This is a genomic window from Pseudomonas sp. P867, assembly GCF_019891455.1.
Lineage (GTDB): Bacteria > Pseudomonadota > Gammaproteobacteria > Pseudomonadales > Pseudomonadaceae > Aquipseudomonas > Aquipseudomonas synxantha_A.
In genome coordinates this window covers 343,342-399,070 of the sequence record NZ_JAFLXB010000003.1, presented here as the reverse complement: position 1 = coordinate 399,070, position 55,729 = coordinate 343,342, and the positions used below count along the sequence as shown (strand labels likewise).

General features: G+C 56.7%; 58 protein-coding genes and 1 tRNA gene (2 of these 59 running past the window's edge). 40 read left to right on the top strand and 19 right to left on the bottom strand.

Features of this window, described 5'->3' with window-relative positions; translation table 11 throughout:
- A protein-coding gene (locus tag J1G33_RS08210) for a LysE family translocator (protein ID WP_032879592.1) crosses the window boundary here: on the top strand, positions 1 to 242 show its 3' end. Its footprint begins 394 nt before the window's first position; 242 of the gene's 636 nt are visible here — the last part of the coding sequence; its start codon lies beyond the left edge, outside the window; it ends in the stop codon at positions 240 to 242.
- An 8-nt stretch (positions 243 to 250) separates the two neighbouring features.
- On the opposite strand, the gene J1G33_RS08205 is transcribed toward J1G33_RS08210, so the two are convergent.
- Entirely contained in the window at positions 251 to 943 is a 693-nt protein-coding gene (locus J1G33_RS08205; RefSeq protein ID WP_005791214.1) for an NBR1-Ig-like domain-containing protein, read from the bottom strand.
- Between the two features lie 229 nt (positions 944 to 1,172).
- Here J1G33_RS08205 and J1G33_RS08200 point away from each other — a divergent pair, with 229 nt between their 5' ends.
- Both J1G33_RS08200 and J1G33_RS08195 read left to right on the top strand, forming a co-directional pair.
- Positions 1,173 to 1,979, top strand: coding sequence for a 2OG-Fe(II) oxygenase family protein (locus J1G33_RS08200; RefSeq protein WP_032879594.1), 807 nt, complete (start codon positions 1,173 to 1,175; stop codon positions 1,977 to 1,979).
- A gap of 26 nt (positions 1,980 to 2,005) precedes the next feature.
- Positions 2,006 to 2,644 (top strand): LysE family transporter, encoded by a 639-nt coding sequence (locus J1G33_RS08195; RefSeq protein WP_005791208.1) that lies wholly within the window; start codon positions 2,006 to 2,008, stop codon positions 2,642 to 2,644.
- Here J1G33_RS08195 and J1G33_RS08190 read toward each other — a convergent pair.
- Both J1G33_RS08190 and J1G33_RS08185 read right to left on the bottom strand, forming a co-directional pair.
- A complete protein-coding gene (locus J1G33_RS08190; protein WP_032879596.1) occupies positions 2,615 to 2,944 on the bottom strand; it encodes a hypothetical protein in 330 nt (109 codons plus the stop codon). The genes J1G33_RS08195 and J1G33_RS08190 overlap by 30 nt on opposite strands.
- Before the next feature lie 85 nt (positions 2,945 to 3,029).
- A tRNA-Leu gene (locus J1G33_RS08185) sits at positions 3,030 to 3,114 on the bottom strand.
- A 108-nt stretch (positions 3,115 to 3,222) separates the two neighbouring features.
- Here J1G33_RS08185 and queA point away from each other — a divergent pair.
- The 6 genes from queA (at position 3,223) to J1G33_RS08155 (ending at position 9,300) form a co-directional block, all read left to right on the top strand.
- Positions 3,223 to 4,272, top strand: coding sequence for a tRNA preQ1(34) S-adenosylmethionine ribosyltransferase-isomerase QueA (queA, locus tag J1G33_RS08180; RefSeq protein ID WP_032879598.1), 1,050 nt, complete (start codon positions 3,223 to 3,225; stop codon positions 4,270 to 4,272).
- A gap of 5 nt (positions 4,273 to 4,277) precedes the next feature.
- A complete protein-coding gene (gene tgt, locus J1G33_RS08175) occupies positions 4,278 to 5,393 on the top strand; it encodes a tRNA guanosine(34) transglycosylase Tgt (RefSeq protein WP_032803964.1) in 1,116 nt (371 codons plus the stop codon).
- A gap of 43 nt (positions 5,394 to 5,436) precedes the next feature.
- Positions 5,437 to 5,775 (top strand): preprotein translocase subunit YajC, encoded by a 339-nt coding sequence (yajC, locus tag J1G33_RS08170; protein ID WP_003175975.1) that lies wholly within the window; start codon positions 5,437 to 5,439, stop codon positions 5,773 to 5,775.
- A 62-nt stretch (positions 5,776 to 5,837) separates the two neighbouring features.
- Positions 5,838 to 7,709, top strand: a complete 1,872-nt coding sequence (gene secD, locus J1G33_RS08165) for a protein translocase subunit SecD (RefSeq protein WP_223017918.1) — start codon at positions 5,838 to 5,840, stop codon at positions 7,707 to 7,709.
- 9 nt (positions 7,710 to 7,718) lie between these two features.
- On the top strand, positions 7,719 to 8,633 hold the full coding sequence (gene secF / locus J1G33_RS08160; protein ID WP_032879600.1) for a protein translocase subunit SecF: 915 nt from the start codon (positions 7,719 to 7,721) through the stop codon (positions 8,631 to 8,633).
- Between the two features lie 124 nt (positions 8,634 to 8,757).
- Positions 8,758 to 9,300 (top strand): glycine zipper 2TM domain-containing protein, encoded by a 543-nt coding sequence (locus J1G33_RS08155; protein WP_005791197.1) that lies wholly within the window; start codon positions 8,758 to 8,760, stop codon positions 9,298 to 9,300.
- 205 nt (positions 9,301 to 9,505) lie between these two features.
- Here the strand turns inward: J1G33_RS08155 and suhB are convergent, their stop codons facing one another.
- The gene (suhB, locus tag J1G33_RS08150) at positions 9,506 to 10,321 is read right to left on the bottom strand and encodes an inositol-phosphate phosphatase (protein WP_005791195.1); all 816 of its coding nucleotides are present in this window, start codon (positions 10,319 to 10,321) and stop codon (positions 9,506 to 9,508) included.
- Positions 10,322 to 10,466: 145 nt separating this feature from the next.
- On the opposite strand from suhB, the gene trmJ reads away from it, so the two are divergent.
- The 21 genes from trmJ to J1G33_RS08045 all read left to right on the top strand — a co-directional run bounded on the left by trmJ (position 10,467) and on the right by J1G33_RS08045 (position 29,294).
- Complete coding sequence (gene trmJ / locus J1G33_RS08145; protein ID WP_032879601.1) at positions 10,467 to 11,237, top strand: tRNA (cytosine(32)/uridine(32)-2'-O)-methyltransferase TrmJ; 771 nt, start codon at positions 10,467 to 10,469, stop codon at positions 11,235 to 11,237.
- Between the two features lie 2 nt (positions 11,238 to 11,239).
- The gene (gene cysE / locus J1G33_RS08140) at positions 11,240 to 12,022 is read left to right on the top strand and encodes a serine O-acetyltransferase (protein WP_032879602.1); all 783 of its coding nucleotides are present in this window, start codon (positions 11,240 to 11,242) and stop codon (positions 12,020 to 12,022) included.
- 302 nt (positions 12,023 to 12,324) lie between these two features.
- On the top strand, positions 12,325 to 12,816 hold the full coding sequence (gene iscR, locus J1G33_RS08135) for a Fe-S cluster assembly transcriptional regulator IscR (RefSeq protein WP_003194020.1): 492 nt from the start codon (positions 12,325 to 12,327) through the stop codon (positions 12,814 to 12,816).
- Positions 12,817 to 12,866: 50 nt separating this feature from the next.
- Positions 12,867 to 14,081 (top strand): IscS subfamily cysteine desulfurase, encoded by a 1,215-nt coding sequence (locus J1G33_RS08130; RefSeq protein ID WP_003194019.1) that lies wholly within the window; start codon positions 12,867 to 12,869, stop codon positions 14,079 to 14,081.
- Between the two features lie 99 nt (positions 14,082 to 14,180).
- Positions 14,181 to 14,567, top strand: coding sequence for a Fe-S cluster assembly scaffold IscU (gene iscU, locus J1G33_RS08125; RefSeq protein WP_032879603.1), 387 nt, complete (start codon positions 14,181 to 14,183; stop codon positions 14,565 to 14,567).
- A 28-nt stretch (positions 14,568 to 14,595) separates the two neighbouring features.
- Entirely contained in the window at positions 14,596 to 14,919 is a 324-nt protein-coding gene (iscA, locus tag J1G33_RS08120) for an iron-sulfur cluster assembly protein IscA (RefSeq protein WP_003209680.1), read from the top strand.
- Positions 14,920 to 14,927: 8 nt separating this feature from the next.
- Positions 14,928 to 15,449 carry a co-chaperone HscB gene (hscB, locus tag J1G33_RS08115; RefSeq protein ID WP_005791186.1) on the top strand — a complete coding sequence of 174 codons (522 nt, stop codon included), beginning with the start codon at positions 14,928 to 14,930 and terminating at the stop codon, positions 15,447 to 15,449.
- Positions 15,450 to 15,500: 51 nt separating this feature from the next.
- The gene (hscA, locus tag J1G33_RS08110) at positions 15,501 to 17,363 is read left to right on the top strand and encodes a Fe-S protein assembly chaperone HscA (RefSeq protein ID WP_078822258.1); all 1,863 of its coding nucleotides are present in this window, start codon (positions 15,501 to 15,503) and stop codon (positions 17,361 to 17,363) included.
- Between the two features lie 3 nt (positions 17,364 to 17,366).
- Entirely contained in the window at positions 17,367 to 17,708 is a 342-nt protein-coding gene (fdx, locus tag J1G33_RS08105; RefSeq protein WP_005791182.1) for an ISC system 2Fe-2S type ferredoxin, read from the top strand.
- 14 nt (positions 17,709 to 17,722) lie between these two features.
- Positions 17,723 to 17,923 (top strand): Fe-S cluster assembly protein IscX, encoded by a 201-nt coding sequence (gene iscX / locus J1G33_RS08100; RefSeq protein WP_032879605.1) that lies wholly within the window; start codon positions 17,723 to 17,725, stop codon positions 17,921 to 17,923.
- Positions 17,924 to 18,015: 92 nt separating this feature from the next.
- Positions 18,016 to 18,441, top strand: coding sequence for a nucleoside-diphosphate kinase (gene ndk, locus J1G33_RS08095; protein ID WP_003175956.1), 426 nt, complete (start codon positions 18,016 to 18,018; stop codon positions 18,439 to 18,441).
- Between the two features lie 29 nt (positions 18,442 to 18,470).
- Entirely contained in the window at positions 18,471 to 19,619 is a 1,149-nt protein-coding gene (gene rlmN, locus J1G33_RS08090) for a 23S rRNA (adenine(2503)-C(2))-methyltransferase RlmN (protein ID WP_005791178.1), read from the top strand.
- Positions 19,620 to 19,631: 12 nt separating this feature from the next.
- Positions 19,632 to 20,390: a type IV pilus biogenesis/stability protein PilW gene (pilW, locus tag J1G33_RS08085; RefSeq protein ID WP_032879606.1), complete on the top strand. Its 759-nt coding sequence runs from the start codon at positions 19,632 to 19,634 to the stop codon at positions 20,388 to 20,390.
- On the top strand, positions 20,390 to 21,376 hold the full coding sequence (locus J1G33_RS08080) for a RodZ family helix-turn-helix domain-containing protein (protein WP_216092073.1): 987 nt from the start codon (positions 20,390 to 20,392) through the stop codon (positions 21,374 to 21,376). Before pilW ends, J1G33_RS08080 begins: the two co-directional genes overlap by 1 nt.
- Positions 21,377 to 21,378: 2 nt before the next feature.
- Complete coding sequence (gene ispG / locus J1G33_RS08075; RefSeq protein ID WP_003175952.1) at positions 21,379 to 22,488, top strand: flavodoxin-dependent (E)-4-hydroxy-3-methylbut-2-enyl-diphosphate synthase; 1,110 nt, start codon at positions 21,379 to 21,381, stop codon at positions 22,486 to 22,488.
- Positions 22,489 to 22,511: 23 nt separating this feature from the next.
- Entirely contained in the window at positions 22,512 to 23,801 is a 1,290-nt protein-coding gene (hisS, locus tag J1G33_RS08070) for a histidine--tRNA ligase (RefSeq protein ID WP_032879608.1), read from the top strand.
- Positions 23,802 to 23,842: 41 nt separating this feature from the next.
- Positions 23,843 to 24,484, top strand: coding sequence for a YfgM family protein (locus J1G33_RS08065; protein WP_003194010.1), 642 nt, complete (start codon positions 23,843 to 23,845; stop codon positions 24,482 to 24,484).
- Positions 24,477 to 25,628 (top strand): outer membrane protein assembly factor BamB, encoded by a 1,152-nt coding sequence (gene bamB, locus J1G33_RS08060; protein WP_005791169.1) that lies wholly within the window; start codon positions 24,477 to 24,479, stop codon positions 25,626 to 25,628. Before J1G33_RS08065 ends, bamB begins: the two co-directional genes overlap by 8 nt.
- A gap of 134 nt (positions 25,629 to 25,762) precedes the next feature.
- Positions 25,763 to 27,232: a ribosome biogenesis GTPase Der gene (gene der / locus J1G33_RS08055; RefSeq protein ID WP_005791167.1), complete on the top strand. Its 1,470-nt coding sequence runs from the start codon at positions 25,763 to 25,765 to the stop codon at positions 27,230 to 27,232.
- Between the two features lie 134 nt (positions 27,233 to 27,366).
- Positions 27,367 to 28,515, top strand: coding sequence for a pyridoxal phosphate-dependent aminotransferase (locus tag J1G33_RS08050; RefSeq protein WP_223017917.1), 1,149 nt, complete (start codon positions 27,367 to 27,369; stop codon positions 28,513 to 28,515).
- Positions 28,503 to 29,294 carry an amidohydrolase gene (locus tag J1G33_RS08045; RefSeq protein ID WP_032879610.1) on the top strand — a complete coding sequence of 264 codons (792 nt, stop codon included), beginning with the start codon at positions 28,503 to 28,505 and terminating at the stop codon, positions 29,292 to 29,294. Before J1G33_RS08050 ends, J1G33_RS08045 begins: the two co-directional genes overlap by 13 nt.
- A gap of 161 nt (positions 29,295 to 29,455) precedes the next feature.
- Here the strand turns inward: J1G33_RS08045 and leuA are convergent, their stop codons facing one another.
- The 4 genes from leuA to J1G33_RS08025 form a co-directional block, all read right to left on the bottom strand.
- The gene (leuA, locus tag J1G33_RS08040) at positions 29,456 to 31,135 is read right to left on the bottom strand and encodes a 2-isopropylmalate synthase (protein WP_032879611.1); all 1,680 of its coding nucleotides are present in this window, start codon (positions 31,133 to 31,135) and stop codon (positions 29,456 to 29,458) included.
- A 323-nt stretch (positions 31,136 to 31,458) separates the two neighbouring features.
- The gene (locus tag J1G33_RS08035) at positions 31,459 to 32,277 is read right to left on the bottom strand and encodes a M23 family metallopeptidase (protein WP_223017916.1); all 819 of its coding nucleotides are present in this window, start codon (positions 32,275 to 32,277) and stop codon (positions 31,459 to 31,461) included.
- Between the two features lie 3 nt (positions 32,278 to 32,280).
- A complete protein-coding gene (xseA, locus tag J1G33_RS08030) occupies positions 32,281 to 33,660 on the bottom strand; it encodes an exodeoxyribonuclease VII large subunit (RefSeq protein ID WP_223017915.1) in 1,380 nt (459 codons plus the stop codon).
- A 10-nt stretch (positions 33,661 to 33,670) separates the two neighbouring features.
- A complete protein-coding gene (locus tag J1G33_RS08025) occupies positions 33,671 to 34,561 on the bottom strand; it encodes a LysR family transcriptional regulator (RefSeq protein ID WP_223017914.1) in 891 nt (296 codons plus the stop codon).
- Between the two features lie 99 nt (positions 34,562 to 34,660).
- Here J1G33_RS08025 and J1G33_RS08020 point away from each other — a divergent pair, with 99 nt between their 5' ends.
- The 8 genes from J1G33_RS08020 to J1G33_RS07985 all read left to right on the top strand — a co-directional run bounded on the left by J1G33_RS08020 (position 34,661) and on the right by J1G33_RS07985 (position 43,018).
- Entirely contained in the window at positions 34,661 to 35,428 is a 768-nt protein-coding gene (locus J1G33_RS08020; protein ID WP_103734899.1) for a sulfite exporter TauE/SafE family protein, read from the top strand.
- 137 nt (positions 35,429 to 35,565) lie between these two features.
- On the top strand, positions 35,566 to 36,114 hold the full coding sequence (locus J1G33_RS08015; protein ID WP_005791157.1) for a hypothetical protein: 549 nt from the start codon (positions 35,566 to 35,568) through the stop codon (positions 36,112 to 36,114).
- A gap of 104 nt (positions 36,115 to 36,218) precedes the next feature.
- Positions 36,219 to 37,688, top strand: a complete 1,470-nt coding sequence (gene guaB / locus J1G33_RS08010; RefSeq protein WP_014719807.1) for an IMP dehydrogenase — start codon at positions 36,219 to 36,221, stop codon at positions 37,686 to 37,688.
- Positions 37,689 to 37,769: 81 nt separating this feature from the next.
- Positions 37,770 to 39,347: a glutamine-hydrolyzing GMP synthase gene (gene guaA / locus J1G33_RS08005; RefSeq protein WP_005791155.1), complete on the top strand. Its 1,578-nt coding sequence runs from the start codon at positions 37,770 to 37,772 to the stop codon at positions 39,345 to 39,347.
- A 308-nt stretch (positions 39,348 to 39,655) separates the two neighbouring features.
- The gene (locus J1G33_RS08000) at positions 39,656 to 40,864 is read left to right on the top strand and encodes a site-specific integrase (RefSeq protein ID WP_223017913.1); all 1,209 of its coding nucleotides are present in this window, start codon (positions 39,656 to 39,658) and stop codon (positions 40,862 to 40,864) included.
- Positions 40,865 to 41,166: 302 nt separating this feature from the next.
- Entirely contained in the window at positions 41,167 to 41,397 is a 231-nt protein-coding gene (locus tag J1G33_RS07995) for an AlpA family phage regulatory protein (protein ID WP_223017912.1), read from the top strand.
- A gap of 3 nt (positions 41,398 to 41,400) precedes the next feature.
- Complete coding sequence (locus J1G33_RS07990) at positions 41,401 to 42,279, top strand: helicase RepA family protein (RefSeq protein WP_223017911.1); 879 nt, start codon at positions 41,401 to 41,403, stop codon at positions 42,277 to 42,279.
- Positions 42,280 to 42,430: 151 nt separating this feature from the next.
- Positions 42,431 to 43,018 (top strand): ABC transporter ATPase, encoded by a 588-nt coding sequence (locus J1G33_RS07985; protein WP_262416751.1) that lies wholly within the window; start codon positions 42,431 to 42,433, stop codon positions 43,016 to 43,018.
- A gap of 710 nt (positions 43,019 to 43,728) precedes the next feature.
- On the opposite strand, the gene J1G33_RS07980 is transcribed toward J1G33_RS07985, so the two are convergent.
- The 7 genes from J1G33_RS07980 to J1G33_RS07950 all read right to left on the bottom strand — a co-directional run bounded on the left by J1G33_RS07980 (position 43,729) and on the right by J1G33_RS07950 (position 50,413).
- Positions 43,729 to 44,049 carry a hypothetical protein gene (locus tag J1G33_RS07980; protein ID WP_223017909.1) on the bottom strand — a complete coding sequence of 107 codons (321 nt, stop codon included), beginning with the start codon at positions 44,047 to 44,049 and terminating at the stop codon, positions 43,729 to 43,731.
- A 2-nt stretch (positions 44,050 to 44,051) separates the two neighbouring features.
- Positions 44,052 to 45,668: a P-type conjugative transfer protein TrbL gene (gene trbL, locus J1G33_RS07975; protein WP_223017908.1), complete on the bottom strand. Its 1,617-nt coding sequence runs from the start codon at positions 45,666 to 45,668 to the stop codon at positions 44,052 to 44,054.
- Between the two features lie 2 nt (positions 45,669 to 45,670).
- Positions 45,671 to 45,862 (bottom strand): hypothetical protein, encoded by a 192-nt coding sequence (locus tag J1G33_RS07970; protein WP_223017907.1) that lies wholly within the window; start codon positions 45,860 to 45,862, stop codon positions 45,671 to 45,673.
- Between the two features lie 2 nt (positions 45,863 to 45,864).
- Complete coding sequence (trbJ, locus tag J1G33_RS07965; protein WP_223017906.1) at positions 45,865 to 46,659, bottom strand: P-type conjugative transfer protein TrbJ; 795 nt, start codon at positions 46,657 to 46,659, stop codon at positions 45,865 to 45,867.
- A 255-nt stretch (positions 46,660 to 46,914) separates the two neighbouring features.
- Positions 46,915 to 47,139, bottom strand: coding sequence for a hypothetical protein (locus tag J1G33_RS07960; protein WP_223017905.1), 225 nt, complete (start codon positions 47,137 to 47,139; stop codon positions 46,915 to 46,917).
- Between the two features lie 2 nt (positions 47,140 to 47,141).
- Complete coding sequence (locus J1G33_RS07955; RefSeq protein WP_223017904.1) at positions 47,142 to 47,351, bottom strand: TraC family protein; 210 nt, start codon at positions 47,349 to 47,351, stop codon at positions 47,142 to 47,144.
- 824 nt (positions 47,352 to 48,175) lie between these two features.
- Positions 48,176 to 50,413 (bottom strand): hypothetical protein, encoded by a 2,238-nt coding sequence (locus J1G33_RS07950; protein ID WP_223017903.1) that lies wholly within the window; start codon positions 50,411 to 50,413, stop codon positions 48,176 to 48,178.
- Positions 50,414 to 51,185: 772 nt separating this feature from the next.
- Here J1G33_RS07950 and J1G33_RS07945 point away from each other — a divergent pair.
- Positions 51,186 to 51,785 (top strand): sce7726 family protein, encoded by a 600-nt coding sequence (locus J1G33_RS07945; RefSeq protein ID WP_223017902.1) that lies wholly within the window; start codon positions 51,186 to 51,188, stop codon positions 51,783 to 51,785.
- On the opposite strand, the gene J1G33_RS07940 is transcribed toward J1G33_RS07945, so the two are convergent.
- Genes J1G33_RS07940 through J1G33_RS07930 form a run of 3 tightly spaced genes read right to left on the bottom strand, consistent with a single transcriptional unit; the run spans position 51,730 to position 54,601 of the window.
- Positions 51,730 to 52,812, bottom strand: coding sequence for a beta family protein (locus tag J1G33_RS07940; protein WP_223017901.1), 1,083 nt, complete (start codon positions 52,810 to 52,812; stop codon positions 51,730 to 51,732). The genes J1G33_RS07945 and J1G33_RS07940 overlap by 56 nt on opposite strands.
- A complete protein-coding gene (locus J1G33_RS07935) occupies positions 52,809 to 54,068 on the bottom strand; it encodes an XRE family transcriptional regulator (RefSeq protein ID WP_223017900.1) in 1,260 nt (419 codons plus the stop codon). The genes J1G33_RS07940 and J1G33_RS07935 overlap by 4 nt, the downstream gene beginning before the upstream one ends.
- The gene (locus J1G33_RS07930; protein WP_223017899.1) at positions 54,065 to 54,601 is read right to left on the bottom strand and encodes a hypothetical protein; all 537 of its coding nucleotides are present in this window, start codon (positions 54,599 to 54,601) and stop codon (positions 54,065 to 54,067) included. The genes J1G33_RS07935 and J1G33_RS07930 overlap by 4 nt, the downstream gene beginning before the upstream one ends.
- A gap of 250 nt (positions 54,602 to 54,851) precedes the next feature.
- Between J1G33_RS07930 and J1G33_RS07925 the strand changes: the two genes are divergently transcribed.
- Positions 54,852 to 55,040, top strand: a complete 189-nt coding sequence (locus J1G33_RS07925; RefSeq protein WP_223017941.1) for a transcriptional regulator — start codon at positions 54,852 to 54,854, stop codon at positions 55,038 to 55,040.
- Between the two features lie 555 nt (positions 55,041 to 55,595).
- On the opposite strand, the gene J1G33_RS07920 is transcribed toward J1G33_RS07925, so the two are convergent.
- Positions 55,596 to 55,729 carry the final stretch of a class I SAM-dependent methyltransferase gene (locus J1G33_RS07920; RefSeq protein WP_205489136.1) on the bottom strand. 643 nt of this gene lie beyond the right edge of the window, so only the last 134 of its 777 coding nucleotides appear in the window; its start codon lies beyond the right edge, outside the window — the gene reads right to left on this strand; it ends in the stop codon at positions 55,596 to 55,598.

Here is a 55,729-nt window from a genome sequence, read left to right as displayed (position 1 = left end):
TGTCGCTGCTGCCCCAGTTCATTGAACCGAACGGCCATGGCAGCGTGCTGTTGCAATCGTTGGTGTTGGGCTCTCTGCAGATTTTCATCAGCGTCAGCGTCAATGCGGTGATTGCTTGTATGGCCGGCTCCATCGCGGTGTTCTTCGTGACTCGGCCGGGGTGGCAGGTGGTGCAGCGCTGGGTGATGGGGTCGGTGCTGATGGGGTTGGCGGTACGGATGGCGGTGGAAGGGCGCAAATAAGGCTGCTTTCAGCGTGCCATGACGTTGACAATCACATGCAGGATGAATGCAGGTCCATAGCAGGGGCGCCCGTGTTCATCTTCGATACGCCATATCGAAGTGACCGTGCAGGTCTCTTTCGGCGCTCCAAACTCTACGGTGATATGCACCGGTTGGCCGGGCAGGGTTTCGGCAATCGGTACCTCGTTGTTAAGGCTGCGCAGGTGGCTGTCCATCACCACTTCCAGGGGCTCGCCTGTAGCCGTGCGACGGGCGATGACGTATTCACCGTCCACTCGAACCAATCGTCGACCGCGCCAGGGGCGGGTACCGACGTTCTGGATCTCCCAGGTTTTCTGAAACGTTTCGCCAGGCAGCACGACGGTTTGGTCGGGCGTGGTGACGTCGGCGTTAAACACCACAATGTCGCCAAGATCATGCAGGCCGATGGCTCGGTTGGTGGTTGCCATTGAATGGGTATCGACCGGTGCGCCTGCCAAATCGGCGAAGTAGCGGAACAGCAATAACGGGGACACCTGCAGCGCCTTGGCCAGTTTGATCAGGGTGCGTACCGAGGGATCCTGTGAAATGCCACCCGCTAATCCGTAAAGATAGGTACGCGAAATACCGGCTTCCTTGGCCAGGGTTGTCATGGATTTGCCCAGTTCCCGGCTGCGTCTTACGACCAGTGCTCGGAGTGTGTCGCGGGTTTTGATGCTCATATCCGTACGTTGATCCCCGTCCTTGAAAAATCATCATCTTGTTCGCCAAAAAGGACAACTTGCTCGCCGTTGCGTGTAGTGAGCCCTGCACACTCGCAACCTGCTAGCGCCGTTGTGAAGGACATGGATCGGTCCCTTTCTGTTTGGCTATATCCAGTGTCGCGGTTTCTCGCATGCTTGCGAACCTAGTGTGTGTTGCATTCCTTTACAACTATCTTTGGGTATAGCTATGTCTCGATTAAAAGCATGCTGCGAATCCATAGCCCGATCAGGCTTTGGCATTCTGCAAATTCCTGATGCGATGTTGCAGGACTACAAAAAGATCATCGATGGGTATTCGGCCATTCCCCAGGCCATCAAGGATGAATTTTCCTTTGCCCAGGACACGGATGGGTTTTTCCCTTTTGGCGCCGAGTACTCCCTTGTCGAGGATCACCCTGACCTGTGCGAGCGGTTTTGTTACTGGCCCGCGCACGCTTCAAAAAGAACCGCTTTCGAATTCACCCGAAGTACTTTCGTTGCCGCAGTCGGCAGTTTTGAACGACAGATGAGCGAGTTGGCCCAGGGGGTGATGGATGGCATTTGCGAGGAATTTGGCGTGGCACCCTTGGCCCCCTTTCGCGCGGCATCGTATATCCAGTTGTGTGTCTACGGTCCACAGGCCAAAGACCATTCTCGTAAATTTGCTCAAGATCCTCATGAAGACGGGCATATGCTTTCGTTTATCAAGCCTACCCGCGAAGGGCTGGTCTTGATGAAGGGACGATCGTTGGAACCTGTACGCCTTCTGGAGAACGAGGTCGCGGTGCTGGCGGGCTCCTTGCTGACAGAGCTCTCCGATCATGCCGTGCCTGCCGCCTACCATGCTGTACTTGCGCCCAGCAAACCGGTCGCCAGAAGCTCATTGATTTACTTTGCAAACCCCAATCCGGACCAGTTGCTGACGACCTTTTACCGCCAGAAACCCATTGACCTGGGCAGCACGGTGAATGCTCGTCATACCGGTTTCGGTAATCAGCCGATTCAACTGCGCTAAATAGTCCTGGAGGGCTCGAACAGTCCATGTTTCCTCACTTCAATGCCCTTTACATCGAAGGTTTGCTCTTGGGCATCGGACTGTTCGCCGCCCCAGGCCCGAAAGACACCCTGGTGATCCGCCAAGGTGTCGGTCGCGGGCCGATCTGGGGCGTTGTCGCCATTTGCGTATTGGCCGATATTTTCCTGATCGCTTTCGGGGTCACGGGTTTAGGGTCGTTATTGGGAAGTCGGCCTGAGGTGATGGCGCTATTGCTATTGTCCGGAGCGGCCTATCTGCTTTGGTTTGGTGGCCAGCGTCTGTTGGCTTGTATCCGGGATCAGTCCATGCCGGATGCTCAAGGCGGCAATTCGCAAAGAGGGCTGTTGCGCTCGGCGGTCATACTCGGCTTTGCCAACCCTTATGCATGGCTGGATACCGTGGTGCTGATTGGTTCTATCGGCGCCACGAAACCTGCGGGCCAACAGGCACTGTTCGCGACAGGCGCCATGACGGCATCACTCGTGTGGTTTGTGGTGTTGGCGCTGTGCTGTCAGCGGTTGACAGTATTGTTTCGCAAGCCAGCGGTCTGGCGTTGGCTGGATGCAGGGGTGGCGGTATTGATGGTGTACCTGGCCGTTATGCTGATCACCGATTCATTGCACATCTTTCAGATAGCCCTTTAGAACGGTCAGCGGGCATATCAACTCATCAAGGTGAGAGATGTTTTGCACAGGGGTGGATAGCTTTAGCAATTCACGCCCGAGCACGCTGTCCGCTCCACCCAATGCAATCAACGCCTGGGTGATGCACTCATCGAGCTTCAACTGGATCTCAGCCAGGTTTCCCTGGCGCACCAACAACCCAAACACTTCGCGTTCATAGCCATCCATTGCAGGATCATCGCGCAGCAGCGGGCTGCCGTCCTCGGTTTCATGCGCCAGCTTCAGGGCGAACAGTGCAACCGCTTCAAGCATCAATTCCATGGTCTCACTAACCCCCCACTGCCACGCCCGGCACTTTTTCACAGGCGAAAAAAAAGACCTTGAATTTCAAGGTCTTTCTTTAAGATGGTGCCCCGAGGGAGACTCGAACTCCCACTCCTTTCGAAAACGGATTTTGAATCCGCCGCGTCTACCAATTCCGCCATCAGGGCTCAATGGCGGCGAAGTATAGAGATGAGATTACCGTTGGTCAATCACGTTTCATGGTCTATTTTCACTATTTCCGCTAGACTTCCCGGCCCTGCTAGACGAACCCCATCATGCGCGTTGCTGACTTTACTTTTGAGCTCCCTGATTCGCTGATCGCTCGCCACCCTTTGGCCGAGCGTCGCGCCAGTCGACTGCTGACCCTGGACGGGGTCAGCGGTGCCCTCGCACACCGTCAATTCACTGATTTGCTTGAGCATTTGCGCCCGGGCGATTTGATGGTTTTCAACAACACCCGGGTGATTCCGGCGCGGCTGTTCGGCCAGAAAGCTTCCGGCGGCAAGCTGGAAATTCTGGTGGAGCGGGTGCTGGACAGCCATCGTGTGCTGGCCCATGTGCGCTCCAGCAAGTCGCCCAAACCGGGTTCGAGCATCCTCATTGATGGCGGTGGCGAAGCCGAGATGGTGGCGCGCCACGATGCCTTGTTCGAGCTCAAGTTTGCCGAAGAAGTGCTGCCGTTGCTGGATCGGGTCGGCCATATGCCGTTGCCTCCTTATATAGACCGCCCCGACGAAGACGCGGACCGCGAGCGCTATCAGACGGTGTACTCACAGCGCCTCGGCGCTGTAGCGGCGCCGACTGCCGGGCTGCATTTCGACCAGCCGCTGCTGGATGCGATTGCCGCCAAGGGCGTCGAGACGGCCTATGTGACGCTGCACGTGGGGGCCGGTACGTTTCAGCCGGTGCGTGTGGAGAACATCGAAGACCACCACATGCACAGCGAATGGCTGGAGGTCAGCCAGGACGTCGTGGACGCGGTCAATGCGTGTAAGGCGCGCGGCGGGCGAGTAGTGGCTGTGGGCACCACCAGCGTACGATCACTTGAAAGTGCGGCGCGTGATGGCGTGCTCAAGCCGTTCAGTGGTGACACTGATATCTTTATTTTTCCGGGCCGGCCATTCCATGTGGTCGATTGCCTGGTCACCAATTTCCATTTGCCCGAATCCACGCTCTTGATGCTGGTGTCGGCATTTGCCGGTTACCCGCAAACCATGGCTGCTTACCAGGCCGCCATTGCCAACGAGTACCGTTTTTTCAGCTACGGTGATGCGATGTTTATCACCCGTAACCCGGCGCCACGCGGCCCAGAGGAACAACTATGAGTCGTATGTCGTTTGAATTGTTGGCCACCGACGGCAAGGCCCGTCGCGGTCGCCTGACCTTCCCGCGCGGCACCGTGGAGACCCCGGCGTTCATGCCGGTCGGCACCTACGGCACCGTCAAGGGCATGTTGCCGCGCGACATCGTCGCTACCGGTGCCGAGATTATCCTCGGCAACACCTTCCACCTGTGGCTGCGCCCGGGCACGGAAGTGATCAAAAAGCACGGCGATCTGCATGACTTCATGAAATGGCAAGGCCCGATCCTCACCGACTCCGGTGGTTTCCAGGTATTCAGCCTGGGCGCCATGCGCAAGATCAAGGAGGAGGGCGTGACCTTCGCCTCGCCGGTGGACGGTGCCAAGGTGTTCATGGGCCCGGAAGAGTCAATGCAGGTCCAGCGCGACTTGGGCTCCGACATCGTGATGATTTTCGACGAGTGCACGCCTTACCCGGCTGACGAAGACGTGGCGCGCATCTCCATGGAGCTGTCCCTGCGTTGGGCCCAGCGCTCGAAGAACGCCCATGGTGACAACACCGCGGCGCTGTTCGGGATTGTCCAGGGCGGGATGCACGAAAGCCTGCGTAAACGCTCGCTGGAAGGCCTCGACAAGATCGGCTTCGACGGCCTGGCCATCGGCGGTTTGTCGGTGGGCGAGCCCAAGCACGAAATGATCAAGGTGCTCGACTACCTGCCGGGCCTGATGCCCGCTGACAAACCTCGTTACCTTATGGGCGTTGGCAAACCGGAAGATCTCGTAGAGGGTGTGCGCCGCGGTGTGGACATGTTCGATTGCGTGATGCCAACCCGTAATGCCCGCAATGGGCATCTGTTCATCGATACAGGCGTGCTCAAGATCCGTAACGCGTTCCATCGCCATGATGATTCGCCGCTGGATCCCACCTGTGACTGCTACACCTGCCAGAACTTCTCCCGTGCCTATCTGCATCATCTGGACAAGTGCGGGGAAATGCTGGGTAGCATGTTGAATACCATCCACAATTTGCGTCACTACCAAGTCCTGATGGCTGGTTTGCGCGAGGCTATTCAACAGGGTACATTGGCCGCCTTCGTCGATGCCTTCTATGCCAAGCGCGGGCTCCCTGTGCCGCCCTTGGACTGAGTTTTCCGACCCTAAGATTCACTATTTGCAACTGGAGTGCTAAATGAGCTTTTTTATCTCTAACGCCATGGCTGACGCCGCTGCGCCTGCTGCTGCCGGCCCTATGGGCGGTGGTTTCGAGTGGATTTTCCTGGTCGGCTTCCTGGTCATCTTCTACCTGATGATCTGGCGTCCACAGGCCAAGCGCGCCAAAGAGCAGAAAAACCTGCTGGGCAGCCTGCAAAAAGGCGACGAAGTCGTGACCACTGGCGGCATCGCCGGCAAGATCACCAAGGTTTCCGATGCTTTCGTGGTACTGGAAGTCTCCGACACCGTAGAAATGAAGTTCCAGAAGGGCGCCATCGCCGCCACGCTGCCTAAGGGCACGCTCAAAGCGATCTAAGTAACAACCTTTACCAATCGACGGGGCGCGCAAGGCGCCCCGCGTTATAAGCGGGCGGCGTGATGCTGAACAAATACCCTCTGTGGAAATACGTACTGATCCTGGCGGTGCTGGCGATCGGTTTTATTTATTCCGCTCCCAATCTCTATCCTGATGACCCGGCGATCCAGATCTCTGGCGCCAGCACTTCGCTGCAGGTCAGTCAGGCTGATCTGGAGCGCGCTAGCAAAGCGCTGACTGACGCGGGCATCCAGGTTAAAGCGGCAACCTTGGCAGCTGGTTCCAAAGGCGGCTTGTTGCGCCTGACCAAGCAAGAAGACCAATTGCCGGCCAAGGACGTTGTACGCAAGGTCATGGGTGACGACTACGTCGTTGCATTGAACCTGGCACAGACCACGCCTCAATGGCTGCGCAGCATTGGCGCGCACCCGATGAAGCTGGGCCTGGACTTGTCCGGTGGCGTGCACTTCCTGCTGGAAGTCGACATGGACAAGGCCCTCGACGCGCGTCTGAAAGTCTATGAAGGCGACGTGAAGAGCCTGCTGCGCAAAGAGAAACTGCGTTATCGCAGCTTGCCGCAGCTCAACGGTGCCATCCAGCTGGGTTTTGCTGACGAAGCTTCCCGCGAGCAGGCCCGTGCGCTGATCCGCAAGAATTTCAATGACTTCGACATCGTGCCGGCCGACTTGAATGGTCAGGCTGTGTTGCGCCTGGCGATGAGCCCGGCCAAGATCGCCGAGATCCGCGAGTACTCCATCAAGCAGAACTTGACCACGGTACGTAACCGCGTCAACGAGCTGGGTGTGGCCGAGCCGATCGTGCAGCGCCAGGGCGCCAACCGTATCGTGGTTGAGTTGCCGGGTGTACAGGACACTGCTGAAGCCAAGCGTATCCTTGGTAAAACCGCCAACCTGGAATTCCGCCTTGCAGCTGAGCCGGGTGCCACTCGTGCGACCTCCGAAGAGTTCGAGTTCCGCGAGGGCAATCGTCCTCCTGCGTTGATCGAGCGTGGCTTGATCATCACTGGTGACCAGGTGACCGATGCCAAGGCCGGTTTCGACTCGCAGCACGGTACGCCCGAAGTGAACATCCGCCTGGATGGCCACGGTGGCGAACTGATGAGTCGCGCCACGCGCAGCAACGTCGGTCGCAGCATGGCGGTGATCTTCATCGAGCAGCGCCCCGTTACCACCTATACCAAGCAGATGGTCAACGGCGTCGAGAAAGACGTGCCGGTGCAGACCTTCAAGGAAGAGAAAAAGATCATCAGCCTGGCGACCATCCAGTCGCCGCTGGGTGCGCAGTTCCGCATCACTGGCCTGAACGGCCAGGGTGAGTCCTCCGAGCTGGCGCTGCTGCTGCGTGCTGGTGGCCTGGCGGCGCCGATGTACTTCGCTGAAGAACGTACCATCGGCCCGAGCCTGGGTGCCGACAACATCACCAAGGGTGTGGATGCGGCGCTGTGGGGCATGTTGTTCGTGTCGCTGTTCATCATCGCCATCTACCGCTTCTTCGGCGTTATCGCCACCGTCGCACTGGCGGGCAACATGGTGATGCTGCTGGCGCTGATGTCGCTGCTGGGCGCGACGCTGACCTTGCCGGGTATCGCCGGTATCGTGCTTACCATGGGTATGGCGGTTGACGCCAACGTGCTGATCTTCTCGCGTATCCGTGAAGAGATCGCCGCCGGCATGACCGTACAGCGTGCTATCAACGAAGGCTTCGGCCGGGCATTTACCGCGATTCTCGACTCCAACTTGACCACTTTGCTGGTCGGCGGGATTCTCTTTGCCATGGGCACCGGCCCTGTCAAAGGTTTTGCGGTGACCATGTCCCTGGGTATCTTTACCTCGATGTTCACGGCCATCATGGTGACCCGCGCAATGGTCAACCTGATCTTTGGCGGGCGTGACTTCAAGAAGTTGTGGATTTAAGGGGCTGCCATGTTACGTACAATCAACTTCATGGGCGTTCGCAACGTTGCGTTCGGCGTCACCGTGCTCCTTACCGTTCTGGCGTTGTTCAGCTGGTTCCATAAGGGCCTGAACTACGGGCTGGACTTCACCGGCGGTACGCTTATCGAGCTGACCTACGAGAAGCCGGCCGATGTCACCCTGGTGCGCAATGAGCTGGTCAAGGCCGGCTATCACGAGGCGGTGGTGCAGAGCTTCGGCGCCACTACTGACCTGCTGGTGCGTATGCCTGGCGAAGACCCGCAACTGGGTCACCAGGTAGCGGAGGCCTTGCAGAAGGTCGGCGGCGACAACCCGGCATCGGTCAAGCGCGTCGAGTTCGTCGGCCCGCAGGTCGGTGAAGAGCTGCGCGACCAGGGCGGCCTCGGCATGCTGATGGCGCTGGTCGGCATCATGATCTACCTGGCCTTCCGCTTTCAGTGGAAGTTCGGTGTCGGCGCCATTGTGTCGCTGATCCACGACGTGATCGTGACCGTGGGGATCCTGGCCTACTTCCAGATCACCTTCGACCTGACCGTATTGGCGGCCGTGCTGGCGATCATTGGTTACTCGCTCAACGACACCATCGTGGTATTCGACCGGGTTCGTGAGAACTTCCGGGTGCTGCGCAAGGCGACGTTGATCGAGAATATCAACATCTCCACCACCCAGACGCTGCTGCGGACCATGGCGACGTCGATCTCCACCTTGCTGGCGATCGCCGCGCTGATGATCTTCGGGGGCGACAACCTGTGGGGCTTCTCGCTGGCGCTGTTCATCGGTGTTCTGGCGGGTACCTACTCGTCGATCTACATTGCCAACGTGGTGCTGATCTGGCTCAACCTCAACAGCGAAGACTTGATCCCTCCTGCTGCTACTGGCAAGGAGGTCGACGACCGCCCTTGATGGGCGTTAGTTGATCGGCTGTTACAAGAAGGGCGCGAGTATTGAACTCGCGCCTTTTTTTTTGCTCCAAGGCTGGGTATAGCGCGGATCTTTCGATCCGTTTGTGATGGTCAGGAGGTTCAACGTGAACAAGTCGTTGCTGGTTGGTGCGGTATTGGGTGCTGTCGGTGTGACTGCCGGGGGTGCTGTTGCCACCTACAGCCTGGTAAAAAGCGGCCCTGAGTATGCGCAAGTACTGGCGGTACAGCCGGTTAAAACCCAGATCAAAACCCCGCGTGAGGTCTGCAAGGACGTCACTGTGACCCGGCAACGTCCGGTGCAGGATCAACATCAAATCGCCGGTACCGTGGTCGGCGCCCTTGCAGGTGGCCTGTTGGGTAACCAGATCGGTGGCGGTAATGGTAAGAAGCTGGCCACCGTGGCCGGTGCGGTTGGTGGCGGTTACGCCGGTAACAAGGTTCAGGAAGGCATGCAGAACCGTGATACCTACACCACCACGCAAACCCGCTGTAACACTGTTAACGACATCAGCGACAAGGTTGTCGGTTATGACGTGCGTTACAACCTGGATGGCAAGGAAGGGACTGTGCGTATGGAGCGTGATCCAGGCGGCCAGATTCCAGTCGACAAAGAAGGTCGTCTGATCCTGGGTCAGAACCAGCAGTAATCCCCAGGCCTGGCTTCGATCCAAATGTGGGAGCTGGCTTGCCTGCGATAGCGGTGGGTCAGCAACTAATCACTTGGTTGGCAGCCCGTCATCGCAGGCAAGCCAGCTCCCACATTGGATTGTATTGAGCATTTGGAATTGGTTTTTTGCTAAATCCCACGCATAAAAAAAGCACCCCTAGGGGTGCTTTTTTGTGCTCGCTCGCTTAACGCTTCAGCGAAGCCGGCAGGTGCGGCTGGATCGCCGTCAGTACGGCCTTGAAGCATTTGGTGTTGCCGGCAACCACGTGGCCTTTCTCCAGGAAGTCGTGACCGCCGGTGAAATCGCTCACCAGGCCGCCTGCTTCCTGGATCAGCAGAGCGCCTGCTGCCATGTCCCACTCGGACAGGCCCGATTCCCAGAATGCATCAAAACGACCGGCGGCGACATAGGCCAGGTCCAGGCTGGCTGCACCGGCGCGGCGGATACCGGCGGTCTGGCCAACCAGGGCACGGAACATGCCCAGGTAGTTTTCCAGGTTGTCCATCTGGTCGTCACGGAACGGGAAGCCGGTGCCCAGCAGGGCGCCTTCCAGGCTGGTGCGACCGCTGACGCGCAAGCGACGACCATTGAGCTGGGCGCCACGGCCACGGCTGGCGGTGAACTCTTCCTGGCGCACCGGATCCAGCACAACAGCGTGTTCCAGGCGGCCACGGTATTTGCAGGCGATGCTCACGGCAAAGTGCGGGATGCCGCGCAGGAAGTTGGTGGTGCCATCCAGTGGGTCGATGATCCACAGGTAGTCTTCGCCTTCGCCGCTACCTTTGTGCAGGCCGGTTTCTTCGCCGAGGATGCCGTGGGTAGGGTAGGCCTTGCGCAGGGCGTCGATGATCTTCTGTTCGGCGGCGCGATCCACCTCGGATACATAATCCTTGGCGTCTTTTTCGTCGACCTTGATGGTATCCAGGCGCTCGATGGAGCGGAAGATCAATTCACTGGCGCTGCGGGCGGCGCGCAGCGCGATATTCAGCATGGGCTGCATGGATGTGTCACCTAAGGTTGTTAAAGAAAGCCGGGCATTCTAGCAGAAACTTTCCTCAGGTGAAGGACGACGTTAGCTTTCATGGCATAACCTTAGGCTGTTCTGTAAGATTTGCTCCCCTTTCCCGTGTCCGAGAGCGCCTCCCTTGCTGCAAAACATTCGTGTCGTCTTGGTCAATACCAGTCATCCCGGCAATATCGGCGGGGTGGCGCGAGCCATGAAAAACATGGGGCTGACGCGCCTGGTGCTGGTCGAACCGCGGGTGTTCCCGCACCACGAGGCCGATGCCCGTGCATCCGGCGCCAATGACCTGCTGGCAAACGCCCAGATCGTCGCCACCCTGGAAGAGGCTCTGGTCGGCTGCAACCTGGTGCTCGGCACCAGCGCTCGCGATCGGCGTATCCCCTGGCCGCTGCTGGATCCGCGTGAGTGCGGCACCAAAGTGGTGGAAGAGGCCATCGGCGGTGCCGAAATTGCCTTGGTATTTGGCCGTGAAGATTCCGGCCTCACCAACGAAGAGCTGCAGCGATGTCATTATCACGTGCATATCCCCTCAGACCCTGAGTTCAGCTCGCTGAACCTCGGGGCGGCGGTGCAAGTGTTGACGTACGAAGTGCGCATGGCCTGGCTGGCTGCTGCCGGCCAGCCGAGCAAAGTGGAAAAGGACGAAGTGGCGTCGACCAAAAGTGGTGAGCTGGCCACCATGGACGAGCTGGAGCGGTTCTATGAGCACCTGGAGCAAACCCTGGTGGCCATCGAATTCCTCGATCCTGAAAAGCCACGGCACTTGATGGCGCGCCTGCGTCGTTTGTACGGTCGCAGCTCGGTGAGCCGGGCGGAGATGAATATATTGCGTGGCATCCTCACGGAAACCCAGAAAGCGGCCCGTGGTGAGCTTCTTAAGCGGAAGGATTAAAAATGTTCGAGCGTTTGCGAGAAGATATCCAGAGTGTTTTCCATCGTGACCCGGCGGCGCGCAACGCCTTTGAAGTGCTGACCTGCTATCCGGGCCTGCACGCGATCTGGATTCACCGTCTGTCCGGCGCCTTGTGGGGCATGGGCTGGAAATGGCTGGCCCGGCTGGTGTCGAACTTCGGTCGCTGGTTGACCGGCATCGAGATTCATCCGGGCGCCAAGGTGGGCCGTCGCTTCTTTATCGACCATGGCATGGGTATTGTCATAGGCGAGACCGCCGAGATCGGTGATGACGTGACGCTTTACCAAGGTGTGACCCTGGGCGGTACTACATGGAATAAAGGCAAGCGTCACCCGACCCTGGAAAATGGTGTGGTGGTGGGGGCGGGCGCCAAGGTGCTGGGGCCCTTTACCGTGGGTGCCGGTGCCAAGGTAGGTTCCAACGCCGTGGTGACCAAGGCTGTACCTGCTGGCGCCACCGTGGTGGGTATTCCGGGTCGCATCATCGTCAAACCAGAGGTCGGCGACGAGCAGGAGGCCAAGCGCAAGGCCATGGCCGAGAAGATCGGTTTTGACGCCTATGGCGTCAGCGAAGACATGCCCGATCCGGTGGCTCGCGCCATTGGTCAGCTGCTTGATCATCTGCAAGCAGTGGACGGCAAGCTGGACGGTATGTGTGGTGCGCTGAAGGATCTGGGCAGCCCATACTGTGCGAAGGATCTGCCTGAGTTGCGCGAAGAGGACTTCGCCGAGATCAAGGACGAGGCCGCCACCAAGGCAAGCTGAAGTCCCAAGGCCGCCAGAGATCCCTGTGGGAGGGGGCTTGCTCCCGATAACGGTGGGTCAGCTAACTGATAAGTGACTGACATTCAGTCATCGGGAGCAAGCCCCCCTCCCACATTTTGATCTCCATTGGTCTCGAGATCTCTGCCAGGCCCTGTTCCCGCTGGTCCATCCCACCCCATCCTGCTATGATTCGCGCGCCCTTTTTACGGGTATTCCTGACTAAGGTACTAGGTCTTATAGTTGACTTAAATACTCGGGAATCGCATACTTGCTCCCATTCTGAAACACCTTGGTACTTGTCCATGAGACTGACTACAAAAGGCCGATACGCGGTGACCGCCATGCTTGACCTGGCCCTGCACGCGCAAACTGGGCCGGTGTCCCTGGCCGATATCTCCGAGCGCCAAGGCATTTCCCTGTCCTACCTCGAGCAGCTGTTCGCCAAATTGCGCCGCAGCAATCTGGTTTCCAGCGTTCGTGGTCCAGGTGGTGGCTATCAATTGTCCCGCGACATGCAGGGCATTCAGGTGGCCCAGGTGATCGACGCGGTCAACGAATCCGTCGATGCCACCAAATGCCAGGGTTTGGGTGATTGCCATGCCGGCGACACCTGCCTGACACACCACTTGTGGTGTGACTTGAGCCTGCAGATCCATGAGTTTTTGAGTGGTATCAGCTTGGCTGATCTTGTGACTCGCCGTGAGGTGCAAGAAGTAGCCCAGCGTCAGGACCAGCGCCGTTGCAATACCAAGGCGCCGCGTCTGGACAAGATCGAAGCGTCCGCCGTCGAGTGACAGCCGAAGAGCTAACGGCGTGCCAGCCAGCCTGATTTAGGAGAAAGTCCATGAAATTGCCGATTTACCTTGATTACTCAGCGACCACCCCGGTTGATCCGCGTGTTGCGCAAAAAATGAGCGAATGCCTGCTGGTTGACGGAAACTTCGGCAACCCGGCCTCCCGTTCCCACGTATTCGGCTGGAAGGCCGAGGAAGCGGTCGAGAACGCGCGTCGCCAGGTCGCTGATCTGGTCAACGCCGACCCGCGTGAAATCGTCTGGACGTCCGGTGCTACCGAGTCCGACAACCTGGCTATCAAGGGTGCGGCGCATTTCTACGCAACCAAGGGCAAGCACCTGATCACCACCAAGATTGAGCACAAGGCTGTCCTCGACACCATGCGCCAACTGGAGCGTGAAGGTTTCGAGGTGACTTACCTTGAGCCCACCACCGACGGTATCGTCACCCCTGCGATGATCGAAGCCGCGATGCGTGAAGACACCATCCTGGTTTCCGTGATCCACGTGAACAACGAAATCGGTACCATCAACGACATCGCCGCCATCGGCGAGCTGACGCGCTCCAAGGGTGTGTTGCTACACGTCGACGCTGCTCAGTCCACCGGCAAGGTCGATATCGACCTGTCCAAGCTGAAAGTCGACCTGATGTCGTTCTCGGCCCACAAGACTTACGGCCCTAAAGGCATCGGCGCTCTCTACGTCAGCCGCAAGCCACGCGTGCGCATCGAAGCGACCATGCACGGTGGCGGCCACGAACGCGGCATGCGTTCGGGCACCCTGGCGACCCACCAGATCGTCGGCATGGGTGAAGCCTTCCGCGTAGCCAAGGAAGACATGGCTGCCGAAAATGTACGTATCAAGGCCCTGAGTGATCGCTTCTACAAGCAGGTCGAGAACCTTGAAGAGCTGTACATCAACGGCAGCATGACTGCCCGTGTACCGCACAACCTGAATTTGAGCTTCAACTATGTCGAAGGCGAGTCGCTGATCATGGCGCTCAAGGACCTGGCGGTCTCGTCCGGTTCGGCCTGTACCTCGGCATCCCTTGAGCCTTCGTATGTATTGCGCGCCCTGGGCCGCAACGACGAACTGGCACACAGCTCGATCCGCTTTACGTTCGGCCGCTTCACCACTGAAGAGCAAGTCGACTATGCCGCGCAGAAGGTCTGCGAAGCCGTCAACAAGCTGCGCGTTCTGTCGCCGCTGTGGGACATGTACAAAGACGGTGTCGATATTTCCAAGATCGAGTGGGCGGCACACTAAATATAGAAGCCGCCACCCAAGCTCTGTAGGAACGTGGCGGTAAACGCAGGCGTTTCTACAGGGTTCCAGAGCGGCCCTGATGAGTGAGGATTCAGTACCATGGCTTACAGCGAAAAGGTCATCGACCACTACGAAAACCCGCGCAACGTCGGCAAGATGAACGCGGAAGATCCTGATGTCGGCACCGGCATGGTCGGCGCTCCGGCGTGCGGCGATGTGATGCGCCTGCAGATCAAGGTCAACGAACAGGGCATTATCGAAGATGCCAAGTTCAAGACCTATGGCTGCGGTTCGGCCATCGCCTCCAGTTCCCTTGCGACCGAGTGGATGAAAGGCAAGTCCCTGGATGAGGCTGTCACCATCAGCAACACCCAGCTGGCCGAAGAACTGGCCCTGCCGCCAGTGAAAATCCACTGCTCCGTACTCGCTGAAGACGCCATCAAGGCGGCGGTTCGCGACTACAAGCAGAAGAAAGGCTTGATCTAAGCATTTGGCGACGAGTAAGGAGTCAACGATGGCTATCAGCATGACAGAAGCGGCTGCGCAGCACATTCGCCGCTCCCTGAATGGGCGCGGTAAAGGTGAGGGGATTCGTCTGGGTGTACGCACCACGGGCTGTTCCGGCCTTGCCTACGTGCTGGAGTTTGTCGACGAGGTGGTTGAAGAGGACCAGGTGTTCGAAAGTCACGGCGAGAAAGTGATCATCGACCCCAAGAGCCTGACCTACCTGGACGGCACCGAGCTCGATTTCGTCAAGGAAGGGTTGAACGAAGGCTTCAAGTTCAACAACCCCAACGTGCGCGGTGAATGTGGCTGCGGCGAAAGCTTCAACATCTGAGGCTACTCGTGGGTACTCCTTGTCATTTCGCTTTATTCGAGCTGCAGCCGAGCTTTCGGCTGGACCTCGAGCAGCTTGCCACGCGCTATCGAGAACTGGCGCGTGGGGTGCATCCGGACCGCTTTGCCGACGCTTCCGAGCGTGAGCAACGCCTGGCCCTGGAGCAATCGGCCAGCCTCAACGAAGCCTATCAGACGCTCAAAAGCCCCCCCAAACGCGCGCGCTATTTGCTGGCGATGAAGGGCGGTGAGTTGCCGATGGAAGTCACCGTGCATGACCCGGACTTCCTGATGCAGCAGATGCAATGGCGTGAAGAGCTCGAAGATCTGCAGGACGAAGCCGATGTGGCGGGTGTCGCGGTCTTCAAACGTCGTCTGAAAACTGCCCAGGACGAGCTCAACGAAAGCTTTGCGGCCTGTTGGGATGATGCTGCGCAACGTGAACAGGCCGAGCGCCTGATGCGGCGTATGCAGTTCCTCGACAAGCTCACCTACGAAGTGCGCCAGCTAGAAGAGCGCCTCGACGATTAACCCAGTGCTGCCCGTGATGCACGCCTGATAGACAGATAAGACCTGATTACCATGGCCCTACTGCAAATCGCCGAACCCGGCCAAAGCCCTCAACCGCACCAGCGTCGCCTGGCGGTCGGGATTGACCTGGGCACCACCAATTCCCTGGTTGCTGCCTTGCGCAGTGGCCTGTCCGAGCCTCTGCCCGATGCCGATGGGCAGGTGATCCTGCCGTCCGCCGTGCGTTACCACCCTGATCGTACCGAAGTGGGTGAGTCGGCCAAGTTGGCCGCGTCCTCGGACCCCCTGAACACTGTGCTGTCGGTCAAGCGCTTGATGGGTCGTGGGCTGTCCGACGTCAAGCAGTTGGGCGACCAGTTGCCGTACCGCTTTGTCGGCGGTGAGTCCCATATGCCGTTTATCGACACCGTCCAGGGCCCGAAAAGCCCGGTCGAAGTGTCGGCTGATATCCTCAAGGTGCTGCGCCAGCGTGCGGAAAAAACCTTGGGCGGCGAGCTGGTCGGGGCGGTGATCACCGTTCCGGCGTATTTCGATGACGCCCAGCGCCAAGCCACCAAGGACGCGGCGAAACTGGCGGGCCTGAATGTACTGCGCCTGCTCAACGAGCCGACCGCTGCGGCTGTGGCCTACGGCCTCGATCAGCACGCTGAAGGCCTGGTTGCCATTTATGATCTGGGCGGCGGCACCTTCGATATTTCGATCCTGCGCCTGACCGGCGGTGTTTTCGAAGTGCTGGCCACCGGTGGCGACAGTGCCCTGGGCGGCGATGACTTCGACCACGCCATCGCCGGCTGGATCATCACCAGCGCCGGTTTGTCTGCCGACCTGGACCCGGGCGCGCAGCGTAATTTGCTGCAAACTGCCTGTGCGGCCAAAGAAGCACTGACGGACGCCAACTCTGTAGAGGTTTGCTACGGCTCATGGTCGGCTCAACTGACCCGTGAGGCCTTCGATGCGCTGATCGAGCCGATGGTCGCTCGCAGCCTCAGGGCTTGCCGCCGTGCCGTACGTGACTCCGGTGTTGAACTGGAAGATGTGGCGGCCGTGGTCATGGTTGGCGGTTCGACCCGTGTGCCGCGCGTGCGCGAAGCCGTCGCCGAAGCCTTTGGTCGCCAGCCGCTGACTGAAATCGACCCGGATCAAGTGGTCGCCATCGGTGCTGCGATCCAGGCCGACACCCTGGCCGGCAACAAGCGCGACGGTGGCGAATTGCTGCTGCTCGACGTGATCCCGCTGTCCCTGGGGCTGGAAACCATGGGCGGCCTGATGGAGAAGGTGATTCCACGCAACACCACCATCCCCGTCGCCCGTGCCCAGGATTTCACCACCTACAAAGACGGCCAGACGGCCATGATGATTCACGTGCTGCAAGGCGAGCGCGAGCTGATCAGCGACTGCCGCTCCCTGGCGCGCTTTGAACTGCGCGGCATCCCGGCGATGGTGGCCGGTGCAGCGAAGATTCGCGTCACCTATCAGGTCGACGCGGATGGCCTGCTCAGCGTGGCTGCGCGTGAACTGGCCTCGGGCGTTGAGGCCAGCATCCAGGTCAAACCGTCCTACGGCCTGACCGACGGCGAAATCGCCAAGATGCTCAAGGACTCGTTCCAGTATGCCGGTGACGACAAGGTTGCCCGCGTACTGCGTGAGCAGCAAGTGGATGCCCAGCGCCTGCTCGAAGCGGTGCAGGGTGCTCTTGAGGCTGACGGTGAGCGCCTGCTGGATGCCGAAGAGCGCATGGTCATCGACCTGCAGATGCAGGAATTGGCCGAACTGATGAAAGGCAACGATGGTTACGCCATCGAGCAACAGACCAAGCGCCTGTCGCAAGTGACTGATGCCTTTGCCGCCCGTCGTATGGATCAGACGGTGAAAGCCGCACTGGCGGGCCGCAACCTGAATGAAATCGAGGAATAACTGATGCCGCAGGTCACTTTTCTACCGCACGCCGAACACTGCCCGGATGGCATGGTCGTGGAGGCAGAGACCGGCAAGTCCCTGCTTGACGTCGCGCACGACAACCATATCGAGATTGAAAGTGCGTGTGGTGGCGTCAATGCCTGCACCACTTGCCACTGCATCATTCGTAAAGGTTTCGACAGCCTCAATGAGGCTGACGACCTGGAAGAAGACTATCTTGATAGGGCGTGGGGGCTGGAGCCGACGTCGCGTCTGAGTTGCCAGGCGAAAGTGGGGACTGAAGACCTCACCGTTGAAATTCCGAAATATTCGCTCAACCATGCGGCCGAAGCGCCGCATTGATTCAAGGAACTGTCATGAGCCTGAAATGGGTTGATGTACAAGAAATCGCTATACAACTTGCCGAAGCTCACCCTGAGGTCAATCCTCTTACCGTGAACTTCGTCAAGCTGCGCAACCTCGTAATGGCGCTGCCGGATTTTGACGACATCCCTGACCGGGGTGGCGAAAAGGTCCTGGAGGCGATTCAAGGCCTGTGGATCGAAGAAGCAGACTGAGCCGCCTTTTTACGCAGTTAGGCAATACCCAATAACCCGCGTATAATTCGCGGGTTTAATTTTTCGTAAATTACCGTTTCTGGAGTTACACCATGGCTGTTCAACGTACTTTCTCCATCATCAAGCCTGACGCTGTTGCAAAAAACGTCATCGGCGAGATCACCACTCGTTTCGAAAAAGCCGGCCTGAAGGTTGTAGCTTCGAAACTCAAGCAACTGTCCAAGGCTGAAGCTGAAGGCTTCTACGCTGAGCACAGCGCTCGTGGCTTCTTCGGCGACCTGGTTGCCTTCATGATCTCCGGTCCTGTTGTTGTTCAGGTTCTGGAAGGCGAAAACGCTATCGCTCTGAACCGTGAGTTGATGGGTGCTACCAACCCTAAAGAAGCGGCTGCCGGCACCATTCGTGCTGACTTCGCTGAGTCCATCGATGCCAACGCTGTTCACGGTTCGGACTCCGAAGCCGCTGCTGCTCGCGAAATCTCGTACTTTTTCGCTGCTACTGAAGTAACCGCTCGCTAAGCATCGGCTTAAAGAGTGAGGGTGAATCCATGACTACATCGACTGTTAAAACCAACCTGCTGGGTCTGACTCAGCCGGAAATGGAGAAATTCTTCGACTCAATCGGGGAGAAGCGTTTCCGTGCCGGTCAGGTAATGAAGTGGATTCACCACTTTGGCGTCGACGATTTCGACGCCATGACGAACGTCAGCAAGGCCCTGCGCGACAAGCTCAAGGCCATTGCCGAGGTGCGTGGTCCCGAGGTTGTCAGCGAGGACATCTCCAGCGACGGCACCCGTAAATGGGTGGTGCGCGTGGCGTCCGGCAGCTGCGTCGAGACCGTGTACATTCCCCAGGGCAAACGCGGCACCTTGTGCGTTTCGTCCCAGGCAGGCTGTGCCCTGGATTGCAGTTTCTGCTCCACCGGCAAGCAAGGCTTCAATAGCAACCTCACCGCCGCCGAAGTCATCGGCCAGGTGTGGATTGCCAACAAATCCTTTGGCAGCGTCCCGGCGACCGTCGACCGTGCCATCACCAACGTGGTGATGATGGGCATGGGTGAGCCGCTGCTGAACTTCGACAACGTGATTGCGGCCATGCACCTGATGATGGACGACCTGGGCTACGGCATCTCCAAGCGCCGTGTGACCCTGTCGACCTCCGGCGTGGTGCCGATGATCGATGAGCTGGCCAAGCACATCGACGTCTCCCTGGCGTTGTCGTTGCACGCACCGAATGACGCATTGCGTAACCAATTGGTGCCGATCAACAAGAAGTATCCGCTTAAGATGCTGCTCGAATCTTGCCAGCGTTACATGGCGACCTTGGGTGAGAAGCGTGTGCTGACCATTGAGTACACCATGCTCAAGGACATCAACGACAAGGTCGAGCACGCGGTCGAGATGATCGAGTTGCTCAAGAACACGCCGTGCAAGATCAACCTGATCCCGTTCAACCCGTTTCCACATTCTGGCTACGAGCGGCCGAGCAACAACGCCATCCGCCGTTTCCAGGATCAACTGCACCAGGCCGGCTACAACGTCACCGTACGCACCACCCGTGGTGAAGACATCGACGCCGCCTGTGGCCAATTGGTAGGGCAGGTGATGGACCGCACCCGCCGCAGCGAACGTTATATCGCCGTGCGCGAACTTAACGCCGCCGAAGATTTGCCGCAAATTGCTGTGAATCGAATCTGAGAGAGGATCTCTATGCCCTTGCGCCTTGCGCTGCTTTTACTGCTTACCGGCCTCGTTGCCGGTTGTGTTTCATCGGGCCATGACAGCCCTTTGCACACCACTAAAGGCCGTGATGAGGCGCGGGTTGCCTATGTGCAATTGGGCTTGGGGTATTTGCGTCAAGGTATGAGCGAGCAAGCCAAGGTGCCGCTGAAAAAGGCCCTTGAACTGGACAGCGCGGATGCCGATGCCAACGCCGCACTGGCTCTGGTGTTTCAGGCCCAGGCAGAGCCTGAGCTGGCCGACCGCTATTTCAGCAAGGCCCTGGCTTCCCGTCCTGCCGATCCCAGGTTGCTGAACAACTATGGCAGTTTCCTGTTCGAGCAGAAACGGTATGACCAAGCCGCCGCTTATTTCCAGCAAGCCAGCGCCGATACTCTTTATCCTGAGCGTTCGCGGGTGTTCGAGAACCTCGGGGTGACCTCGATGCGCCTGGGTCAGCGCGACAGCGCGCGTCAGCAGCTGGAAAAAGCCCTGCATCTGAACAGTCGCCAGCCACGGGCTTTGCTCGAAATGGCTGAGTTGTCTTACGAAGACAGGCATTATGTGCCGGCACGAGACTATTACGAGCGTTTTAGCCTGCTCAGCGGGCAAAATGCACGTAGTCTATTGCTCGGTGTGCGCCTGGCGACGGTTCATGAAGAACACGACACGGCCGCACGTTTTGGCCAGCAACTCGAACGACTCTATCCCGGTACGCCGGAATATCAGCAATACCTGTCGGAGCAATGATGAAAGCCGCGCACCCGGAAGATGTAGCAGCTAATCGCGTAAACCCAGGCGAAACCTTGCGTCAGGCCCGCGAAAGCAATGGTTGGTCGCTGGCGGAAGTGGCCCTCAAGCTCAATTTGACCAGCACGTCCCTGGCCAATCTGGAAGCCGGCGCGTTCGACAAGCTGCCTGGGCACACCTTTGCCCGTGGCTATATTCGCGCCTACGCCAAATTGCTGGGTATTGACCAGGCGGTGCTGGTGCAGGAATTCGACCAGTTCACCGGTACCGATGCCCAAGGCAGCAATGTCCATGGCCTTGGGCGCATCGAAGAGCCAACGCGGGTTTCCCACACGATTTTGCGGATTGTCAGCCTGTTGCTGCTGGTTGCCGTGGTCGGCGGCGGTTTCGTCTGGTGGCAAGACCAGGCCTCCCAGCGCAACAAAGACCTGACCAGCAACGCCATGGAGCACGTCGAAGTCGAAAGCGCCGATGGCACCACCCAGATTCATCCGCTGGACGAGCCGGAAGACCAGGCGGTTGCCGAAGGGCAGGCCGCACCGCAAGTGCCGGCTACGGCTGAGCAGCCGGCGCCGCAAGTGGACACCACGCCTGCTGACACTGCGGCGGTACAGGCGCCGGTGACCCCGGCAGCACCCGTGGTTCAAGCTCCTGCGGCACCCGCGCCCGCGCCCGCGACGCCTGCGCCAGCCGCACCGGCAGCGCCAGCAATGTCGCCTCCGACCACCCCTGCGTTGATCGCCGGTGACGGGCGCGTACAGATCACCTTCATCGCTGACTGCTGGACGCAGGTCACCGATGGCAACGGCAAAGTGCTGTTCAGCGGTTTGAAGCGTAAGGGAGATACGCTTGACCAGGGCGGCAAGCCTCCTTTGACGCTGCGTCTGGGCTTTGCCCGTGGCGCGCAAGTGGCCTACAACGGCCAGCCTGTAGACGTGGCGCCGTTCACCAGTGGCGAGACCGCTCGCCTCAAGTTGGGACAATAGTCATGCACGGCGAATCTCCAATCAAACGTCGCGTATCGCGCAAGATCTGGGTCGGCTCGGTGCCGGTGGGGGGCGATGCCCCCATTGCAGTGCAAAGCATGACCAACAGCGACACTAACGATGTGGCCGCCACCGTCGCCCAGATCAATCGCCTGGAAGCGGCCGGCGTGGACATCGTGCGGGTTTCCGTACCGGACATGGATGCCGCCGAGGCTTTCGGCCGCATCAAGCAGTTGGTCAAGGTGCCGCTGGTTGCCGACATTCACTTCGACTACAAGATTGCACTGCGCGTGGCCGAGCTGGGTGTGGACTGCCTGCGTATCAACCCGGGCAACATCGGTCGCGAAGACCGCGTGCGCGCCGTGGTGGACGCTGCCCGTGATCGTGGGATTCCGATCCGCATTGGCGTGAACGCCGGCTCCCTGGAAAAAGACCTGCAAAAAAAATACGGCGAGCCTACCCCGGCGGCGCTGGTCGAGTCGGCACTGCGCCACGTTGAGCACCTGGAGCGCCTGAATTTCCAGGACTTCAAGGTCAGCGTAAAGGCCTCCGATGTGTTCATGGCGGTGGAAGCCTACCGCCTGCTGGCCAAGGAAATCGTGCAACCACTGCACTTGGGTATCACTGAAGCTGGCGGTTTGCGCTCAGGCACAGTGAAATCTGCGGTGGGTCTCGGTATGCTGCTCGCCGAAGGGATTGGCGATACTATCCGCATCTCCCTGGCGGCAGACCCCGTAGAGGAAGTGAAGGTCGGCTACGACATTCTCAAATCCCTGCGTTTGCGTTCCCGTGGTATCAACTTCATTGCCTGCCCGAGCTGCTCGCGGCAGAACTTCGACGTGGTGAAAACCATGAACGACCTGGAGCTGCGCCTCGAAGACCTGCTGGTGCCGCTGGATGTCGCAGTGATCGGTTGTGTGGTCAACGGGCCGGGTGAGGCCAAAGAGGCTCATGTGGGCCTGACCGGTGGTACGCCGAATTTGATTTACATCGACGGCAAGCCGTCGCAGAAGCTAACGAATGACAATCTGGTGGATGAGCTGGAAAAGCTGATCCGCGAGAAAGCGGCCGAGAAGGTCGCCGCTGACGCAGCGCTGATCGCTCGCGGCTGATTGAACGAATTTAAGGATTTGATGTGAGCAAGTCTCTGCAAGCCATTCGTGGCATGAACGACATCCTGCCGGAGCAGACGCCACTGTGGCGCTACTTCGAAAGCACTGTCGCGCGCCTGCTGGATAACTACGGTTACAAGCAGATCCGCATGCCGATCGTCGAGTTCACCGAGCTGTTCAAACGCTCCATCGGTGAAGTGACCGACATCGTCGAAAAAGAGATGTACACCTTCGAAGACCGCAACGGCGACTCCCTGACCCTGCGTCCGGAAGGCACTGCCGCGTGCGTGCGCGCCGTACTGGAACATGGCATCACCGGTGGTGGCCAAACCCAGAAGCTCTGGTACATCGGCCCGATGTTCCGCCACGAGCGCCCGCAGAAAGGCCGCTATCGCCAGTTCCACCAGATCGGTTGCGAAGTCTTCAACCTTGACGGCCCGGACATCGACGCCGAGCTGATCGTGCTGACCTGGCGTCTGTGGGGCCAACTGGGCATCCGCGATGCGGTCAAGCTCGAACTCAACAGCCTGGGTACCAGCGAGTCCCGGGGCCGCTATCGCGAAGCCCTGGTCGAATACCTGTCGGCTCACCTGGATAAATTGGACGAAGACAGCCAGCGCCGTCTGAAAACCAACCCGTTGCGCGTTCTGGATACCAAGAACGCCGACACCCAGGCCGTATTGGTCAATGCACCGAAAATGGCCGATTACCTGGACGACGAATCCCGCGTGCACTTCGAGGGCCTCAAGGCTCGCCTGGATGCCGCGGGGATTCCCTACGTGATCAACCCCAAGCTGGTGCGTGGCCTCGACTACTACAGCAAGACCGTATTCGAGTGGGTCACCGACAAGCTCGGCGCCCAAGGCACCGTGTGTGCCGGTGGTCGCTACGACGGCCTGGTCGAGCAAATGGGCGGCAAGCCGACTACGGGCGTGGGCTTTGCCATGGGTATCGAGCGACTGATCCTGTTGCTGGAAACCCTTGAACAGGTTCCCGAAGAAATTTCCCGTCAGGTGGACGTGTACCTGTGCGCTTTTGGCGAGGCTGCCGAACTGGCCGCCCTGGCCTTGAGCGAGAAGGTGCGCGACCAACTGCCGAACCTGCGCCTGCAGATCAATGCCGGCGCCGGCAGCTTCAAGAGCCAGTTCAAGAAGGCTGACAAGAGCGGTGCGCTGTACGCACTGATCCTTGGCGATGACGAATTGGCCCAGCAAGTGATAGGTTTCAAACCCCTGCGTGGCCAGGGTGAACAACAGAACGTTGCCTTTGATGCGCTCGCTGCGCACTTGGCCACCTGCGTCGTGCAGGGTTGAAGCTGTCGAACAGCCGAATTTAGCGATTAAGGAGTATTGGGGTGTCGAGTACTGATGATGAGCAACTGGCCGAGTTCAAGGACTGGTGGCAGCGTAACGGCAAGCCCCTGGTCACTGGCGGCCTGCTGGCTTTAGTGGTGGTGTTCGGCTGGCAAGCCTGGACCAAGTATCAGGCCAACCAATCCCAGGGCGCCTCGATCGTTTACCAGCAATTGCTGGAAACTACCCTGACGCCGGACGGCAAGCCTGACCCTGCACAGGTGGCAGACCTGGCCGGCAAGCTGAAAAACGAATTCGGCGGTAGCACCTACGCCCAGTACGGCAGCCTGTTCGTCGCGAAGGTCGCGGTCGATACCGGCAAGCTGGATGACGCAGCCACCGAGCTGAAGGCCATTGCCGACAAGCCGACCAACCCGACCCTGGGTGAAATCGCACGTCAGCGCCTGGCACAGGTATTGGCGGCACAGAACAAGGCTGACGAAGCACTCAAACTGCTCGACGGCGATGCTGACAAGGCATTCGTGGCCACTCGCGAAGAGCTCAAGGGCGACCTGTTGGTCCAATTGGGTCGTACCGACGAAGCCCATGCTGCGTACCAAAAAGCCAAGGCGGCGCTGTCTGATGAAGCGGCGGTCGGTGGCTTACAAATCAAGCTCGACGACTTGGCCAAAGGGGATGCGTGACGTGATCCGTTGGAAACATGCAGCATTGCTGGCTCTGGCCGTTTTGGCCGCGGGTTGCAGCAGCAACAGCAAAAAAGAACTGCCGCCTGCCGAGCTGACCAGCTTCAAGGAAGAAGTGGTCCTGCAAAAACAATGGAGCCAATCCATTGGTGACGGGCAGGGCGACCTCTACAACCTGTTGCAGCCGGCGATCGACGGCGACAACATCGTGGCCACTGATTCCACTGGCGTCGTGGTTGCCATGGATCGCATGAACGGCGACGTCAAGTGGAAGAAAGACCTCGAGCTGCCGGTTTCCGGTGGTGTGGGTGTCGGCTACGGCATGGTGCTGATCGGTACGCTCAAAGGTGATGTGGTCGCACTCGACTCCAGCACCGGCGAAGAGAAATGGCGCGCTCGCGTGACCAGTGAAGTGCTCTCGGCGCCAGCGACCAACGGCGATATCGTCGTGGTGCAGACCCAGGATGACCGCGTAATCGGTCTGGATGCCTCCACTGGCGACCAACGCTGGTTGTACGACAGCACCCCGGCGGTGTTGACCCTGCGTGGTACCAGTGGTCCGATTGTGACCAACAATCTCGCTGTGGCTGGCCTGTCGACCGGTAAAGTAGTCGCCCTGGATACCCAGAACGGCGTGCCGGCGTGGGAAACCCGTGTGGCTATCCCGCAAGGCCGTTCCGAGCTGGACCGCGTCGTGGACATCGACGGTGGCCTGCTGCTGTCGGGTGAAACCCTCTACGTGGCCACCTATCAGGGCCGTGTTGCCGCGCTGGACCTGCAAAGCGGCCGCATCAACTGGCAGCGTGATGCTTCCAGCTATGCGGGTGTCGCCCAAGGGTTTGGCAGCGTCTACGTGAGCCTGGCCTCCGGCACCGTTGAAAGTGTCGATGAGCGTTCCACCACTGCACTGTGGAGCAACGACTCGCTGGCTCGCCGCCAACTGTCGGCACCGGAAGTCTTCTCCAGCTACGTAGCAGTCGGTGACTTTGAAGGTTACCTGCACCTGCTGAGCCAGGTGGATGGTCGCTTTGTCGGTCGCCAACGTATCGACAGCGACGGCCTGCGTGCGCGTCCGCTGGTGGTAGGTAACATGCTTTATGTGTATGGCAACGGCGGCAAGCTGGAAGCCCTGACCATCAAGTAAGAACCATGCTTGGGGTAACACCCAGGCGGCCCTGCTTTTGCGGGGCATGCGGCATCTGACGATGCTGCCCCGAGCACCAGCCGCTGCCCTGCAGCGGCTTTTGTATTTTCTGAAATAACGAAGTGGAGAGCCGCATGGTTCCCGTAATCGCCCTGGTGGGCCGACCTAACGTCGGCAAGTCCACCTTGTTCAACCGCCTGACCAGGACTCGCGACGCCATTGTCGGCGACTTGTCCGGTCTGACCCGTGATCGCCAATACGGTGAGGCAAAGTGGCAAGGGCGCTCCTACATTATTGTCGACACCGGTGGTATCTCCGGTGACGAGCATGGCATGGACGAAAAAATGGCCGAGCAGTCGCTGCTGGCCATTGAAGAAGCCGATGTCGTGTTGTTCCTGGTGGACGCCCGCGCGGGCTATACCGCCGCTGACCAGATGATTGGCGAGCACCTGCGCAAGCGCAACAAGCGTTCCTATCTGGTCGCCAACAAGATCGACAACATCGATCCTGAGGCGGCCCGTGCCGAATTCAGCCCGATGGGCCTGGGTGATGCGATCCCGGTCGCGGGTGCCCACGGCCGTGGCATCACCCAGATGCTGGAAATCGCCCTGCGCGACTTCCCCAAGGATGATGTCGAGGAAGAAGAGGGCGAGGAAGAGATCGTCGCTGAAGGCGAGGAAGCCAAGCGCATTCCTGGCCCGAGCGAAAAAGACGGTATCAAGATCGCTATCATCGGCCGCCCGAACGTCGGCAAGTCGACCCTGGTCAACCGTATGCTCGGTGAAGACCGCGTTATCGTCTACGACCAGCCCGGCACCACTCGCGACAGTATCTACATCCCGTTCGAGCGTAACGACGAGAAGTACACGCTGATCGACACCGCTGGTGTGCGCAAGCGCGGCAAGATCCACGAAGAAGTTGAAAAGTTCTCCGTGGTCAAAACCCTGCAAGCGATCAAAGACGCCAACGTGGTGATCTTCGTGATGGACGCCCGCGAAGGCGTGGTGGACCACGACCTCAACTTGCTGGGCTTTGCCCTGGAAGCCGGTCGGGCCCTGGTGATCGCGATCAACAAGTGGGACGGCATGACGCCGAGCGAGCGCGATTTCGTCAAGATCGAACTGCAGCGTCGGTTGTTCTTCGTCGAGTTCGCCGATATCCACTTTATCTCGGCACTGCACGGTACTGGCGTGGGTAACCTCTACGCCTCGGTACAGAACTCGTTCAAGTCCGCGGTCACCCGCTGGCCGACCAACCGTCTGACCCAGATCCTCGAAGACGCCGTGGGCGAGCACGCACCGCCGATGGTCAACAACCGTCGGATCAAACTGCGTTACGCCCACTTGGGTGGTGCCAACCCGCCGATTATCGTGATCCACGGTAACCAGATCGAGAAGGTGCCCAAGTCCTACGTGCGTTACCTGGAAAACACTTACCGCCGAGTCTTGAAACTGGTCGGTACGCCGATCCGTATCGAGTTCAAGGGTGGCGAGAACCCATACGAAGGCAACAAGAACACACTGACCGACCGTCAGGTGAACAAGAAGCGTCGTTTGATGACTCACCACAAGAAGGCCGACAAGAAGCGCCGTGACAAGAAATAACGGCAGCTTTGCGTTGTAAGCGACACGCTGCAAGAGAGGGCTCCTTTGGAGCCCTTTTTTGTGCGCGGCCGTTTGTGCCTTGACCCGGTGCAATTGGCAGCTTAAAACTTGGGGCTCACCTGCAGGGGCCTCCGATGATCACCAGCAAGCTGCCGAATGTCGGCACGACCATTTTCACCACTATGTCGCAACTCGCCGCTGAAACCGGCGCGCTCAACCTGTCCCAGGGTTTCCCGGATTTCAATGGCCCGCAAGGTTTACTCGATGCAGTGGGCAAGCATATCGCTCTGGGTCACAACCAGTACGCGCCCATGACCGGCTTGCCCGTGTTGCGTCAGCAGGTGGCCGCCAAGATTGCTCGCAGTTATGGCGCCACAGTCAATGCCGACAGCGAGGTGACCATCACCCCTGGCGCCACCGAGGCGATCTTCTGCGCGATCCAGGCGGTGATTCGCAGTGGCGATGAAGTCATCGTGTTCGACCCCAGCTACGACAGCTATGAGCCCTCGGTGGAGCTGGCCGGTGGTCGTTGCGTTCATGTGCAACTGAGTCTGGACGGTTTTGCCCTCGACTTCGAGCAGATCAAGGCGGCGCTGTCGCCGCGCACCCGCATGATCATCATCAACTCGCCACATAACCCCACTGGTGCGCTGATCAGCCGCGCCGAGCTGGACCCGTTGGCCGAACTGATCCGCGACCGCGATATCTACCTGGTCAGCGATGAGGTCTACGAACACCTGGTGTTCGACGGTGTGCCTCACGTCAGCATATTGGCCCATCAGGAGCTGTATCAGCGCGCCTTCGTGGTCAGCTCCTTCGGCAAGACCTATCACGTGACCGGCTGGAAAACCGGTTACGTGGTCGCGCCGCCGGCTCTGACTGCCGAACTGCGCAAGGTGCATCAATATGTCAACTTTTGCGGCGTGACCCCTTTGCAGTACGCTTTGGCTGACTTCATGGCTGATCACCCGGAGCATGTCGAAGAACTGCCGGCCTTTTACCAGGCCAAGCGCGACATGTTTTGCGACCTGCTGGGGCCATCCCGCTTCAGTTTTACCCGGGTGAGCGGCACTTATTTCCAACTGGTGGATTACTCACAGATTCGCCCAGACCTGGATGACATTGCCATGTCCTTGTGGATGACCCGCGAACACGGCGTGGCGACCATACCGGTCTCGGTGTTCTACCAGAACCCACCCCAAGGCCAGCGCCTGGTGCGTCTGTGCTTTGCCAAACGCGAGGAGACGCTGCAACAAGCAGCCGAAAAGCTATGCGTGATCTGAGTGCACTGCCCAATCTGAACATCGCCCTGATTCAGACCAGCCTGGTGTGGCATGACCGTCAGGCTAACCTTGAGCATTTTGAGCTGCTGCTGGAGCAGGCCAATGGTGCGGACCTGATCATACTGCCGGAGATGTTCACCACCGGTTTCTCCATGGAGTCAGCCACCCTCGCCGAGCCGGAAAAGGGGCCGACCCATCACTGGCTCCAGGCGCAGGCAACCAAATACAACGCGGTGATCACTGGCAGCGTGATTATCCAGGCCGCCGACGGTAGCCACCGCAACCGCCTGTTGTGGGCAAGGCCGGATGGTGAGGTGCTGCATTACGACAAGCGTCACCTGTTCCGCATGGCCGGTGAGCACGATCACTACACCCCCGGCGAACGCCAGGTGCAGTTTGAGTTAAAGGGCTGGCGCATTCGCCCACTGATTTGCTACGACCTGCGCTTCCCGGTATGGAGTCGCGATGCCCAGGACACCGACTTGCTGCTGTACACCGCCAATTGGCCCGGTGCACGTCGTCAGCATTGGAACCGCTTGTTGCCGGCGCGGGCGATTGAAAACCTGTGCTATGTGGCTGCCGTGAATCGGGTAGGCACGGATGGCAAAGGATTTGCCTATACAGGCGACAGCCAGGTGCTGGATTTCCAGGGTGAAACCTTGCTGAGTGCAGGGGAGGCGGACGGGGTGTTCCAGGTGATTCTGGATGCGGCGGAGTTGGCTGCTTATCGCACCAGGTTTCCAGCGAACCTGGATGCCGATAGCTTTCAGTTTGTCTGATAAACCGCTATCGGGAGCAAGCCCCCTCCCACTTTGATTTGCGAATACATTCAAATGTGGGAGGGGGCTTGCTCCCGATAGGGCCATCAGCGCCACCATAACCCCAAAGCAAAAAGGCCCCTGGATTCACACCCAGGGGCCTTTCACATTTCAGCAGCCGATTACGCCGCTTTGGCTTCCAACTGGCTCAGCGAGCGGTTCAGCGCACTGAACAGCGCCTTGAAGCTGGCGGTGGTGATGTTTTCATCAATGCCCACACCATGCACCGGACGTTCGCCGTTCACGCGCAGTTCAATGTAGGCGGCCGCCTTGGCATTGGTGCCCGCACCGATGGCATGTTCGTTGTAGTCCATGATCTCCACGCCAATCGGCAGGCCGGCCACCAAGGCTTCCAGCGCGCCGTTGCCTTTGCCTTTCCAGTGCAGGTTGGTTTCGCCCTGGCCCTTGCCGGAAACTTCCACCTCGACAAAGCTGTTGCCGTTCTCTTCCTGCAGGCGATGGCTGACCAGCGCGTACGGGGTGTTGGCTTGCAGGTATTCACGCTGCAGCAAGGCGTAGATCTGCGGCGCAGTCATCTCAAGGCCCACGCGGTCGGTTTCGGCCTGCACAACCTGGCTGAACTCGATCTGCATACGACGCGGCAAGCTGATGTCGTATTCCTGTTCCAGCAGGTAGGCGATGCCACCTTTGCCCGACTGGCTGTTTACACGAATCACCGCTTCGTAGCTGCGGCCAATGTCCGCCGGGTCGATCGGCAAGTACGGCACTTCCCACAGCGCATCGTCTTTCTGCTGGGAGAAGCCTTTGCGGATCGCGTCCTGGTGGGAGCCGGAAAACGCGGTGTGCACCAGGTCGCCCACATAAGGATGACGCGGGTGCACCTGGATCTGGTTGCACTCTTCAACGACTTTGCGCACGCCGTCGATATCGGAGAAGTCCAGTTGCGGGTCCAGGCCCTGGGTGTACATGTTCAGGGCCACGGTCACCAGGTCGACGTTGCCGGTACGCTCGCCGTTGCCGAACAGGCAGCCTTCGACGCGGTCGGCGCCGGCCATCAGGCCCAGTTCGGTGGCGGCGACGCCGGTGCCGCGATCGTTGTGGGTGTGCAGGCTGATGATCACACTGTCACGACGGTTGATATGGCGACCGAACCACTCGATCTGGTCGGCATAGATGTTCGGTGTGGCGCATTCAACGGTGGCCGGCAGGTTGAGGATCATCTTGTGCTCGGGCGTCGGGTTCCACACCTCGATCACTGCGTCGCAGACTTCCTTGGCGAACTCCAACTCAGTGGCGCTGAACGTTTCCGGGGAGTATTCGAAGGTCCACTGGGTTTCAGGCTGTTGGGCGGCGTATTTGACGAACAGTTTGGCCGCGTTGACGGCGATAGCCTTGATGCCATCCTTGTCCTGGTTGAACACGATGCGGCGGAACGACGGCGACGTGGCGTTGTACAAGTGCACGATGGCCTTCTTGGCGCCGCGCAGGGATTCGAAGGTGCGTGCGATCAAGTCTTCACGGCCCTGGGTCAGCACCTGGATGGTGGTGTCCTCGGGGATGTGGTTGTCTTCGATCAGGGTGCGCACGAAGTCGAAGTCGGTTTGCGAGGCGGCCGGGAACGAGGCTTCGATTTCCTTCACGCCTACAGATACCAGGGTCTTCCAGAAACGCAGCTTTTTCGCGGCGTCCATCGGCTCGATCAGCGACTGGTTGCCATCACGCAGGTCAGAGCTGCACCAGATCGGCGCGGTGGTGATGGTCTTCGATGGCCAGGTGCGGTCCGGAATATCAATGGTCGGGAACGCGCGGTACTTCGACGACGGGTCTTTGAGCATGCTCATCGGGAAATCCTTTGTTGTAGGGGCCGAGAAAAGGCGGCCTGCCGTGAATCTGTTTTTGGGGAGAAAGCTTGGGACGAGGCAGATCGATTCAGCCTGGCAGTCGTGCGCTGACGAGGCACAGGCTGCGGTGCTGGCGAAGCTGAATGAGGGTGTGAGAGGTTTTCATAAGCTCAACCCTAACCGCAGGGGTGAAAGATGGCAAGCAGTCGATAAAAATTGAGATAAGTTCTGCTCTGCGCAGAATAAACGAGATTTTATGCTGGTTTTGAAGTTGGTAGCTGGTTTTAATTGCGCGCCGGTGATGGGGCGCGCAATCGCGTGTTTCAGGGTTGGAATGCGCCGATAAAGATAGCCGGGTCAACCCGTGCGTCGTTCAGGCTGACGTTCCAGTGCATGTGCGGCCCCGTCGCCCGTCCGGTCGAACCCACCTTGCCCACGACCGCACCGCGCACCAGTTGCTGGCCCACCTTCACGTCGATCTTCGACATATGGCAGAACATGCTGATAAAGCCCTGGCCATGGTCGACGAATACCGTGTTGCCATTGAAGAAGTAATTGCCAACCAGAATCACCTTGCCGTTCGCGGGCGTCTTGATCGGCGTACCGGCCGGTACGGCGAAGTCGAGGCCCGAATGCGGGTTGCGCTCTTCGCCGTTGAAGAAGCGACGCACCCCGAACTTGCTCGACAACGGGCCGTTCACCGGTTTGTCCAGCACCAGGTTGCTCGGCAGGGCGGGGCTGAAACTGCGGTAAGCCTTGAGCTGTACCGCCAACTCGCCTTCGATGCGCTTGAGCTGGGCCGGGTCAGGGTTGACCTGGCTTTTATTCTTCAGCGTGATGCGCTGTTCCGGGTACTTCTTGTAACCGACGATAAACGGCAAATTGCGCCCGCCGCTGCTGATGCGCTCGTTACCAGGCTTGACCGTCAACGGGATACCGACGATGGCTAGCCAGTTGTCCTGTTCTTTTACCACCAGCACCGGTTTGCCTTGGTATGTGGCTTTGGGCGCCGTGGCGGCCGGTCCCAGTTCGACCACGGCCACACCACCGGGCACCGGTTTGTTCAAGGTGCGGGTGATGTAGCTGTCCGCGTAGGTATTCATGGACAGGCACAGCAGCAACAAACTCAGTAGACGTGGCATCAATCAATCCAGTAGCGAAAGGGTGACGGGTGTCAGGTGATTGTCTTCCACCCGCACTTGCAGTTGACCTTCACCCAGGCGCGCGGTCAGGCGCTGGCCGGTGTGGGTTTGTGCGGCATTGCGAATCGCCTGGCCGCGTTCATCCAGCAGGATGCTGTAGCCACGGCCCAGGGTCGCCAGCGGGCTGACCACCTGCAACGTCTGCACCTGGCTTTGCAGTTGCAGGCGTCGGGCCTTGAGACCTTCGCGCATGGCTCGGGGCAGGCGTTCGGCGAGGCTGTCCAGGCGCTGGCGCAACAGCGCCAATTGGCGGCCCGGATGCTGGCCGGCGAGGCGGGTCTCCAGGCGAATCAAGCGCTCGCGACGGGTATTGAGGCCGCGCTCGAAGGCGCGGCGCATACGCATGTCCAGGTCATCCAGACGTTGTGCCTGCTGGCGCAAGCGCTCGCCCGGGTGACGCAGGCGCCGGGCCATGCCTTCCAGGCGCAGGCGGCTGTGGCTCAGGCGGTTGCGCATCAGCATCACCAGGCGCCGATGCAGGTTGTCTACCTGGCGCACCAGATGGCTGGCGTCCGGTGCCAGCAACTCGGCGGCGGCGGAGGGCGTCGGAGCGCGCACGTCCGCCACAAAGTCGCTGATTGACACATCGGTTTCATGGCCGACGGCGCTGACGATGGGCGTGACGCAGGCGTCCACCGCTCGGGCCACGGCTTCTTCGTTGAAGCACCAGAGATCTTCCAGTGAGCCGCCGCCACGGGCCAGGATCAGCGCGTCGAAGCCGCGGGCATCGGCGAGTTTGAGCGCCCGCACGATCTGCGGGATCGCCTCGCGGCCCTGCACAGCGGTCGGGATCAGTGTCAGTTCAATGTTCGGCGCCCGGCGGCGGAACACACTGATGATGTCGCGAATCACCGCGCCGGTCGGCGAACTGATGATGCCGATACGCCGCGGGTGCGCGGGCAGCGGCACCTTGCGCTCGGCGCTGAACAGGCCTTCGGCGCTGAGCTTTTCCTTCAAGGCATCGAAGGCCAGGCGCAGCGCGCCATCGCCGGCAGGTTCCACGGTGTCGAGGATCAGTTGATAGTCGCCACGCCCCTCGAACAACGAGACCTTGCCACGCACTTTGACCGCCAGGCCGTCCTTCAACGCCTGGCGCACGCGTGCAGCGTTGTTGCGAAACAGCGCGCAACGCACCTGGGCCCCGCTGTCCTTGAGGGTGAAATACACATGGCCGGAAGCCGGGCGGGCGAGGTTGGAGATTTCGCCTTCGACCCAGATATTGGTGAACACGTCTTCCAGCAACACCCGCGCGCGGCCGTTGAGCTGGGTGACAGTCAGGACTTCGCGGTCCAGGCCCAGACGGGCAAAAGGATCTTTAATCATGGGCGGCAGTTTATAGGCATTCGTGCAGGGTTTGACAGAACTGCTCTACCAGCGCGTTCGGCGCCTGCGCGCAGGCGAGGGCCACGGTGCTATGGCAGTCCGGGTCGGCCAGGGGTAAAAAGTGCAGGTTGGCGGGGGCGATGTCCTGCATGGATTTTGGTAACAAGGCAATGCCGAAACCGGCCTGGATCAATTGCAACTGCGTGGTCTTGCGCGACATCACCCGTGCGGCCCTGGGGAAAAATCCTGCACGCATGCACAGTTCGGCCGACAGATAACTCAGCCCGCCGCGTTGGGGATGGGGGATCGAGATAAACGCTTGGTCCTTTAGCTGCGCCAACTCCACCGGCGCGTCGCTGCGCGCCAACGGATGATTCGGCGGCACCGCCAGCACCAACGGCTCCGTGTACAACGGCAGCACACGCACGCCGTCGCGCTGGCGCAGTACGGGCAAGCGCAGCAGGCCGACGTCCAGGCGACCCTCGGCGATGTCCTCCAACTGGGCTTCGGAGGAGAGCTTGGCGATATCCACCGATACTCCAGGGCAGCGCTCTAGCCAGGTGCTGATGCCGTGCAACAACGCGCCGCTCATCGGCACTGTGCTCGAGTGACTCAGGCGCAGCGTGCCAAGCTGGCCATTGCCTACTAGGGTCGCCACTTCGCTGGCCTTGAGCAACTCACTCAGCAAATTGCGCGCCCGTGGGTAGAACGCTTCACCGGCCGCTGTGAGCCGCGGTTGGCGTGCGGTGCGTTCGAACAATGGGGTTTGCAGTTGATTTTCCAGTTCCTTGATCTGCCGGCTCAAGGCCGACTGCGCCACAAACAGGCGTTCGGCCGCGGCACTGAAGCTGCCGCTCTCGGCGATTTCGACGAAGTAACGCAGTTGCCGCGTGGAGATCACGAGTCATGCCTTTTTGAGATGAGTGGCTAGCTTTGAAGATATTAGTCGCAACAGTCGACAATGGCTAAAGTGAAGGCCATGTCCAACAAGGGATAACCCATGAGCCTGGTTGAGTTGATGAGTCAGTGGTCGTTCGGGGCTGTGGATTGGCTGGTGATCGGCCTGGGTGTGGTGCTGGCCTATGTGGTGTTTGGCATTGCCGGGTTCGGGACGGCCTTGGTCGCCGGGCCGATCCTGATTGTGTTTATGCCGCTGTCGAAGATCATCCCGTTGCTGGTGCTTCTCGACTTTGTCGCGGCGTTTGGCGGCTTGCTGCAAACGCGGCGCGATGTGAACAAACCAGAACTGTTGCGGTTGCTGCCCTGCATGGCCGTCGGCTGCAGCCTGGGCGTGTTGTTTTTGCTCAACCTGCATTCGGACCTGTTGCTGCTGTTGATGGGCCTGTTTATCAGCGCCTACGCGATTTACAGCCTGGCGGTGAAGGCGCGGCCGACTGAGCTGGCAGCGGGCTGGTCGATTCCCATGGGCACTGTTGGGGGGCTGTTTGGTGCGCTATTCGGCAGTGGCGGCTTTTTATATGCGATTTACCTGAACAGCCGTTTGCCCAAGGACGCGGCGCGGGCCACGCAAAGCGCGCTGATCAGTTGCAGCACGGTCGTGCGTTTGAGTCTGTTCCTGATTGCCGGCGTGTATGCAGATTTGCCGTTATTGATGTTGGCGGTTTGCCTGTTGCCGGCGATGGCCCTGGGGCTGTGGTGTGGACGCAGGCTGACGATGCGGCTGTCCCGTGAGGCGTTCGTGCGGTTGGTGACCTGGTTGGTATTGGCCAGTGGTATTGCGTTGATCGGGCGGTATGTGAGTACTTGACCTGATTTTTTCAGGGATTAAGCTGCCGTCCTCCCGGGCGTCATCGCGGGCAAGCCCGGCTCCCACATTGGAATGCGATCAACTGTGGGAGCCGGGCTTGCCCGCGATGGCGCCAATAGCCACACCGCAGGACTCCCATGAATTCCCAAAGCATCCTTGTCCCGAAAATCTCCACCTTGCCCGTCCACGAACCCCGCGCCCGGGCGATCGTGCGTTGGCTGGTGCGCAAGAACATCATCAAGGAAGAACTCACTACCTGCGGGCGCACCGGCAACCGCATGGGCTACGCCCTGGCCGATGGTGCCCGCGCCGTGGTGCTGCACCCTGAAGCGCTGCCGTTCAACGAGCCGGTCAATGGCCTGGAGATCATCTACAAGCGTTGCATCTACACGCCGGCCAAGGGGTTCCTTGAAGAAGCCGGCTGCCCGGAATGCCTGAAGGAAGTTGGCGAGGCGCTGTTCGAAAGCCTGGAAGACTGGATGCCTGGTCACACCGACAACTTCACCTGCCCGCTGTGTGGGCATGAAGATGACATCAACGGCTTTCTGTTCCTGCAGGAATGCGGGTTTTCCAACCTGGGGTTCATCTTCAACAACTGGGCGGAGGCGGGGTTCAAGCAGAGCTTTATCGACGAATTTGCCGATTGGTTGGACCAGAAAATGAGCTGGGTCAAAGTCGAGCTTTAATCCTTCTATCAGTATTACCAAGTTTGTCAGAGTTTTACATTGAGCCGGGCAGGGTGCATGTATATAATGGCGCGCTTCCATTTTCCCGCTCGGGAGCCCCCGCGATGCTGCGTATCAGCCAAGAAGCTCTGACATTCGACGACATTCTCCTAGTGCCCGGTTATTCCGAGGTGCTTCCTAACGAAGTCAGTCTCAAGACCCGCCTAACCCGTGGCATCGAGCTGAATATTCCCCTGGTTTCCGCTGCCATGGACACCGTCACCGAAGCCCGTCTGGCCATTGCCATGGCTCAGGAAGGCGGCATCGGCATCATCCACAAGAACATGACTATCGAGCAGCAAGCTGCCGAAGTGCGCAAGGTCAAGCGTTACGAAGCCGGTGTGGTGAAAGATCCAATCACCATCGAAGCCGACGCCACCGTGCGTGACCTGTTCGAACTCACTCGCATGCACAACATCTCCGGCGTCCCGGTGCTGCACGATGGCGACCTGGTCGGCATCGTCACTTCCCGTGACGTGCGTTTCGAGAACCGCCTTGAAGTCACCGTCCGTGAAGTGATGACGCCTAAAGAGCGCCTCGTTACTGTCAAGGAAGGCGCCGACAAGAACGATGTGCGCGAACTGCTGCACAAGCACCGCATCGAGCGCGTGCTGATCGTCGATGACAAATTCGCCCTCAAGGGCATGATGACCGTCAACGACATCGAAAAAGCCAAGGCTTACCCGCTGGCCAGCAAGGATGACCAGGGTCGTCTGCGTGTTGGCGCGGCAGTCGGCACCGGTAAAGACACTGGCGACCGCGTTTCGGCGCTGGTTGCTGCCGGTGTTGACGTGGTGGTGGTCGACACCGCCCACGGTCACTCCAAAGGCGTGATCGACCGCGTGCGCTGGGTCAAGCAGAACTTCCCTGACGTGCAAGTGATCGGCGGCAACATCGCCACCGGCGCTGCCGCCAAGGCTCTGGCCGAAGCTGGCGCTGACGCTGTCAAGGTCGGTATCGGCCCTGGCTCGATCTGCACCACGCGTATCGTCGCCGGTGTGGGCGTGCCGCAGATCAGCGCCATCGCCAACGTCGCCGCTGCCCTTGAAGGCACTGGCGTACCGTTGATCGCCGACGGCGGCATCCGTTTCTCCGGTGACCTGTCCAAGGCCATCGTGGCCGGTGCTTCCTGCGTGATGATGGGCTCGATGTTCGCCGGTACCGAAGAAGCGCCGGGCGAGATCGAACTGTTCCAGGGCCGTTCGTACAAGGCTTACCGTGGCATGGGTTCGCTGGGCGCCATGTCCCAGGCGCAAGGTTCTTCCGATCGTTACTTCCAGGACTCCTCGGCAGGCGCCGAGAAGCTCGTACCGGAAGGTATCGAAGGCCGTGTGCCGTACAAAGGCACCCTGAGCGCGATCATCCATCAACTGATGGGCGGCCTGCGTTCCTCGATGGGCTACACCGGCAGCGCCGACATCGAAGAAATGCGCACCAAGCCTGAGTTCGTACGGATCACCGGCGCAGGCATGGCTGAATCCCATGTCCACGACGTGCAGATCACCAAGGAAGCGCCAAACTACCGTGTAGGTTGAGCCTTCCAGCAAAATGTTAAGTAACCGGGGCTGTTCTTTCAGCCCCGAGTTGTTTCTGATTCATTAGACGAGACTGACTTCATGGCCCTCGACATTCACGCCCATCGCATCCTGATCCTCGATTTCGGTTCCCAGTACACCCAGCTGATCGCCCGCCGCGTGCGTGAAATCGGCGTGTACTGCGAACTGCACCCGTTCGACATGGACGACGCAGCGATCCGCGAATTCGCCCCTAAAGGCGTCATCCTCGCCGGTGGCCCCGAGTCCGTGCACGAAGCCAACAGCCCGCGTTGCCCGCAAGCGGTATTCGACCTGGGCGTACCGGTGTTCGGTATCTGCTACGGCATGCAAACCATGGCCGAGCAACTGGGCGGCAAGGTGGAAGGCTCCGAGCTGCGTGAATTCGGTTATGCCCGTGTGGACGTGGTCGGCAAGAGCCGCCTGCTGGACGGCATCGAAGACCACATCGACGCCGACGGCCTGTTCGGCCTCGACGTCTGGATGAGCCACGGTGACAAGGTCACCAAGATGCCGGAAGACTTCCACATCCTGGCCAGCACCCCAAGCTGCCCGATCGCCGGCATGTTCAGCGACGAGCGTCGTTACTACGGCGTGCAGTTCCACCCGGAAGTGACCCACACCAAGCAAGGCGGGCGCATCCTGTCGCGCTTCATTCTCGACATCTGCGAGTGTGAAGCCCTGTGGACCCCGTCGAAAATCGCTGAAGACGCCATCGCCCAGGTGCGCGCCCAGGTCGGCACCGACAACGTGTTGCTCGGCCTGTCCGGCGGCGTGGACTCCTCGGTAGTTGCTGCCTTGCTGCACAAGGCCATCGGCGACCAGCTGACCTGCGTATTCGTCGACAACGGCCTGCTGCGCCTGCACGAAGGCGAGCAAGTGATGGCCATGTTCGCCGAGAACATGGGCGTCAAGGTGATCCGCGCCAACGCCGAGGAACAGTTCCTCAACAACCTGGCCGGCGAGTCCGACCCGGAGAAGAAGCGCAAGATCATCGGTCGTACCTTCATCGACGTCTTCGATGCCCAGTCCAACAAACTGGACAACATCAAGTACCTCGCCCAGGGCACCATCTACCCAGACGTGATCGAGTCGGCCGGCGCCAAGAGCGGCAAGGCCCACGTGATCAAGTCCCACCACAACGTGGGTGGCCTGCCTGAGGAAATGAACCTCAAGCTGGTAGAACCGCTGCGCGAGCTGTTCAAGGACGAAGTCCGCCGTCTGGGCCTGGAACTGGGCCTGCCGTACGACATGGTCTACCGCCACCCATTCCCAGGCCCGGGCCTGGGCGTGCGTATCCTCGGTGAAGTGAAAAAGGAATACGCCGACCTGCTGCGTCGCGCTGACCACATCTTCATTGAAGAACTGCGCAAGGCCGACTGGTACCACAAGGTCAGCCAGGCGTTCGTGGTGTTCCAGCCGGTGAAATCGGTTGGCGTTGTAGGCGATGGTCGTCGTTACGCCTGGGTTGTTGCGCTGCGTGCCGTAGAGACGATCGACTTCATGACAGCGCGTTGGGCACACCTGCCTTACGAACTGCTGGAGACGGTCAGCGGCCGTATCATCAATGAAATCGAAGGCATTTCGCGCGTGACGTATGACGTGTCGAGCAAGCCGCCGGCGACGATTGAGTGGGAATGATCCTACGTCCGGCACTGCCGGGCACGATCTAGCAAGAAATGCCCTGGAGCCCGCTTAATTGCGGGCTTTTGGCTTTTTGGGTCTGGCAAATTCTGGCAGCTTTGTGCATCGCCAAGCACCGTGTTTGTATGGCATGGTACGGGGCATTGAATGAGCCAAATGCCATGTTCTGTTCTCGATACCATGTCCCCCTAGTAGGGTAGGGCATGGTATCAAATCTCATCATCAGTCCGGTTTCATTGGGTTTCGCCGTGGTGCATGAGTGCTTTTCTGAGCATGGTATTTTTTCCATGGAATCCATAACTGCCATGTTGACCGATACCAAGCTGCGTAACCTCAAACCGAAAGAAAAACTCTACAAGGTGAACGACCGCGACGGGCTGTACGTGGCCGTCACTGCTGCCGGTTCCATATCATTTCGCTACAACTACTCCATCAACGGCCGTCAGGAGACCATCACGTTCGGTCGCTATGGAGTAGGTGGCATCACACTTGCTGAAGCCAGAGAGCGCCTGGGAGAGGCTAAAAAGATGGTTTCCGCGGGTAAGTCACCTGCCAAAGAGAAAGCCCGTGCCAAGGCGCGCACCAAAGGGGCAGATACGTTTGATGCATGGGCTGAGAAATGGCTGCGTGGGTATCAGATGGCTGACTCAACTCGGGACATGCGCAGATCTGTTTACGAGCGCGAGCTCAAGCCGCAATTCGGTAATCAAAAACTGGTGGAAATCAATCATGAGGATCTGCGAACGCTGACTGATGCAATCGTGGAGCGTGGAGCTCCAGCGACGGCCGTGCACTCCCGCGAGATTGTGATGCAGGTGTTCCGATGGGCTATTGAGCGTGGCCAGAAGGTCGAGAACCCGGCTGATTTGGTACGTCCTGCAAGCATCGCTAAGTTCGAGCCACGTGACCGCGCTTTAGGGCCTGACGAAATCGCGTTGATGTATCAGTACCTGGACCGCATCGGCACCGCCTCATCCGTGAGAGTCGCCGCTAAGCTGCTGTTACTGACCATGGTTCGCAAAAGCGAATTGACCAACGCTACCTGGAACGAGATCAATTTCAGCGAAGCTCTGTGGACCATTCCGAAAGAGCGGATGAAGCGCCGCAACCCTCATTTAGTGTTCTTATCTCAGCAGGCTTTGGATTTCTTCATTGCGTTGAAGACGTTTGCCGGTGGTTCAGATTACGTCTTTCCCTCCCGGTACGATTCAGATTTGCCAATGAGCACCGCGACGATCAATCAGGTGCTGACGCTGACTTATCGGCTCGCGCAGAAAGAAGGGCAGCCGCTGAGCAAGTTCGGCCCACATGATTTGAGGCGCACAGCAAGCACGCTGCTGCATGAGGCGGGTTACAACTCAGACTGGATTGAGAAGTGCCTTGCGCACGAGCAGAAGGGCGTACGGGCCGTTTACAACAAGGCTGAATACCGTGATCAGCGTCGGGCGATGTTGCAAGATTGGGCGGATATGATTGATGAGTGGACGCGCAAAGGAACGCGCTCAGAGAGTTGATTTCGTTTTTCGTGATTGGATAGCCGGGTGCAAATCTATTTTTCTCTATCAAAAAAAACCACATCCGTGGTTTTTTTCTGTCCCAAAACTACCGTTTGTGGGACACATATTTTCCTGTGATTTCTGAAGAGAAAACTCCTGATAGAACAACTATATGGCATATTTTTTTTTCCCGAAACCAGACGTTTGTGGGAATTAACTTGCTGATTTAGAAAGGAATTTATTCATAAATATCGCTGGAATGCTCTGGAAATATGGGGCAATAATCGAACCTCAACAAGCGGCAAAGCGAGGAGTTCGGTGTGGAGAAAGAATCGAGGAAGTCGAGCAAAGTGCTCATCAGCAAAAAGCAATTGCTGGCAATGATCCCCTTGTGCGAGCGGACGATTTATAACTTCGAAAAGCAGGGGAAATTCCCTCGTCGTATTGCCGTTAGCAGCCGGAAGGTCGTTTGGGATTTGGAAGAAGTCGAGACATGGATTGATACGTGCAGGCAATCCGCCCCGGCCACGCGTCCCGGAATGGGAGCTTAAGTTGTGGCGATTGACTTACGGGCAGCGTTCGAGAACGAACCGCCCACACTGGACTTCATATGGCCCGGCTTCCTCGCTGGCACAGTGGGAGCATTGGTAGCTCCCGGAGCTACAGGGAAGAGCTTCTGGGCGTTGGAAGCGGCGATGGCTATCGCATGCAGCGTTGCCGGCGGTGATCTTGTAGGGCTTGCCCCCTCATGCGCTGGCCGAGTGGTCTATTTCGCCGGAGAAGACCCGGAAGTCGCGTTGGTGCGCCGCATCCATGCCATAGGCCAGCACTTAAATCAGCAGGCACGCGAGGCCATCGCGAAGAACCTCGTTCTTGAGTCGATCATGGGTAAACGACTTAACGTCATGGATGATCGGCATCTTGCCCGTATCACCGAGTTCTGTGAAGGTGCCCGGTTGATCGTGCTGGATACCCTAAGCCGAATTCACGACCGAGACGAGAACAGCAACGGCGACATGTCACGGTTAGTCGCCACGCTTGAGCACGTCGCGACCAATACTGGGGCATCTGTTTTGTACTTGCACCATGTCAGCAAGGGCAGTGCTCGCGAGGGGCAAACCGATCAGCAACAGGCAGCACGAGGCGCATCCGCTCTAGTCGACAACGCCCGCTGGTGCGGCTTTGTCGCAAAGATGACTGAGGAGCAGGCCAAAATTCTCAGCGACCGCACCTATGATCGGCAGCCCATCGGTAACGACCGAAGAGGTTTCTTTGTTCGTTTTGGTGTTAGCAAACAGAACTACGATGCCACTCCGCTCGAACAATGGTACAAGCGCCACGATGGCGGCGTGCTTGTACCGGTGGTATTGGAGGCGGTTAAGAAAGAACGCGCCCTGCACGTAGTAAGTGGGAGTGACGATGAGCGGTGGTAACGTCGTGACCCCCACCAGTACTAGCGCACTGGCCCGAGTGATGCTTTATCAGCCTAGCCAGCGCCCGCAGCATCGCGCAGGCGATTGGACCGATACATCATTTGGGCGTTGTCGCGTGGTAGGCAGACTAGGCCAGAGACACGCCGACGTTATGGATGCGATTTTATATTGCTCAGAACGTAAGCGCGTGATCGACGATGGCGGCATTGAGCTTTTGGTAGACCCTGCCCGCTTGCGGAAAACGCTGTCAGAAAGTCGCTACAGTCTCTCCCAGCTTGAAAAGCTATTGGCGGAGCTACGAGCTGCAACCATAACCATCGAAACACCCCAATTCGATTTTCCGATTATAGGTGGGCTGATTGACCACGTAGTTCCTTCGGAAAAGACGCGACCTAATCCCCTGACGGGGGGGGAGCGGCATCTGTGGAAGGTGCGGCTCGGCGTTGCTCTTGTAATGCTACTTCAGCACGATTTACATCTTTACTACGACCCCGCGCAAATTGCGCGTCTAGAACACGGCATCAGCCAAGCTGTAGCTCGGCACGTTTTGAGCCACAAACTAGAGCCGACAGGCGGTTGGTATCTCGACACGCTTATTGTGGCCGTCGCCGGTAAGGTGCTCAGCAAGGCAATCCGCGATGCACGATTCAGACTAAGGGAAGAAACGGACAAATTGAAGGAACTAGGCCTGATTATCGACGGTGCTAGGGTAAGGAAAAAAGGTTCTGGTAACGCTTAAAGCGTCGCACACCCGCCCGAAAGGGTCGCACATCCGCCCGATAGCGTCGCACATCCGCCCGAAACGTCGCACACCCGCCCGGAGTTAGCAGGATATTCAGGATATTCAGTCCTGCGCGGCACAGCCCACGCCTAGGCGCGGTCCGGCCTTGCCGGTCGGCCTACGGCCTTTGAGCACCAAAAGGAAGGGCAGATTCGCTCAGTCGAATACACACCACCTCACCCAACTGGGACATCGTGCCCTTCGAGCTCGCCAAAATGCCGCAGGACACGCCATAAGGAGCTTTTTAGCGGGTGGTAATGGGATGCTGTGCTAATACAGCACAGGGCCTTACAGGGTGTGTAATAGACGGAACTGAGACAGGTCCGTGCGTATTACTAATGGAGAAGCCCCCGCGCTTTTGACGGCGGCCCGCTCGCGGTGATTTCAAGGTTGTCATATAGCTGACATAAGCCCATCGGTATCGGCAATGCCAAGTGCAGGTGTTCAATGTCCGTGCGTATTACTAATGGCGAAGCCTCCCGGGATTTTGTCCGGCATAGCCGGGAGTAGCCCCATGATGAAATCACGAGTAGCCGCAAGTCCGGTGTGTCAACGCGAAGCGTTGTCCATGGGACGCGCAGCACCGAAGGTGCGGAGTGTTCGTAACACCAAAGGGGGAGAAAGCAAAACCCCGCACTGAGGCGGGGTTCTATAGGGCTGGCCAGCGATCAATGCTCACCGCGCTTATCTTGCTTCTGTGCTTCCTGCGCGGCTTGGATGGCCATCAACACCTGCTGGTTCAGAGTGGCGCTACTCTTGCTGCCCAGCAGAGGTAAACGATTCATGGTTTGCGCCCCGGCAAACATGCGATAGGAAGCCGACAAGGCCAGCAGGCTTACTCGAAGCTGCAAGGCCGTGAATTGGCGATGCAGCCTATCGAGTTGCGGCCCATAGCCCTTGCTGCGCAGCCACCTGCTGAGCGCCCACATGCCGATGGCGGAGGTCGAGGCTAATACTACGAAGCCAGCGAACATCAGAATGTCCATCATGGTTATTTCTCCTGTTGATCGTTCGAAGTCATTCCCGGCACCTTGAGCGAGGCGAGGCGGCCGGGAGTAGAGTTAGTGTCCGAGGCCGGACGGATGACGTTAGGATCAGCTTGTGTAGCTTCCGTGGCCGATTCTGCTCGATTGGCTGGAGTGGTCGAGTCGGTATCGTCGGGAACTGGTGGCAGAGATCCTGCACCAAGAGACAAGGCGTGCGCATTCTCCATACCTGGCACTGCCATCGAGGCCATCACGCCGAGCATCTTTGTGCCACCGCCGGCTGCTTGGGAAAGTGCGCTGCCGGAGCTGACAACTCCCCCTTTTGGTGTCGTCTGCTGGTCTTTGTCGTCGTTCCCCTGCGCTGCCTTTCCGGCATGCTTGGCGGCCTGCTTTACAACGCTGCTTGGAGAGGCCGGAGCGGCCGACGCCCGCCCGGCAGGATTGGCGTGGCTGCCGCCGACCTTCGTGCCTGCGGAGCTGGCACCCTGAGCCGCTGCGCCGCCGGTGCTGGCACCCACGCCGGAGGACGCCGCTGCACCCATAGACGACGCGGCACCACCTCCCGAGCTGGCACCGGCAAAGCTGGAGCTAATCGCCCCCGCCAGTCCGCCGCCGAGTCCACCGACACCCGCCGCCCCAGCCCCGGCTGCGCTACCAGTACCGGCAGCACCGAGGGCGGCAGCAGGAGCCGCTGCCCCGGCTGTGGCGATGGTGGCCGCCGCAGCCGCCGCCCCGGCAGCACCGGCCACCGCCATCCCACCAATGGCCGAACCGCCGCCCATCGATGTACCGCTAATCATGCCACCGATCAGGTCAGGAATTGTCTTCGTGAGGTAACAGCACACCAAGGCCAAACCGACCATCGTCATCAATGACGCTTCGTCATTGGTGTAGGCGGCCAACCACTGTTTTGCGGACTGGACGATCAGGCCGACAATCAGGGTTAGTACAAATAGCTTGGCGCCAATCGCAACGGTGAAGCGCATCGGCGCAATTGCAAAATCCCGCGTCCATTGCGAACCGCCAAAGCCGAAGAACAGCACGGAAGCATTGATGATGACGTAAGACTCTACGAGTGTGACAAACATGAATGCAGCGATGAAGGCGAAACATGCCAATACAAGGATTGCGCATACAGCGATCAGTAGTCCCTTGGCTGGAGAAAACACTGAAATGCCCTCCACCATGGTGCGGCCAAAATCCAGCGCAACTGCTAGCATATCGCCGGGTTCTAATGCGCGGCCGAGTCCGCTCGCCGATGCCGCCGCATCGCGGAAGCTATCGACAATGGCCGTCGACCATTCCACCGAGTACTTCATGACTGCAAGGAAGAAACCGATCACCAGCACGAAGCGCAGCAGCTCGCCGACAATCTCGCCGAAATCGGCTTGCTTCATGACCAAAGGCATGAACGTCCAGATGAACTGGATCGAGGCCAGCAGCCAGAACAGTCTGATGGCATAGTCATACAGCTTCCCTGACCACTGGTGCGACTGTTGCAAAACGAGGTCGAGTAGGCCCTGAATCGATGTGTCGGCATGAGAAAGGTCGGTCGCGGCCACAGCATCTCCGCCCGCGAACACACCAGCCAAGGCGAGGAACAACAATAGACGACGATCCATAGCTAGTACCCCTTCACGCCGCCGCGAGTGTTCGGGCGCGCCTCAAATGAGGCATCAGCGTCACGCTGTTGCCGTTGTTGCTCAGCCACGGCAGTACATTCGCTGTTGCTTTGAACCACCACGGTGACCATGGAACCGGCCAGTGCGGACCCCGCGCACATCAACACCGCGATGAGCCATTTCGAAATAGTCATTCTCAGTACTCCTTCACGCCGCCGCGTGTGCTTTTCCGTGTTTCAAACTGCTGTTCAGCCGCTTCGCTAGCGGCCTTTCGGTCGCCTTGCTGGGCCATGTAGTTGCCCTGCATGTTGATTTGGGTGGCCATCAGATCGCGCAGTTTTTGCAGTTGCTGCACGTTCTGGGAGGCGATTTCGTTGCCCGCCTGTATAGCTTGCATGCGGCCTACGGCTGACTGCGAACGGGCCACCATGCGATCAAGCTGGATGTCTTCAGACTCGAACTTGCTGGTATTGAGGTTTGCGGCCTCGAGTGCCGTCTTTACGTTGTCGCTGCCTTGTTCCGACCACTTCTGATAGCGCTCATAAGCTTTTACTTCTGCTGAGTTCGCGGCTTGATTTAGGTAGGACTGAAAGCCAGGAAAAGCTGTGTTGAACTGAGAGTCCATATTCTGGATCTGGCGGCCTAGGGACTGCGAACGGGTGTAAATGTTGGCCACGTTTTTAAGGTCGGCCGCGATGCTGCCAAACATGGTGCTTGGCAAGCCCGTGCCCTGGGTGACCATGTTCTGATACTGCTGAATCTGCGTCTGAAGCTGCTCTGCAGTGTTCAGCGCCGTGTTGACTGCCTCGGCGTACTCAAACATCTGCTGATAGAACGTCGAGCAGTTTGAGCAGTAGATGGCATATGCAGGGGGTGGTGCCAGGTAGAGACCCACACTCAGGCTTGTGCTTTTCATTGCTAAAACAAGGGCTGTGCGTACTCTCGATTTCCGAGCCGATGAAATCGGCGATTTCAGCAATTCCGTATTCATGCCGAATACCTCGTCTTGTCATGGTTCGAGGTTTGATTATTGACTGATATGGTGTGTTTTGAAACATGCGGATAAGTATCTATCCGCATAGAAATCAATGACTTACGTGCTTTTCATGGGTGAGGTGTGATACACATCAGCCTGATTTTTCTGGCATTTTTTTATGCATGAACCGTTCGTCTTACCCGCGTGATGTGTTTTTACGGCCAAAAAAAGGCCCACCGAAGTGGGCTTTTGATGAAATGGCGTAGCGCATTAGTGGGCTGAGTAGTAGGGGTTTTGGGTCCGATAATGACCACGCTCTGTTTCAGGGATGTGTAGCGTTTCTAGTTGCCAGTTTTCGAGCGAGGAAGCCAACTCTGCCGCAATGCGTTGGGCTTGTTTGACGGCTTTACTAGGTCGCCCGCTGGCTCGACCGAGGTAGGCTTGCAGTTCGTTGAGTTGGTTGGCCAATGTGCTGATGCGGTGAGCGGTTTTCATGATCAATTCCCCTTCCTGATCCGTTCTACAATATTGTCGAATTCTTTCCGAATTTGATCGTCTGTAATTTCAAGATTAACCAATCCTGATTTGATTGCAATTCTCCCGATTCTTTCAGCCGCCTCATTATCCAATTTCGCCAATCTTGCTTTAGCTGTTTCCAGCTCTGAAAGGGCGTCAGAACGGCGTTCTGCGAGAGTTTTTCGAGCCATGGGTTCACCGTTTTTTAATGAAGTAAGTTTAGACAGACTGAAAAGTTCTACCTCATTTTCTCGCCCAAATTAAAGGGGCTACAAAGCCGCGCTGTTTCGTGGAGCGTCAGATCAGGTCGTCCCGAGTGTTTCCACTATTTGGGTTGTGGTCGAATCCCGCACGTTTTGAGCCGGGTTTGGGAGGCAGTGTGGCGCTGTGCTCCGGCTGTCCTCTTACGACTCCTGTCGGGGCTGGTGAGAGGGTTTGCGATGTGAATTGCCCAGAGCCTTTCCTTTGGTGCCCATCGTCCTTTACTTGGTTCATATCATGCGCGCCCTCTGTATCTGTTTTACCCATTGAGCAAGTAAGCCGTCATGGAATACGCCCTAGTTAAAAACTGCGCTGTTACGCGTCTGGGTGCGTTTCTATGCGCCTATTAGCTTCTTTGCGACACACAAAGTGCGCTGGTACGCGCTTCAATGCGTCCTTATGCGTTTAGCCCTCTGTTTAGGGGCTCCAATGGATAGTGGTCGATTTGAACGCACGAACACGCACAGATTAAGACGGCAAGATATGTGTTTGTAGCTACACGGCTTCGCCGCGCAACTCCAACCACTGCCACTTATTCACCTTCGGCTCAACGTATTTTGCTCTGCGAGGCTAGGGTTTCGTTAGCTGCCGCAACTCAAAGTAGAGAGCTGCTTAGTCAACCTTCCGACGCGACGATTTTTCGCCAAGAGCTTTGGATGTTGTGAGTTGTAAAAACGACGCAGCTCCAAATAGAGCTGCTTACGAATTTGAAAAAATAGTTTACAGGTACTTCAAGTTTGGACCGGCTGTCCTATTACTTTATTGTCGCGGCCACCAGATCTTCAACAGCGGCCTTAGTGACCTTGCCATATCGACGCTTCATGTGGTCGCAGGCATCTCTGACCTTTCTCCGAACGATATGCTCAGGCAAGTCTTTATTGTCAGATCTGACCTTATTGGCAATTTCAATTAATTCTCTAGGCATGTATTCCATTGCGTCTGCCTCGAGAAATAAAGGAAGCTGCTGCTCCGCGCTGCGGTCGATTCTGTCACGCGATGGACCAAAGGACATCGCGCTTGATAAAAAATCAAGAGACATTAATGGAGAGCTTGGAGGCCGAGGCAGTTCAGCTTTTAAGTCGGATCTTATCTTCCATGCAAGACTATCTATAGTTAGCCACCAGTGTTTATATCCCAAATCGGATATTTCTTCATCTTTACGTAGGCCTATAATGCCAAGATAACTTTCAACATCATGGCGGACTAATGCCTCTGTTACTGCATTATCGCCATTGCCTGAGTCTCTGCGGCGATTTGAGTGTGCCTCATGCCAAAGTCTTTCGACTGCATGGCGCACGTCTTCGTCTACATGGCTAACCGCTTGTGATAACGACTCTAAAGTAATGTTAAAATTGCGCTGCAAGTAATCTTCGATATCATCCTCTGGCCGATTCTTTCCATGAAATAGCTCGATCATTGAGCTAAATTTTGCTGGGTCATACCCCTGCTCCACATAATGATAGTAAAGATAAGGTATTCGACCATCCCATTGACTGGGTGGACGTTTTGAGCAAGTTTCTGAAATGTATATGTGCTGAATTATCTCACGTATTACACCGTCAGTAACTCGGAGGTCTATCCCTGATTTTATTAAAGCACCGATAGTCTTAGAGTATTTTTTTTCTGAGTCTTCATTTTTAAAAGCTTCTGCAAATAACGGTAATATTATTGTAGTGTCTAACCAGATTTTTCCATGGCCAAAGATCTTTTTTGTAACTTTCTGAACGTCGGCGGTTTCTTGCAGGAATGAATAAAGTGTGTATGTATCCGATATTTTTTTTAAGTGGGCGCGCACTGAGGGTTTGTCGGACGACAAAACCCGTGAAACCACATTTAAAGCTATATCCGGTAGGTGCTGCATATAAGAAGCACTTGACGGAAAACTATTAATATCTTGGAATATCGAGTTTTTTAAGAGGTTTGGGTCAGCTACAGCTACTTGGTCATTTACAACTGAGGTTGCAAATGCTTCTCCTGACTTAATCATGTATGAGTCGACTATTCTACATACTCTTAATGCTATCTCTGTAACTAATCCTTCTTCAATATGATCCGATTCTTCACGCTCATTTCGAACGAGATGTTCTACCTGGCTAAAGAATTCCTTCTCATCAATTTCCATTTCCGCAAGTCGGGTTCTAAGTCTTAAAACTTCTTCATGTTTCAGGCAGTACTCGTCAGTTTTTGGCCAGTGGCTAATTATTTTTTTGGTTAGTCGAGTTAATGCAGAGTCGACATTTTTTTTTACATCTTCTGCTACAGTTGAAGGAGTGTACTGAAAAATCTTGTCGTATATATCGGATTTTGTGAGTTTGGATTCAGTATGAGTGTTTCTAAGAGCTGCTCTGACTAGGGATTCAAAGACTATTTTAGTTAAACCTTTGTCAGTTTTTTCGTCCTCCCATTGTAGGCCTAAATAAGTCAACGCTGCTTTAGATTCTAATGAAGTTAGAGAAGGTCTACTTTTTTCAATTATAGATTCGCCTTCGAGTATGGGTTTTGCTATGATGTCAACTAGCCTGCTAGCTGCTGCATATTTTATATCATCTTGTTCGTAGCGCTCTAAGAACCAGCTCTTGTCTCTAATGTCTAAGGAGACTCCAGACTTTAAACAGTTTTGTTTTAGTTTGTCTCCGTTCGCTCCGATAACTTGATTTGTAAGATAGATTAATACTTTAATCTCGTTGAAATTTTCAGAAAGTCTTTTTATTGTGCGATTTACTTTTGCTTCCCAACCAGCCGATACGGAATATTGTGTTGCAATATGAGTAACTCCGTCGGGCGAATACAATTCTGAATCGCGTCCACCATCGCCACTAGGCGAGGCCATAGTCCTCAGCTCTGGAAATTCACTTGCTAAAAACGAAGAGCTCAATTCTTCAAAATGTTCCCAATCGGATGGTCGAAGTTCTTCCAATGCGAGCTCAAAAATTTTGCGGTTCATCCAAGAATCCCTTTTTATTGGAGGTTGTTTTCTTTTTTCACTGGCCATTGGCGAATCCAGTAGACGAACGTAAAGTTAAAGAGAGAGACCGCTTTTACTGTACAAAATTTCATCAAGCCAAAATTGTCCAATGGCATTTGGCCACATTATCTGGTTTTGCTCAGGAAAGTGAAAATTTCTGAGGATAGCTTGAGAGTCTAATCAAGAGAATCGTAAGCGCTCCATAAGCCCCCGCGGTTTCAGCATGTAACGTACTCAAGGATGCCGACGCGCGCGAGCATCCTAATTTTCAACCGGGAGCCTAGGCAGGCGCTCGAGCGCATGGTACAGCCACGCAAGGCTCTTGATCGCTGGCTTTGCCGGTATCGACCGCGCTGGAAAGTTGGGCACTAGCCGTTACGCCTTGTTAGCATATCGCTGAGCATCCGGTTCTTTAATTCCGATGACGAAGGGCCTTATGGATAGTTATACGGCGTTGCCGATCGGCGAGCTGCAACCCTCGACATCGAGCTCCAGTTTTCGCTAGGGTAGCTTACAGCTTGGCTGCGGGAGCTCTGCGTTGCAGGGTTTCAATACCCAGGCACCGTGTTCGTGTTGTATCGTATGGCTCATAGGCTGAGTTCAATGCATGCTCAATTCTCTCAAGCGGACCTTTGCTCAGAACGCTGTTCAGCACCACTCGTCGGTTTGCAGCGTTCATACAGGGAGCAAATGGCGGAAATTGAATATGTGTTGGGCAGGCGTATGACGTATACGGTAGAATTCGCGGCGCTTGAGATGGAGCAATAATTTAGGGCACAGGTTTGACGGAGAATATCAATTGGAAAGTCGGGACATTGAAATAAGGCAGCACTTTCACAAAAAGCGCTTGCAGCACTTTCATGATTGCCCAAACACTATCGTAATTGACGAACTTGGCCTCGCTCACGGAAAAAATAGAGCAGATATTGCAGTATTAAATGGGACTTTTCATTGCTTTGAAATTAAGAGTTCAAAAGATACTATAGTTCGCCTCCCTGAGCAGTTATCAGAATACTCAAAGTGCTTTGAAAAGATTTCAGTAATATCCGCTCCAAATCACATTCATAAAATAATCAATATTCTTCCAGATTGGTGCGGTTTGATCGTCGCGACCAAGGGGACTAAAGGGGCAGTGGCATTCAAAACCATAAGGCGTCCTAAAAAAAATCCACAGTTAGAAATTACCGCTATGGCACATTTCCTTTGGCGACGAGAAATAATCGAATTGCTTACAGTGCTGGGCGTGGAAAAAAAATATCTCAGTCAGTCCAGAGAAAAGCTTTATAAGTTGATTCCCCCAACCCTTACTGCGCAGGAATTGACCCAGTGGATCAAGGCTAAGTTTATGGGCCGTAAAGACTGGCGATCTGCCTCATTACAAATGTTATGTGATGATTAACCCCAACCCACTTCCAGGTAGTTAAGTTGCCGCAGTTGTTTAGCTTGTTGGCGGTTTCATCAATCCGCTCATCGCCTTTGCTAAAACTACTAGTTGAGTATTTTCCAGAAGAAATGATTTCTTTGCAGTGGTTGATCATCTGAGCTTCGTTACCTCGAAATGCACCGCCCTTTGGTACAAGCCAAGAGTCATCTACGGTATAAACAATTTTGCCGGCTGGCTTCATCTTCCGCATGTCAAGGCTTAAAAATGTAGGCGACTCGATAGTATAGTCTCCGAAACAGGGCTCATATATTGTTTTAGCGATCTCCGCACGCAGGCTTGGAAAAAGTGCCCACTCATGCCGCTTTTGAATTGCACCTGGCTTTTTTATGTCACGGAGTTTTAATGATGTAGCAACAAAAATAAGGGATCTGCATGTGCTGCACCCACTCATTTTATTTACCGCGCCTGATACTATTTTAGCGAATAGACCGTATGGCTCGAAATTCTCAGGTTCTCCTAAATCAACAACTAGATCTACTTCCTTCCAAGAAGATACCCCCAGCAAATTCATCATCACTGCTATGTCAGCATCCACTGACGGCTTGAGGAGTTCATCCAGTTTGAGTCTAAAAACAACGCCGGTCTTATTCGTGATTAGAAACGAACGAATACAAGCAATGTAAGAGCTACTTTTAGAAAGGCCGACTACTGGGCGGATATTGCAGCCCAACCTTAAAGTTTCATTTAGCACGAATTCAATGACTGGACGTCCGTCATCCATTACTTCATCTTCAAGAGAGTGATGGATGTCAACTAGCGCAAGTCGATTGCCCCACTTGCCATAAAGCCTTTTCGGGAAAGTCTCTACATGCTCATGTATAGTCTTTTTCATTTTCTTCTCCTCGAAATCATATTCCCTAGGAGGTATTATCAGAAGAGGAACGACTTTATCCTTAACGTCAGCTTTCAGCGTGAAAAGAGCTTGGTACTCTCCTTGTCGCCACTTTAATACAGGCACGTACTTTTCACTGCTGATTTTCATAGCTGTTCCTCAAAACAGGAGCGTACCTTACCGTTCCCCAAAAGCTCGGTAAGTTTATGGTAGTTATTGCTTTCCTTTCGAATCCTTCCCGCTAAAATACTTGGATGGACGCCTATTCTTTCTGCATCCAGCAGGACAGCTTCAGGAGTCATCGAAAACCTAGAAATGCATGAGTCCCAGGACTCGCTACTTATCAAAGCCTCTAGAGCAAACTCATCCGCTTCTCTCTCAACCAAATCACCTTCACCTTCCCCCTCCTCATCAAAATAGTCCATTTGGAGGGAGTCGAATATGTGGAGTGATATATGAGCTAGCTCATGAAATAATACGAACCAGAAATTATCTAAACGATCATATCTCAATGTAAGTGCAACTACTGGATGGCCGGTCTCAAGCACCATGGCAGCTCCATCAAGATACGTGCCAGGCAAATGCTTCTCTATAACCAAGACTATTCCTCTTGCAGCTAAGAACTTTTTAGCTATAAGAGGGGCTCCCTCAATCTGCGTTAAGATCGATAATTCTTTTATCCAGCTATCTGTATGCTCGTACTCGGACACTGCTCCAGACAAAACTTCTTCTCTAGCTAACTCTAATGCACGTGCCTGCCATGCTAGTAAAGCATACTCGTTAGGTTTGTTCTCTCCGTGAAATTTCTTTCTGTGCAGAGCCGGAGTATATTGTCCACCGCCACAAAGAAAGTAATCTCTAACTTGATCTACAGTGCTACTCCCCTGTTGTACTGTGATCCAGCCACGCTTAACCATTTCCTGAGCGGGGAATAACGACCAATCAATATTCTCTACGCTGTTCCAGCAAAACACCGAGTCAGCAGTGTTCGCATTGGCACCCGACCATGATTCGCGAATTTTTACGTTCAGTACTTCAGCTACAGAAATAAGACGTGCAAGGCTAGCCCCCATATAACTAGAGGCCTCATATCTCTGAAGCTGCTGGGCTGGAATTCCTAGTTTCTCCGCAAGATTTTTCTGAGTCAAACCTAGTCCAATTCGAGCGTATATAAGGGTCTTGGGCAACTCTGACAAGCCAGAACATTCTAGGTAGGAAACCTTTCCTTCCTTAATTAGTTCGTACTCTTTAATCTCAGACTTTATATCTAAGATTTTCGATTCTATCGCTTCAAGTTGAGCTGCGTCCAGCCAGACTACTCCAGAAGGCTGGAATGTATTTAGCGAGTTGCAAAGTTTTTCAAGCTGTTTGTGTGCTGACTGATATTGCCTTTCGTTATATATCATTCTCGTGCTCTCCCACATTCAAGGGGCTCGCAAGTCAAATCGATGGATAAGATTCCTTTAGGATGACCCGTAAACCGATCATTCTGAAAAAAATCTAGGAATGTCTTTCCTGGCTCAGCTTGAGCGCCAAAGGGGAAAAACTCCCCCCCATATTTCAACTTCTGATTCCTTCTCTTGTCGCGAAAATCGAGGAATACAGGGTCAATTTTGCCGTGAACCACCCCTGTGGGGTCCCAGCATACGTCATAGTCGCCTGGCTGAGGCTTGGCCGTCACGTAACTGCCATCCAGGTAGATGGTGCGACAGCCTGCATCGCGCAGAGCCTTGAATGCCGACTGCATCCCGACGAAAAGTCTCCGACGTTTCGCATTTACAGCAAACACCTGCTCCACTTCTGCGATGGTGGCGAAGTGAATACCCCCTGGCAAAACTGACCAAGGGCTTTGGTTCGGATTAACAAGAGAAGGGATCATGAGGCAACAAAATTGTTGTATCGAAGTGAGAAGATAGACACGCGCTATCAGAACGGTCAAGCTCCAATTGCCTCCAGCACCCTGTCATTTTTTTTAATCCGCGTGGTTTTTCCTAACTTATTGATATTTTTATATTTTAATATTCCGCTGTTTTTTTTATTTCAGCTTAATTTTTGTTAGGTAATGTGACTCAGCCTGTGACCAACTATCCAGTTTTCGCTAGCATAGGAAAAGCGAAAGAAACCTAAGGGGTGGGCTCTTGGGCGTGTATCTCTTTAACTTTTATCTCAATGAGGAGGATTTGCATCAGATGAAAGACCGACTCCACGATGAGGTAATGGCCAAGCAGTTCCATGCCGATCCTGCTTATGCGGCTGAGCTGCTGGCCGAAGTGCGCCGTAATGGCGACTCGGCCGAACTCGCTATTCTTCTGAGGCAGATAGCCAAATCGTTCGGACTAGGTGAGAGGAGCAGTCCTGCAGATGCGAGGCGGAATTAATCGTCCACATAGCGGGATATGGCACATTTCATGGTATTCTTCGTTAATATTAATATTAATATTAATGCCTTGATATTTAAGGGTTTTATTTATTAATTGATAATAGAGTGGGAGTAGGTTTTTTTCGTAACCATTTGATTTAATTAAAAATATTTTTGACGGTTACGAGGGTTTCTACGTCATTAATGGCGTCGGTCATGGTGCTCAGAGCAAGCTTCATCAAAAAGGATGTCGATACCATGTTCAGTTGGGTGAAGCTGACATGGCATCGACAGTGCGTCTTCTCTTACCTAGCGCACCTGAAATGCCTTGAAGCCCTGATTGCTATTTTGATGCTTGCGACTCCCCAAAAGGGGTTATTACTTATCTTCTCGTGCCTCTGTCATCGTGATTCTATACAGTGCGATGGCCTTAGGTTCTGGGGAAGCCACTCATCCGATCCCAGCAATGAGTAAAAGGGGGCGGCAAAGCCATTCGGTAGACTTTTGGCTTGGTAGTGAGTGAGCGCTCCGCCAACTAACCCTCAGAGTTCCAGTCATCAAGGATGACCGTGCCTTAAGGTTTCTCAGCAAGCCACAATGTCCATCTGTCCATTTCTCTAATCGGCTGATCAACATCGATACGGCCACTAATGAATGAGATCAAGTTGGCCAATTCTTCATCATTAAGCTCATGCAGGATTGATCGGC

Excerpts from the sequence above, each read along its gene's own strand:
- J1G33_RS07950 (WP_223017903.1), bottom strand. The coding sequence starts at position 50,413 with ATGGCCAGTGAAAAAAGAAAACAACCTCCAATAAAAAGGGATTCTTGG.
- ispG (WP_003175952.1), top strand. The coding sequence starts at position 21,379 with ATGCACGGCGAATCTCCAATCAAACGTCGCGTATCGCGCAAGATCTGG.
- bamB (WP_005791169.1), top strand. The coding sequence starts at position 24,477 with ATGCGTGACGTGATCCGTTGGAAACATGCAGCATTGCTGGCTCTGGCC.
- J1G33_RS08200 (WP_032879594.1), top strand. The coding sequence starts at position 1,173 with ATGTCTCGATTAAAAGCATGCTGCGAATCCATAGCCCGATCAGGCTTT.
- J1G33_RS08015 (WP_005791157.1), top strand. The coding sequence starts at position 35,566 with ATGAATTCCCAAAGCATCCTTGTCCCGAAAATCTCCACCTTGCCCGTC.
- J1G33_RS08035 (WP_223017916.1), bottom strand. The coding sequence starts at position 32,277 with ATGCCACGTCTACTGAGTTTGTTGCTGCTGTGCCTGTCCATGAATACC.
- queA (WP_032879598.1), top strand. The coding sequence starts at position 3,223 with ATGCGCGTTGCTGACTTTACTTTTGAGCTCCCTGATTCGCTGATCGCT.
- J1G33_RS08000 (WP_223017913.1), top strand. The coding sequence starts at position 39,656 with ATGTTGACCGATACCAAGCTGCGTAACCTCAAACCGAAAGAAAAACTC.
- J1G33_RS07935 (WP_223017900.1), bottom strand. The coding sequence starts at position 54,068 with ATGATATATAACGAAAGGCAATATCAGTCAGCACACAAACAGCTTGAA.
- iscA (WP_003209680.1), top strand. The coding sequence starts at position 14,596 with ATGGCTATCAGCATGACAGAAGCGGCTGCGCAGCACATTCGCCGCTCC.
- fdx (WP_005791182.1), top strand. The coding sequence starts at position 17,367 with ATGCCGCAGGTCACTTTTCTACCGCACGCCGAACACTGCCCGGATGGC.
- rlmN (WP_005791178.1), top strand. The coding sequence starts at position 18,471 with ATGACTACATCGACTGTTAAAACCAACCTGCTGGGTCTGACTCAGCCG.
- secF (WP_032879600.1), top strand. The coding sequence starts at position 7,719 with ATGTTACGTACAATCAACTTCATGGGCGTTCGCAACGTTGCGTTCGGC.
- xseA (WP_223017915.1), bottom strand. The coding sequence starts at position 33,660 with ATGATTAAAGATCCTTTTGCCCGTCTGGGCCTGGACCGCGAAGTCCTG.
- guaB (WP_014719807.1), top strand. The coding sequence starts at position 36,219 with ATGCTGCGTATCAGCCAAGAAGCTCTGACATTCGACGACATTCTCCTA.
- cysE (WP_032879602.1), top strand. The coding sequence starts at position 11,240 with ATGTTCGAGCGTTTGCGAGAAGATATCCAGAGTGTTTTCCATCGTGAC.
- J1G33_RS08130 (WP_003194019.1), top strand. The coding sequence starts at position 12,867 with ATGAAATTGCCGATTTACCTTGATTACTCAGCGACCACCCCGGTTGAT.
- leuA (WP_032879611.1), bottom strand. The coding sequence starts at position 31,135 with ATGAGCATGCTCAAAGACCCGTCGTCGAAGTACCGCGCGTTCCCGACC.
- yajC (WP_003175975.1), top strand. The coding sequence starts at position 5,437 with ATGAGCTTTTTTATCTCTAACGCCATGGCTGACGCCGCTGCGCCTGCT.
- der (WP_005791167.1), top strand. The coding sequence starts at position 25,763 with ATGGTTCCCGTAATCGCCCTGGTGGGCCGACCTAACGTCGGCAAGTCC.
- J1G33_RS08205 (WP_005791214.1), bottom strand. The coding sequence starts at position 943 with ATGAGCATCAAAACCCGCGACACACTCCGAGCACTGGTCGTAAGACGC.
- secD (WP_223017918.1), top strand. The coding sequence starts at position 5,838 with ATGCTGAACAAATACCCTCTGTGGAAATACGTACTGATCCTGGCGGTG.
- J1G33_RS08190 (WP_032879596.1), bottom strand. The coding sequence starts at position 2,944 with ATGGAATTGATGCTTGAAGCGGTTGCACTGTTCGCCCTGAAGCTGGCG.
- suhB (WP_005791195.1), bottom strand. The coding sequence starts at position 10,321 with ATGCAGCCCATGCTGAATATCGCGCTGCGCGCCGCCCGCAGCGCCAGT.
- J1G33_RS07955 (WP_223017904.1), bottom strand. The coding sequence starts at position 47,351 with ATGGCTCGAAAAACTCTCGCAGAACGCCGTTCTGACGCCCTTTCAGAG.
- trbL (WP_223017908.1), bottom strand. The coding sequence starts at position 45,668 with ATGGATCGTCGTCTATTGTTGTTCCTCGCCTTGGCTGGTGTGTTCGCG.
- pilW (WP_032879606.1), top strand. The coding sequence starts at position 19,632 with ATGCCCTTGCGCCTTGCGCTGCTTTTACTGCTTACCGGCCTCGTTGCC.
- trbJ (WP_223017906.1), bottom strand. The coding sequence starts at position 46,659 with ATGAATACGGAATTGCTGAAATCGCCGATTTCATCGGCTCGGAAATCG.
- J1G33_RS07985 (WP_262416751.1), top strand. The coding sequence starts at position 42,431 with ATGGATGCGATTTTATATTGCTCAGAACGTAAGCGCGTGATCGACGAT.
- iscR (WP_003194020.1), top strand. The coding sequence starts at position 12,325 with ATGAGACTGACTACAAAAGGCCGATACGCGGTGACCGCCATGCTTGAC.
- J1G33_RS07960 (WP_223017905.1), bottom strand. The coding sequence starts at position 47,139 with ATGAAAACCGCTCACCGCATCAGCACATTGGCCAACCAACTCAACGAA.
- J1G33_RS07980 (WP_223017909.1), bottom strand. The coding sequence starts at position 44,049 with ATGATGGACATTCTGATGTTCGCTGGCTTCGTAGTATTAGCCTCGACC.
- tgt (WP_032803964.1), top strand. The coding sequence starts at position 4,278 with ATGTCGTTTGAATTGTTGGCCACCGACGGCAAGGCCCGTCGCGGTCGC.
- J1G33_RS08050 (WP_223017917.1), top strand. The coding sequence starts at position 27,367 with ATGATCACCAGCAAGCTGCCGAATGTCGGCACGACCATTTTCACCACT.
- guaA (WP_005791155.1), top strand. The coding sequence starts at position 37,770 with ATGGCCCTCGACATTCACGCCCATCGCATCCTGATCCTCGATTTCGGT.
- J1G33_RS08080 (WP_216092073.1), top strand. The coding sequence starts at position 20,390 with ATGAAAGCCGCGCACCCGGAAGATGTAGCAGCTAATCGCGTAAACCCA.
- iscX (WP_032879605.1), top strand. The coding sequence starts at position 17,723 with ATGAGCCTGAAATGGGTTGATGTACAAGAAATCGCTATACAACTTGCC.
- J1G33_RS07925 (WP_223017941.1), top strand. The coding sequence starts at position 54,852 with ATGAAAGACCGACTCCACGATGAGGTAATGGCCAAGCAGTTCCATGCC.
- J1G33_RS07940 (WP_223017901.1), bottom strand. The coding sequence starts at position 52,812 with ATGAAAATCAGCAGTGAAAAGTACGTGCCTGTATTAAAGTGGCGACAA.
- J1G33_RS08045 (WP_032879610.1), top strand. The coding sequence starts at position 28,503 with ATGCGTGATCTGAGTGCACTGCCCAATCTGAACATCGCCCTGATTCAG.
- J1G33_RS07970 (WP_223017907.1), bottom strand. The coding sequence starts at position 45,862 with ATGACTATTTCGAAATGGCTCATCGCGGTGTTGATGTGCGCGGGGTCC.
- J1G33_RS08020 (WP_103734899.1), top strand. The coding sequence starts at position 34,661 with ATGAGCCTGGTTGAGTTGATGAGTCAGTGGTCGTTCGGGGCTGTGGAT.
- J1G33_RS08195 (WP_005791208.1), top strand. The coding sequence starts at position 2,006 with ATGTTTCCTCACTTCAATGCCCTTTACATCGAAGGTTTGCTCTTGGGC.
- iscU (WP_032879603.1), top strand. The coding sequence starts at position 14,181 with ATGGCTTACAGCGAAAAGGTCATCGACCACTACGAAAACCCGCGCAAC.
- hscA (WP_078822258.1), top strand. The coding sequence starts at position 15,501 with ATGGCCCTACTGCAAATCGCCGAACCCGGCCAAAGCCCTCAACCGCAC.
- ndk (WP_003175956.1), top strand. The coding sequence starts at position 18,016 with ATGGCTGTTCAACGTACTTTCTCCATCATCAAGCCTGACGCTGTTGCA.